The organism is Pacificispira sp. (assembly GCF_965228185.1).
Taxonomy (GTDB): Bacteria; Pseudomonadota; Alphaproteobacteria; order UBA8366; family Aestuariispiraceae; genus Pacificispira.
Window position 1 is genome coordinate 393,379 of record NZ_CBDDHE010000008.1, and the last position, 55,209, is coordinate 448,587.

Sequence of the window (55,209 nt, forward strand, 5' to 3'; positions counted from 1 at the left end):
GACGCTGGCCTCGATCCGTTGCGCTGGTGGGGCTACAATTCCGATGACTTCGTCATCGAACATAACGGCCTGATCCGCACGGTCACCGAGGCGGTGGACACGCGGTCCCGGAACTACAAGCAACTGGAAGACCTGGAAGAAACCTCCCTGGACTTCTACGCAACGGTGCGGAGCCTCTATCGCCAACAGCGCGAAAGCCTGATCCGGAACGGCGTGCCCGACGACGACGCACTGCCCAATATCGGTTTCGAAGGCTATGAAGGCATCGACACGGAGTCGGATGGGAAAAACACCCAGGCCAGCCTTGTCAACTGAGGCATTTGTTCATGTCGCGGCGTAGGTTTATCGGCGGACTGTTCGCCGGTTTCATAGCACTGATCGGTTTTGCGGGAACGTCGGACGCCCGAGCGGCGGAAGACGCCGGCACGTTCATTATGCGCATGGCTGACAAGGCCGTTGGCGCCCTGTCCAATCCCGACCTCAGCAACCAGGACCGCGCGGAAAAATTCCGCAGCCTGCTGCGCGAAGGCATGGATATCTCCGACGTCGCGCGGCGTGCGCTGGGTCCCTATGTCCGCCGCGCCACCGATGAGGAACTGAACGAGTTCGAATCCCTGCTGGAAGAGAACATCGTTCGCAAATACGCGATCCTGTTCAAGAATTATACCGGCCAGAAGGTCGAACTGGTCGACACCAAGGAAGGCCGTCGCGGCACCCAGAACGTCACCGTTCTGATTCATCGCAATGACGGCGCCCCGCCCGTCAATGTGCGTTGGGTCGTCCATGAAATCGACGGGTCGCTGAAGGTGATCGACATCATCGTCGAGCGCGTGTCCATGGTGACGACGCAGAAGGAAGAGTTCGTCTCGGTGATCCGCCGCAATGGCGGCCAGATCGACGCCCTGCTGCAGGAACTGCGCGAACGGAACGCCGAAATGGCGGACAACGTCAAAGGGTGACCCTCCGGGACGCCGCGCGCCGTCCGGACATTCCTTACTGAAGAGAATCCAGTTCCGCGCCCTCCGCGGCCCTCCCCCCCGGCACCGTGGCAGCCACCAGGATTTCGAACGCATCGCGCGGCATGTCGCCCGCCGCGATGCCGGCCATCGACGCATAACGGATCAAATTGCCCCGTACCAACCCGGCGCGGTCCGCCGCCCGGCCGTCGGTTCCGGACAAATGATCCATCAAGGTCACCAAATGATCCTGCTCGATGAACTCCGCATCCAGTTCCGCCTCCTTGATCTTGCGGCGCAGGGCGGCGGCGGTTTCCGCACCGATACCGCCGACCGAGGCCTTCAGACGGCGGCGCAACGCCCGCAGCGGGCCGATCGCCGTTTCGCGCCACGGGGCGACGGCCTGATCGGCGCGGCGCAACGTGTCCGTCGGCAGGCGGACGCCATGACGGCCGACCCAGCAGCACAGCAACAGAAGATTGACGTCCAGCCCGTGGCTTTCCTGCAGCGCCAGGCAGACGCCCTCGACCTGCGGCGCACTATAGGCGGTCAGCGAGAACCGGCGGAAGGCCGCAGCCGGATTGGTCGCGGGATCGGGTACAGGGCTGATGGCGTCTTCTTGATCCGTCATGCGCGTCAGGGTGACGCCCCGGCGTCACGGATGCAAGCTGGTGCTTCCGCGCGACGACGGATTGATCTATAATCCGCAAGTCCGACCCGCCGTCACCGGCGGGTCCGTTGTTTTCAGTCGTTACCGGGAAACCCTGCCGAAGATGGACGAGGAAGAAGAAGCCGAAATCAAGGCCGAGATCGCCGGCCTGACGGAAGAACATCGCGACCTGGACCAGATGATCGCCCGCGTTTCCGAAGCGGCGCCCTTCGACCAGCTTCAATTGCAGCGCATGAAGAAGCGGAAGCTGATGATCAAGGATCAGCTGTCGCGGCTGAACGCCATGCTGGTGCCCGACATCATCGCCTGACGATCCGCGCGGTCCACTTTCCTTAGCTTTCGGCGTCGCGATCCGCGCGGTCGAGCGCGTCCAGCGGCGATTCCCCCGATTGCAGTTCCGTGCGTCCGACCGACAGGCTGCCCGGCCGCAGATCGACCGTTTCCACCGAATGATCGATCGCCGCGGCCAGCGCATGGGCCAGGGCCTCCGCCCGGGCCAGGGCCGCATCGCCATGCAGGCCGGTCAGCAGGACAGCGAACTCCCCGTCGCGCAGCCGGCAGGCGGGTTCCGCCGGGTCGACCGTGCCGGCCAGCGCCCGGGACAGGATACGCTCTGCCCGGTAGGCCGCGGCCAATCCCACCCGGCGGCGGAAATCCTCGAATCCGTCGACCCGCAAGACCGCGACTTCGCTGCGCACCCCCTCGCGCTGATCCAGCAGTTCCAGATGGCGGGTTTCCGAAAAGAACTCGTCGCGCCGCAATAGACCGGTATCGGGATCGTGGCGGCGGGCCTCCTCGGCCCGGGCCAGCCGTTCCTCCGCCGCCTCCAGGGCCTCGTGCAGGCGGGCCAAATCGGCGGTGAACGTCCCGATCACCTGGCGCGTCGCCTCGTCGCTTTGGTCCAAATCCAATCCGTGGACGCGCACGGGATCAGCGGGCCCGCGCCCGGAATCCAGGCTTTCCCGCCAGGCGTCCAGTGCGTCCCATTCCCGTTCGGACGCGCTGCGCGGATGCGACGCGGCGGATCGCGCCGCCGGGTCGATGGGCATCCTGCGCGGCACCTTGGCCGGGTCGCGCGGCAGATTGGTCTCATCCGTCTTCATGACACCTATTATATAGGGATTCCATGTCTTGCGCGCACGGAACGCGCCCCTATACTCCCGGCCTTTCCGCCCGGCGGGCAGTTTCCGGGCCGATCTGACGAGGGGGTTAGGGCATGACGCAGCCTGTGGTCGGTATCATTATGGGCAGCCAGTCCGACTGGCCGACGATGAAACACGCGGCGGACACGCTGGAACAATTGGGCGTGCCGTTCGAGACCCGCATCGTCTCTGCCCACCGTACCCCCAAACGCATGGCCGAATACGCCGAAACCGCGCGCGACCGTGGCCTGAAGGCGATCATCGCCGGGGCCGGCGGCGCGGCCCATCTGCCCGGCATGACGGCAGCCATGACACCGCTGCCGGTGTTCGGCGTCCCGATCGAATCGAAAAGCCTGAAGGGGCAGGACAGCCTTCTGTCCATCGTGCAGATGCCGGCCGGCATTCCGGTCGGCACCTTGGCCATCGGCCGGGCGGGCGCGATCAACGCCGCGCTGCTGTCGGCATCGATCATCGCGCTGATGGACAGCGATGTCGCCGCCGCCCTGGACGCATTCCGCGCGAAACAGACCGACTCCGTCGCGGAGGTCCCGTCCGACGATGTCTGAGATCAGCGTCATCGCGCCCGGCGCGACCATCGGCATTCTGGGCGGCGGACAATTGGGCCGGATGCTGGCCGTCGCGGCCTCGCGCCTGGGCTATCACTGCCATATCTTCGAACCGCAGGCCGATTGCCCGGCCAGCCATGTCGCCGCCCATACCGCCGCCGGTTATGACGACATGGCGGCGCTGGATGCCTTCGCCGCCGCCGTCGATGTGGTGACGCTGGAATTCGAGAACGTACCGATCGCGGCCGTGGAACGCCTGGCGCAGCAAGTGCCGGTCCGGCCGGGCGCCGCCGCCCTGGCCGTGGCGCAGGACCGAGCGGAGGAGAAGGCCTTCCTGAACAAGGCCGGGATCGAAACCGCCCCCTGGGCACCGGTCCTGTCCCAGGCCGATCTGGAGAATGCCCTGGCCTTCACCGGCCGCCCGGCGGTCTTGAAGACGGCGCGGCTGGGCTATGACGGCAAGGGACAGTCCGCGATCCGGCCCGACACCAATATCGACGGGCTGTTCGACCGGATGGGCGGCGTCGCCTGTGTCCTGGAAGGCTTCGTCGACTTCGACCTGGAAGTCTCGGTCCTGGCCGCGCGCGGTCTGGACGGCGAGATCGCCTGTTTCGAGACGGTGGAGAACATCCATCGCGATCACATCCTGCACCGCACGCTGGTCCCGGCGCGCGTATCGCCCGAAATCGACGCCCGGGCGCAAGAAATCGCCCGGCGCACGATCGAGGCGCTGGACTATATCGGGCTGCTGGCGGTGGAGATGTTCGTCTGCGCCGACGGGCGGGTCGTCGCCAACGAGATCGCGCCGCGTCCGCACAATTCCGGGCATTGGTCCATCGACGGTGCGACGACCAGCCAGTTCGAACAGGTCGTGCGGGCGATTTGCGGTCTGCCGCTGGGCAAGACGCAGCGCGTGGCCGATTGCGAGATGCGCAACCTGATCGGGGACGAGGCCGACGACTGGGCCGCGATCCTGGCCGACCCCGGTGCGCGTCTGCATCTCTACGGCAAGGCGGAAAGCCGCCCGGGCCGCAAGATGGGTCATGTCACCACGCTGTTCCCGAAGCCGGACCGCTGACGGGATCAGTCAACGGATGACCCAGTAGACCGCCGATCCGATAAAGACGAAGATCCAGACGAAGGGCGCCAGCGCGACCAGCATCGCGCCGGTATAGAGATCGCGGCTGTGCATCAGGACCGCCAGCGCGATGCAGACCAGCCCGGACACCGGATAGAAATAGGCGGTGTTGGCCATCAGCGACGGCAGATCTCCCACGGAATCGTAGAGGATCATCACCGTCACCGCCAGGATGACCCCCAGCGGACAGAAGGCGGCGGCGGACGCGATGATGGCGTTGCGGGAAACGAGCTTCGCCTCCTCCCGCCAGCCCTTGGCCTCGGCGTCCTTCAACTCGTCTTTCAGATGTTTCCAGAACACCCGTTCGCCCCCTCCCGCAAACGATCCCGCCCGCAAACGATCCTGTGGCGTCAGCCGGCGCCGCGCATGCCGCCGCGGAACGAGCGGAAGGCGCGCAGGCGGGCGGGCAGGAGATCGGCCGCTTTGGCGACGCGCGCCTTCACCTTAGGCACCTGCATCACATTTTCGATCCGCCGGGCCAGGAAGGCGCGGGTATCGGCGAAATCCTCGCTGTTGTCGTTCAGCCAATACAGCAGGGTCGAGGAATAGACGCCGCTGAGCAGCATGCGCTTGGAATAGAAATTCCAATCCGTCGACCGGTCGCCCGCCGCGAACCACATATCGTCGACGGTCCGGTAGAGAAGCTGCAATGCTAGCCCGGCATTCTGCGGCTTGGACAGGATGGCCAGCCCGCGCCGGATCGCCTCGCGGTCCTGGGCGTTTTGCTCCAGCCGGGTCATCACGGCCGCCGCGATACGCTCGCGGATCTTCATGCTGTCCAGATCGGCCGTGTCCAGCGCCGCCATCATCCGCCGGTCGGCCAGCTTGGAATGCCACGCGATCATGTCCCTCGCCGCCCCGGGGAACAGCGCGTCGGCATCCTTCCGGTCGACACCCAGATCGTCGGCGGCGCGCATCAAAGCCGCGCGCGTCCAGCCGTCGAAGGGAACATGTGTCACCGCCGCCTCGATCAGGCGGTCGCGGATTTCGCGGGTATCCTCCGGCAATTCGCCGCCGGCGGTCTCAGCCTTCGTCATAATCCGGCTCCTCTTCATCCTCGTCGGGTTCCGGCGGCAGGCCCATCAGGCGGCGCGCCTTTTCCGGCATGCCGTGCCGCAATTCTTCCCGGAACAGCAGTAAGGATAGATCATCCATGCGCTGCGGGTACAGGATACCGTCCAAATGGTCGCATTCATGCTGTACGACCCGGGCGTGGAAGCCGGAAATCTCCTGGTCGATCCCCGCCCCGTCCGGCGTGTCGGCGCGCAGCCGGATTTTCGTGACGCGCGGCACCAGGCCCAGCATGCCCGGCACCGACAGGCAGCCCTCCCAGTCATAGGCGATCTCGTCCGTCAGCGGCTCGATCACCGGATTGATCAGCGCCGTCAGCGGCACGTCGTCCTGATCCTCCTCGCCCTTGCGGCGGCTGCCGGACACGAAATAAACGACGGCGCGCAGCGGCACATGGACCTGCGGCGCGGCCAGGCCGGTGCCGTCGGCATCGTCCATCGTGTCGACCATATCGTCGAGCAGGGCCAGGATATCCGGCGAATCCGCCTCCGGGATTTCCTCCGCGATCTGGCGCAGGACCGGATGTCCCATCCTGGCGATCTTCAATATGGCCATGGGCGGCTCCTTAAAGACCCCGGAAGTCCGGGATCATGGGGGGTTCACAAATCGGGTCCCCGGTGGTATACGCCCGCATCCGGTCGGGGGACAGCCCCCGCCAACCGTATTTTATTGCGGTTTCTAAAACTTCAATCGCTTGAAAGGCGGGTGAAAGCAAGTGCAGGTCATCGTTCGCGATAACAACGTCGATCAGGCCCTTCGTGCGCTGAAGAAAAAGCTGCAGCGTGAAGGCGTCTTCCGGGAAATGAAACTCCGTCGGCATTTTGAAAAGCCGTCCGAGAAGAAGGCCCGGGAAAAGGCGGAAGCGCAGCGGCGCCACCGCAAACTTCTGCGGAAGCGCCTCGAGCGTGAAGGGTTCTAGTCTTCGGACCTGACGGCCGATCCGCCCCGGCGGACCGGACAGCAGTTAGCGGAAACGCTCTCGAGATTTCGGGGGCGTTTTTGCTTTTGGGGCGCCGGGAATTTCAGGCGAGAGGATCAGGCGGGTTCTTCGATGGGTCCCGCCCGCATCACGACCAGCGCCGCCAGCAAAGAGACCACGGTTGCGCCCAGCATCAGGGCCAGCAGGCCCGCGGCGGCGTTCTGCGGCGTCAGCAATATCCCGGCCAGGGTCGACATCACCGCCCCGGTGCCGACCGTCATCGCGCCGGACAGACCGGCGGCGCTGCCCGCCAGGCTGGGATTGACCGACATGACGCCGGCATTGCTGCTGGGATTGGTGATGCCGTTGCCGATTCCGACGCAGATCGTCGCTGCGAAATACAGGATCGGATCGACCGTGCCGGACAGGACCAGCACCAGACCGATGGTCAGTCCGGAACAGGCGACCAGACGGCCCGCCACCATCATCACCGCCAGGGGAAAGCGTGACGAGAACCGGCCGGACAGGAAACTGCCGAACAGGAACCCGCCGGTGATCGACCCCATGCAGATGCCCAGCACCGACGGCGACATGCCGAAATGCGCGACCGCGACCAGCGGCACCCCCGCCAGGAATGCGAAGAAAGCGCCGACGGAAAAGGCCGCACAGCAGGCAAAACCCCAGAAGCGGCGCGACCCCAGCACGGTCGGATAGGTCCGGAACTGGCTGAGGAAGGATCGCGACTTGTTGCGGTTGGTCTCCCCCATATCCGCCCAGCAGACGACCAGCAGAACCCCCGCCACCCCGGCGTAGAACAGGAAATTGGCGCGCCAGCCGAAGGTTTCGTCCAGCACGCCGCCGACCAGCGGCCCGGTCATCGGCATCACGGACATGGCCATGCTGAGGAACCCCAGGCGGCTGGCGGCGTCGCGCGGCCCGAATGTGTCGCGCACCACCGACAGCGATATCCCCCACCCGGCGACGATCGCGCCCTGCAACAGGCGGAAGGCCAGGAAGATCTCGACATCGTCCGTGGTGGCGCAGACCAGGGATGCGGCCAGGAAGATCGCCAGGGACACCAGGATGACCGGCCGCCGCCCGAACCGGTCCGACAGCGGCCCGATGATCAATTGCAGCCCCGCCGTCACCGCCAGATAGCCTGAAATGGCGAAGCTGATCGCGGCGTAATCCACCCCGAAATGCTGGGCCATGCCGGCCAGGGACGGCAGGAACATGTTCAGCGTCAGCGTCGTCAACGCCGTCAGGGCGACGAGCGTGGCGAAACGGGGCGGGGTCGTGGCGGCGGTCAGCATCGGGGATCCAATTAGGTCGGCGGCAAGTTCAGGGCGAAAAAAAACCTCCGAAACCGGGTCGGAGGCGCATGGGGAACGGATCAGGCTCCGTTACCGGTCCATGCGCGGTCTACCTACGACGGTTACGGTATGGGTCATGGCGCGGGCGGTCCTTTCCTGCAGTTCGCGGAAAAGACGCTATCACGGCTTTCGGCGGCTGGGAACGGAAAGCCGTGATCAGGATTTGATCGCAAAGGCCAGATAATTCACCGCCACATCGCGGGGGGCGAGGTGGAATTCGTCCTGGACCGGGTTGTAGGCCATGCCGCACAGATCGGCGATCTGCATGCCCGTGGGGCGCAGGCCGGCGGCCAGTTCGGACGGTTTGACGAATTTGCGCCAGTTATGGGTGCCGCGCGGCAGCCAGCGCAGGATGTATTCCGCCCCGACGATGCCCAGCGCGAATGACTTGGCCGTCCGGTTGAAGGTCGACAGCGCCATCGCGCCGCCCGGCCGGACCAGCGCGGCGGCATCGGACAGGAAACCGTGCAGATCGGCGACATGCTCGACCACTTCCATATTCACCACGGCGTCGAACTGCGCCCCTTCCTCCACCAACTGATCGGCGGTCGTATGGCGATAGCGGATATCGAGCCCCATGCGCTGGGCATGGTTCAGCGCAATGTCGATCGACCGTCCGGTCGCATCGACCCCGGTCACGTCCGCCCCGAGGCGAGACAGCGGTTCGCAGATCAAGCCGCCGCCGCAGCCGATATCGCAGATGCTGAGCCCCGCCAGCGGCTTCGGCTTCAACGGATCGCGGCCGAACCGCGCGCATAGCCGGTCGCGGATATAGCCGATCCGCACCGGGTTCAGCATGTGAAGCGGCTTGAACTCGCCCTCTGCGTCCCACCATTGGTCGGCGATGGCGGCGAATTTCTCAATTTCGGCCGGATCGACGGTCGCGGCGGCTGATTTCGCTGACATGGCGCGGATATCCCGGTTTTTGCTGACGCTTGCCCTTGCCTAGGCTACGGCATCCGAGTATGGATACGCCGCCCGTGCCGGGCAAGCGGCAGTCCGCCGCAGCGAGGCCGGAACCCTGGTCATCCTTCGTAGAAAGCGATCCCGAAAAGATGGCGCGTATCGTTATGAAATTCGGCGGGACTTCCGTTGCCGATATTGGCCGGATCGAAAACGCCGCCCGCCGCGTCCAGCGCGAGGTCGAGGCCGGCCATGAGGTCGCCGTCGTCGTCTCCGCCATGGCCGGCGTGACCAATCAACTGGTCGGCTACGTTCAGGAAACGTCGAAGATTTACGACGCCCGCGAATATGACGCGATCGTCGCGTCGGGCGAACAGGTGACGGCCGGCCTGATGGCGCTGCGCCTGCAGGAAATGGGCATTTCCGCCCGCTCCTGGCTGGGCTGGCAGATCCCGATCCGCACCAATGAAGTCCACGGCAAGGCCCGGATCGAAGACATCGACGGGTCCGAGATCGTGCGCCGCTTCGGCGAGGGCCAGGTTGCCGTGGTCGCCGGGTTCCAAGGGGTTTCGCCGAACAACCGCATCGCGACCCTGGGGCGCGGCGGGTCGGACACCTCGGCCGTTGCGGTCGCCGCGGCGCTGAAGGCGGACCGCTGCGACATCTACACCGATGTCGACGGCGTCTACACGACCGATCCCCGGATCGTGCCGAAAGCGCGTAAGATCGAAAAGATCAGTCACGAGGAAATGCTGGAGATGGCGTCGCTGGGGGCGAAGGTCCTGCAGACGCGCTCCGTCGAAATTGCCATGAATCACGGCGTGCGGCTTCAAGTCCTGTCCTCCTTCGAGGACAAGCCGGGCACGCTGGTCGTAGACGAGGAAGAGATCGTGGAACAGCAAGTCGTAAGCGGCATCGCCTACAGCCGGGACGAAGCCAAGATCACCCTGGTCAAAGTCGCCGACAAGCCGGGCGTGGCCGCCAATATCTTCGGCCCGCTGACTGATGCGTCGATCAATGTCGACATGATCGTCCAGTCGGTGTCGCCCGACGGCGAACGCACCGACATGACCTTCACCGTGGCACGGACCGATCTGGACCGCGCGGTCCAGGTCCTGAAATCGAATCATGACAAGATCGGCTATGAAAGCCTTCTGTCGGATGGCGATGTCGTGAAAATCTCGGTCATCGGCGTCGGTATGCGCAGCCATGCCGGGGTCGCCCAGACCATGTTCCGCACCCTTGCGGAGAAGGGCATCAATATCCAAGTCATCTCTACCAGCGAGATCAAGATCTCGACCCTGGTAGCCGAGGAATATGCCGAATTGGCGATGCGCGCGTTGCACACGGCCTATGGGCTGGACGCGGCGTAAATCGTATCGCTGGGGGAACGACGGGCGTTCAAGAATCCGTCGCTGCAAACGACAAATTAAGGTTTGGGGGCCAAGCTGCCGGTATCAGGTCCGGCGGCGGCGGCCAACCTGATTTGAGCAAACCGGGTTAGAGCGAGCGTGGTTTTCGCCCGCCTGGTTTGAGAATGGACGGGACGGCCCGATGGACGGGGACAGCGTAAGCGCGACGGCGAACTGGGTAGGACCGCGCAAGCTGCTGCGGCGGCTGCGTGACGTCATGGCCGGTCCGGGCGACGCCCAGGAACGCCTGGACAAGATCGCCAAGCTGATCGCCGCCGATCTGGTGGCGGAGGTCTGCTCGATCTATGTCCGCCGCGCCGGGGACGTCCTGGAACTGTTCGCCACCGAAGGCCTGAAGCCGGGCGCGGTTCACAACACCCGTCTGCGCGTCGGCGAGGGGATCGTCGGCGCCATCGCCGCCGACAGCCGCCCGATGGCCCTGGCCGAGGCCAACAAACATCCGAATTTCGCCTATCGCCCCGAAACCGGGGAGGAAATCTATACCTCCATGATGGGCGTGCCGATCCTGCGCGGCGGCCGCATGCTGGGCGTGCTGGCGATCCAGAACCGCACCCGGCGGCATTACACGGACGAAGAGGTGGAGACGCTGGAAACCGTCTCCATGGTCGTCGCCGAGATGGTGGTCGGCGGGGAGCTGGTCGGCGCCGCGGAACAGAACCCGGCGGACGGGATCGGCCTGAAGCCGCTGCGCCTGGAAGGCATCCGCCTGAATGGCGGTCTGGCCCTGGGCCGCGCCGTGCTGCACCGTCCGGAGATTCCGGTCGGCCGCACCGTCGCGGAAGACGCCGAGGTGGAGAAGCAGCGGCTGGAAACGGCGCTGGACAGCATGCACCGGCGGCTGGACGACATGCTGGCCGCCGCCGACGCGGAAGGACCCGGCGACCATATCGATATCCTGAAGACCTATCGCATGTTCGCGAAGGACAAGGGCTGGATCCGCCGCATCGTCGAGAACATCGATAACGGTCTGACCGCCGAGGGCGCCGTCGTGCGCGTCCAGGACGATACCCGCGCGCGGATGAAGAAGGTCGACGACGCCTATCTGCGCGAACGCCTGCTGGACCTGGAAGACCTTGCCTTCCGGCTGTTGCAGCACCTGTCCGGCGAAACCGGCGCGGGCAAGAACCTGCCCGAGGACACGATCCTGATCGCCCGCAATCTGGGCCCGGCGGATCTGCTGGATTACGACCGGGCGCATTTGCGCGCGCTGATCCTGGAGGAAGGATCCAGCACGTCCCATGTCGCCATCGTCGCCAAGGCCCTGCAGATCCCCGTGGTCGGGCGCGTGAAGAACGTCCTGGACCGGGTCGAACCGATGGATTCCATCCTGGTCGATGGCGGCAATGCGCTGTGCTATATCCGGCCGGGCGACGAGGTCCTGTCGGCGTTCCAGACGTCGATGCGCCTGTTCGAGGAAAAGCGCGCGGCCTATCTGGCGGCGAAGGACCTGCCCTCGGTCACCCGCGACGGCGTCGACATCACGCTGATGATGAATGCCGGCCTTTTGATCGATATGGTCCATCTGCACGCGACCGGCGCGGCGGGGATCGGCCTGTACCGGACCGAAGTGCCCTTCATGGTGCGGTCCGACTTTCCCGATACGCCGACCCAGGCCGATCTGTACCGCAAGATCATCGATCAGGCCGAAGGCAAACCGATCACTTTCCGCACCCTGGATATTGGCGGCGACAAGGTCCTGCCCTATTTCCAGGAGGCGCAGGAGGAAAACCCCGCCATGGGCTGGCGCGCGATCCGTATCGCCATCGACCGGCCGGGGCTGCTGCGCGGTCAGCTGCGCGCCCTGATCCAGGCCAGCAGCGGGCGGCCGCTGCGGGTCATGTTCCCGATGATCGCCAATACCGACGAATTCGTTCAGGCCCGCGCCATGCTGGACAAGGAGCTGGGCCGCGCCGCCCAGCGCGGCATGACCCTGCCGGAACGGATCGAAATCGGCGCGATGCTGGAAGTGCCGTCGCTGATCTATCAGTTGGACACGCTGGGACCGAAGGCGGATTTCGTGTCGATCGGCAGCAACGATCTGCTGCAGTTCCTGTTCGCCAGCGACCGGGGCAATCCGCGCCTGGACGGACGGTATGACAGCCTGTCCGCGCCGGTCCTGAACGTCATCCGGGACATCGTCCGCCGGTCCGAGGCGGCGGGTCTGGAACTGTCTGTCTGTGGCGAAATGGCGGGCAATCCGCTGGACGCGCTGGCCCTGATCGGACTGGGCGTACGGCGCCTGTCGATGTCGCCCGCCAATATCGGCCCGGTGCGCGACGCCGTGCGCGGGGCGGATACCCAGCGCCTGGCCGATTTCACCGAAACCCTGACCCGCCGGACCGACCGGTCGCTGCGTCAGGCCATGGCGGATTTCGCCCGCGACCACGGCATCCCGGTATAAGAGAATATATCCCGACAAAAAGTGCGGGAAGTGGCTTTGCAATACGCCGCGAACCACGCCATACTGCGGGCGAATCTGGGCTTTCCGCACCGGTGCGGATGTTGAGCTGATGCCGTCGCCGGTGCATTACCAAGGTTGAGGCACATGAGAGCGTCTGCGCAACCGCAGCAGCATCCACGGCTTGTTTCCGATTCCGAACGGCCCGGTGCCGGTGTCGGCGCGATCCTGCGCGGGGCCAGACTGGCCCGGGACGAGGAGTTGCGGGAAGTCGCCTCGGCCCTGCGCATCCGCCTGCCCTATCTGGAAGCGATCGAGGACGGCCGGGTCGAAGACCTGCCGGGCGTCACCTATGGGATCGGCTTCGTGCGCGCCTATGCCGAATATCTCGGCCTCGACGCGGCGGATATCGTTTCGCGCTTCAAGCTGGAGGCGCGCGGCATCGACCGGCGCACCCAACTGCATTTCCCCGAACCGCTGCCCGGCAACCGCGTGCCCGGCGGAGCGCTGCTGCTGCTGGTGCTGATCATGGCCGGCGCGGTCTATGGCGGCTGGCTCTACACCTCTTCGCAGAACATGACCTTCACCGAAGCGGTCGAGGCCCTGCCGGAGCGTTTCCTGGCCCTGCTGGAAGACGGCGAACCGGTGACGGCCACCGCGACGGAGGACGCCGCGCAGACGGGTTCTGAACAGGCCGCCCCAGCCGAAACGGAGACGACGGCCATGGCACCGGCCGAGGGGACCGCCGCCGATCCGGCCGAACCGGTCCTGGACCAGATTCCGCCGCCCGCGACCGCCGTCGACACCGCCGCCCCGATCCAGACACCGGAACCGGCCGCGACGGGCGAGGTCAGCGCGCCGGAAACGGAGGCCGCCGATACGGTACAGGTGGCGCCGCAAGCGGAAACCGAACAAGCCGTTCCGGCCCCGGCAACCCCTCCGGTCACACCCTCGGCCGAGGCCGAAGCAGCGCCCGTGCTCGAACAGGCCACCGCGCAAACCGCCGAACCTGTCACCGCAGCGGCACCGCAGCCGGTAACGGATCAACCCGCCGAGCCGGCGGTCCCGACCACCGAACCGGCCACCCAACCGGCTGCCGACCCGACCGGCGGCGCGGCGGCGGATACTGAAATTTCTCCGCCTTCTCCCGCTCCCGCCCCGGCCCCAGCCCCGGTCGTCGAGTCAGCGCAACCGCGGCCCGAACCAGCGCCGCAGCCCGCCCCCCCGGCACCGGTTCAAACGGCCACCGTTGAGACACAGCCACAGCCGGAGCCCTCGGCGCCGCCGTCGATCGTGACGGAAGAATTGGCCGCGCCGGCGCTGCCGACCGAGGAGGAAACCGCCGCCGTGACGCAATCGGACACGGCAACGGCATCCGCCGGCGACGCCGCCGCAACCGCACCGGCCGCGAGCGGGCCGCGCATCATCATTCAGGCGACCAACGAATCCTGGATCCAGGTGGTCGACGCCAACGGCGCCGTGCTGATCGAAAAGCTGATGCTGATGGGTGAAATCTACCGCGTGCCGAACCGCGACGGGCTGAAACTGAATACCGGCAATGCCGGGGCACTGAAGCTGATCGTCAACGGCACCTTGATCCCGCCGTTGAGCACCCAGCCGGAAGTGATGCGCAATATCGACCTGTCGCCGCAGGCGCTGACGCAGTAACCTGCGCGCCTGGCCGTGCCGGGTGTGACAAGACGCCTTGGATCCCTTTTGCCAAGGCCTTGATAATTCCGGCCCGCGCGCGCATTTTCTGGCCATCGACACCGGACGGACGAGACTGCCGAAATGAGCGTCAGGCCCTATCGCGAGATTCACCGCCGTCAGGCGAAGAAGATCATGGTCGGCGACGTGGCCGTGGGCGGCGACGCCCCCATCACCGTCCAGACCATGACCAACACCCTGACCGCGGATGTCGAGGCGACCATCGCCCAGATCCGGCGCTGCGAAGTGGCCGGGGCCGATATCGTGCGCGTGTCCTGCCCCGACGAGGAATCGACGGCGGCGCTGGCGAAGATCATCCCGGAAGTCACGGTCCCGATCGTCGCGGACATTCATTTCCACTATAAGCGCGCGATCGAGGCGGCGGAGGCGGGCGCGGCCTGTCTGCGCATCAATCCGGGGAATATCGGGTCGGCGGCGCGGGTCAAGGAAGTGGTCCAGGCGGCGAAGGACCATGGCTGTTCCATGCGGATCGGCGTCAATGCCGGCTCGCTGGAGAAGCACCTTCTGGAACGCTATGGCGAACCCTGCCCGGAAGCCATGGTCGAAAGCGCCCTGGAACATGCCCGCATCCTGGAAGATAACGACTTCACCGAATTCAAGATCAGCGTGAAGGCGTCCGACGTCTTCCTGGCCGTCGCCGCCTATCACGGCCTGGCCGAGGCCTGCGACTACCCGTTGCATCTGGGTATCACCGAGGCGGGCGGTTTGCGCTCCGGGACGATCAAATCCTCCATCGGCATGGGCCAGTTGCTTTGGGCCGGGGTCGGCGACACGATCCGGGTCAGCCTGTCCGCCGAGCCGGAGGAAGAGGTCAAGGTCGGCTTCGATATGTTGAAGGCGCTGAACCTGCGCCATCGCGGGGTCAACGTCATCTCCTGCCCGTCCTGCGCGCGTCAGCAGTTCGATGTGATCGAAACCGTGAAAGTCCTGGAAGAACGCCTGGCCCATATCACCACGCCGATGACGGTCAGCGTGATCGGCTGTGTCGTGAACGGACCGGGCGAGGCGCGCGAGACCGATATCGGCTTCACCGGCGGCGGTAAGGGGACCCATCAGGTCTATATCGCCGGCCAGCCGCATCACCGCCTGAAAGACCAGTCCATCGTCGACCATCTGGTCGGACTGGTCGAACAGAAGGCAGCCGAGATCGAGGCGGAAAAAGCCGCCGACAGCCCGGCCGCCGCCGCAGAGTAGCGTCCCGACAATTCGATATTAACACCACGCCGAGGAGCCCCTTCTCATGGCAGAGCTTCAGCCTGTTCGCGGTACCCACGACCTTCTGCCCGACGATATGCGCGCCCATCGCCATGTCAGCGACCGGGCCCGCGACGTGGCCGCGACCCATGGCTTCGACGAGGTGGCGACCCCGATCTTCGAATTCACCAATGTCTTCGCGCGCACCCTGGGCGATACGTCCGATGTGGTGACGAAGGAGATGTATACCTTCGAAGACAAGGGCGGCGACATGCTGACCCTGCGGCCGGAAAACACGGCGGGCGTCTGCCGTGCCTTCATTTCCAACGGCCTGGCCCAGCACGCGCCGGTGAAATACTTCTACAGCGGCCCGATGTTCCGCCACGAGCGCCCGCAGAAGGGCCGGTTGCGCCAGTTCCACCAGATCGGCGTCGAACTGATCGGCGCGCCGCAGCCGCTGGCCGATGTCGAGGTCATCGCCTGCGGCCGCGCGATCCTGGAAGCCCTGGGCATCGCCGACAACACGGTGCTGGAACTGAATACGCTGGGCGATACCGACAGCCGTCAGGCCTATCGCGCCGCGCTGGTCGAGTATTTTTCCGGCCATATCGATAAGCTGTCGCAGGAGTCCAAGGACCGGCTGGAACGCAATCCGCTGCGCATCCTGGATTCCAAGGACGAGGGCGATCGCAAGCTGGTCGCCGACGCGCCCGTCTTCTCCGACTATCTGAACCCGGAAAGCGTCGATTTCTTCGGCACGGTGAAGGAAGGTCTGGACGCGCTGGGCATCGCCTACCGCCTGAACACGCGGCTGGTGCGCGGATTGGACTATTACTGCCACACCGCCTTCGAATTCACGACCGAGATGCTGGGCGCGCAAGGCACGGTCATGGCGGGCGGACGCTATGACGGGCTGATCGAGCAATTGGGCGGGCCGTCGACGCCGGGCGTCGGCTGGGCAGCGGGGATCGAGCGCCTGTCGATGCTGGTCGGCGAACAGGCCCCGGCGGCCGACCGTCCCGTGGTCGTCGTGCCGATGGGCGACGCCGCCGAACGTCAGGCGCTGGTCAGTGCCAAGGTCCTGCGCGACGCGGGTATCCGCGCCGAATACGCGTTCTCCGGCAATATGAAGAAGCGCATGAAGCACGCCAACAAGGTCAATGCCTGGGCGGCCCTGATCCTGGGCGACGATGAACTGGCACGCGGCGTGGCGCAGTTGAAGACGCTGGATGACGGCGAACAGCGCGAAGTGCCGCTGGACGATCTGGCCGCCGCCTGCCACCGGGGGTGAGGATTGACGGGAGACGCCGACCATAGCGCCGCCGCGCCTCCCGACCGGCCCTTCGCGGTCGGTGTCAGCTTCCGGACGGCGGATTCGCGGATTCGCGACCGCCTGTTCATCGAACCGAAGGCCCTGCCGGACCTGCTGTGCCGGGCGCGGGAGGGCGGCGCATCGGCGTTGATGGCGCTGTCGACCTGCGACCGGGTGGAGATCGTCGGCGCCGACCCGGAGCCGGAAGTGGCCTGCCGCGCGGCCGAGGCGATCCTGAAAGACCGGTTGGAGGGATCGGCGCCCGCCGGAATCTTCTACCGCCATTACGACATGGACGCGGTCCGTCACGTCTTCCGCATCGCCTGCGCCCTGGACAGCCAGATGGTCGGCGAATCGCAGATCCTGGGGCAGTTCAAGGAGGCGGTTCAGGCCGCGGCCGATGCCGGGATGGTGACAGGGGATCTGGATCGCCTGACGCAGGCGGCCCTGGCCCTGGCGAAGCGGGTGCGCAGCACGACCCGGATCGGCGAGGGCGCGGTATCCGCCGCCGCCGCCGCCGTGAAGGTCGCACAGGATCTGCATGGCGATATCCCGCGATGCCGGGCACTGCTGGTCGGGCTGGGCGAGACCGGCTGGCTGATCGCCGAACAGTTTCAGCGTGCCGGGATCGGCGTCCTGAACCTGACCGGCCCGTCGCGGCGGACGGAGCGGGAGGCCGCGCGGCGGCACCTGTCCTTCCGGCCCTTCGACACCCTGGCCGAGGCGCTGGCGGTATCGGACATCGTCATCACCGCCGCCGGACAAGGCCGATATCTGATCGACCGGGCGGCCGCGGCCGCCGCCCTGGACCTGCGCCGGTCGCGGCCGATCCTGTTCGTCGATGCCGGCATCCCGTCGGATATCGACCCGGCCGTGGATGCCCTGTCCGACGCCTTCCTGTATACGCTCCACGATATCGAGCGCCTGGCCGAGAAGGGCCAGTTGGACCGCAAGGCCGAAGCCCGCGAGGCCGAGGCGATGGTCGACGCCGCCCTGTCCGACTGGCGCCGCGCCCAGGCGGAGCGGGAGGGCGTGCCGGGTCTGGTGGCGCTGCGCGATCATTTCGACCGGCTGCGCGACGAGGTATTGATCCGCCATCCGAATGCCGGACCGGAAGAGGCGACGCGTCTTCTGGTCAACCGGTTGCTGCATGAGCCGAGCGAGCGCCTGCGGCGGATCGCGGGCGACGGGGGCGCGGCGGATCTGCGCGATACGATCACGGTGAACCGGGTGCTGGAGCGCCTGTTCGATTTGAAAGTTCAAGATGAGGACAAAGGCCGGGAATGAGCTGGACCGATAACATTGACCGGGTGATGCACCGGCACCGGGAATTGTCCGACCGCATGGCGGGCGGCGGACTGGACGCGTCCGAATTCCAATCCGTATCGATGGAATATGCCGAACTGTCCCCAGTCGTGGAGAAGGCCCAGGCTTTCCGTGACGCCAGCGCCGAACGCGACGATCTGGCCGCCATGGCCGAGGATACGTCCAACGACCGCGAAATGCGCGACCTTGCCCGGGAGGAACTGGCGGCGCTGGACGAGAGGCTGCCGGAGTTGGAGCAGGAGCTGAAACTGCTGCTGCTGCCCAAGGACGAGGCCGACCGGCGCAGCTGCATCCTGGAAATCCGCGCCGGGACCGGCGGCGACGAGGCGGCGCTGTTCGCGGGCGACCTGCTGCGCATGTATCAACGCTATTGCGGATTGCGCGGCTGGCAGTTCGAGGTGCTGGAAGCGTCCGAGACGGAAATCGGCGGGTTCAGCCAGGTCACAGCCTCCATCACCGGCAACGGCGCCTATGGGCGGCTGAAATTCGAATCCGGCACGCACCGGGTCCAGCGCGTGCCGGAGACCGAAAGCGGCGGGCGCATCCACACTTCCGCCGCGACCGTCGCCGTGCTGCCGGAAGCGGAAGAGGTCGACGTCCAGATCAACGAGGCCGATCTGCGGGTCGACACCTACCGGTCCCAGGGTGCCGGCGGGCAGCACGTCAACACGACGGACAGCGCCATCCGCATCACCCATATCCCGACCAATACCGTCGTCACCTGTCAGGACGAGAAGTCGCAGCACAAGAACCGCGCCAAGGCGATGAAGGTGCTGATGGCGAAGCTGTATGACATGGAGCGCGAACGGATGGACAGCGCCCGCGCCGCCGACCGCAAATCCATGGTCGGCACCGGCGACCGGTCCGGCCGCATCCGCACCTATAATTTCCCGCAAGGCCGGGTCACCGACCACCGCATCAACATGACCCTCTACAAGCTGGACCGGATGATGATCGGCGAGGCGGTGGACGAAATCCTCGACGCGCTGATCCTGGAAGACCAGACGGCGCAATTGGCCGAACTGGGAGAGGCCGGGTGAGCGAGACCGTCGGCGCCGCCCTGCGCGCCGCCGCCGACGCGCTGAATGCCGCCGGCATTCCCGGCGCGGTATGGGAGGCGCGCCATCTTCTGGCCGACCTGACCGGGCTGACGCCGACCCAGATGCTGACCGATCCCGACCGGCCGCTGGACCGGGCCGCGACCTACCGCGCCTGGATCGAAAGACGCGCCGCCGGGGAACCGTCCAGCCGAATTACAGGCTTCCGGGATTTTCGCGGCCTGTCCTTCCGGGTGACGGCGGAAACGCTGGACCCCAGGATCGACAGCGAAGTTCTGGTCGATACGGTTGTGGCGCAGTGCGGCGACGGCCCCGCCCGGATCGCCGATCTGGGCACCGGGACCGGCTGCCTGCTGCTGACCCTGCTGACGGAACGGCCGGCCTGGCGCGGCATCGGGGTGGACCTGTCCTTCGGCGCGGCACGCACGGCGCGGGAGAATGCGATGCGGCTGGGCCTGGCCGGACGCGCCGTCCTGCTGCGGGGAAGCTGGTCCCATGCCCTGGCCGATGCGTCCCTCGATATCCTGATTTCCAACCCGCCCTACATTCTCCGCGCGGTCCTGCCCGGTCTCGACGCCGCCGTGCGCGATTTTGATCCCGCGCTGGCATTGGACGGCGGTGCGGATGGTCTCGACGCCTATCGCGCCATCGCCGGGGATGCCCCGCGCGTGCTCAAACCGGGCGGGCGGCTGTTCCTGGAAATTGGCTGGGATCAGGGACAATCGGTCCCGGCGCTCCTGACCGCGCAGGGATTTCGGGACATCGCCGTGACGCAGGACGATGGCGGGCGGGACCGGGTCGTTTCGGCCACCGCCCCGCAGTGATCGGCGTCGGGGTCTTTACTGCCAGCGATCCGAGAAATCGCGCGGGACCATCAGGATATCGCGATCAACCGTGGTCACATCCGTGCGCCCGCAGAACGCCATGGAGACGTCGAGCTCCTTGTGCAGGATCTGAAGCACCTTGGTGACCCCGGCCTCGCCCATCGCCCCCAGGCCATAGACGAACGCCCGGCCGATATAGGTGCCTTTGGCGCCGAGAGCCAGGGCCTTGAGGACGTCCTGCCCCGTGCGGATGCCGCTATCCAGATGGACTTCGATCTTGTCGCCCACCGCGTCCATGATCTGCGGCAGGGCGCGGATCGACGACAGGGCGCCGTCCAATTGCCGCCCGCCATGGTTCGACACGATGATCGCGTCCGCGCCGACATTCAGGGCTTCCAGGGCGTCCCGCGGATCGATGATCCCCTTGATGATCAGCGGCCCGTCCCACATCTTCCGGAACTCGCGGATCCGGTCCCAATCCAGCGCCTCGTCGAACGCCTCCGCCGTCCAGGCGGTGAGCGAGGACGGGTCGGTCACGCCGCTGGCATGGCCGACGATATTCCCGAAAAAGCGCCGCTTGGTGCCCAGCATGCCGAGACCCCAATGGACCTTCGTCATCATGTTGGCGATCGATTTGGCGGTCAGTTTCGGCGGGGCGGACAGGCCGTTTTTCAGATCCTTGTGCCGTTGGCCGAGGACCTGAAGGTCGACGGTGATGACGGCCGCCGAGCATTTCGCGGCCTTCGCCCGGTCGAACAGCCGGCGCATGAAATCGTCGTCTTTCAGGGTATAGACCTGGAACCAGAAGGGCTTGGACGTGTTTTCGGCGACATCCTCAATCGAACAGATCGACATGGTCGACAGGGTGAAGGGGACGCCGAACGCCTCGGCCGCGCGGGCGGCCTTGATCTCGCCGTCGGCGCATTGCATCCCGGTCAGCCCGACCGGTGCCAACGCCACGGGCATGGCCACATCCTGACCGATCATCTGACTGCGGGTCGACCGCCCGGACATGTCGACCGCCACCCGCTGGCGCAGGTGAATGTCCTGAAAGTCCGTCGTGTTCTCGCGGAAGGTCTGCTCGGTCCAACTGCCCGATTCCGCATAGTCGTAGAACATCCGCGGCGCGCGCCGCTTGTAGATGCGTTTCAGGTCGTCGACACAGGTGATCACAGGCATGACATTAACCCCAATCCCAAGGCATTCATCGGAAATCACAATCCAGGCGCGGAACCCGCCCCCCAGCGAACGGTTCCTGCGGCCAGAGAATATCCGTCCCTGAGCAAACTGCAATCAGGGCGGACAGGTTTCTTCCCCCGGCCATGACCTTCCGGGGGACGGGTTTCGGTCGTCATCATAATGGGCCGGCCGAACTGGATGGCGTTCGCCAACGGGCGGTCGCCCATTACGCCGACACCCACACATGGTCCCAACGGGTCGCGACGCTGATGCCCGCCATTCAGAAACTGTATTGGCCATCCGCCGCAATCGCCGCCTGACGGGTCAGTCCGTCCTTCCCATGCCGGGCACCGGCAACCGAACCATCGAAAAGGACCGCTTCCGGGAACGGGAGCGGTCCTTGTCCGGGCGGTCGAACTGCCCCTACTCGGTCGGCATGTCGTCCATGTTCACGAAGGTGGCTTCCCAGACATGACCGTCGGGGTCGGCGAGGTTGCGGTTGTAGAGGAAGCCGAGATCCTGGAGCGGGTTGATGTCGGCGGTGCCGCCATGGGCCGACGCCGCCGCGTTCATCGCATCCACCGCGTCGCGGCTCTCGCAGGACAAGGCCAGCATGACCTCGCTGGACGTGGCGGGCGGGATCGGGCGTTTGGTGAAGGTCCGCCATCTGTCCTGCGTGATCAGCATGACGTGGATCGCGTCCGAAATCACCATGCAGGCGGTGGATTCATCGCTGAACTGAGGGTTCTTGGTGAAGCCGAGCGCGTTGTAGAACGCTTCGGATCGGGCCAGATCGGTGACGGGCAGGTTCACGAAAATCATCTTGGTCATTGTCCATGTCCTTTCGATACCCGGCGGCATCGGCCTGTTTCAGCAGGGGCGCCGGGTCGTTGAAGCGTCGGCGTGACCGTCACGGCGACCGCTTGGACAGGAGGAGTAGAGTGTCTCGAAAGAGGACGAATTGATCTTTGGTAAGAAATGCCGTCACCGCTCGCCCAGGCGGCCGATGGCGATCTTGCGGCGCAGGCGGCTCAGGCTTTCCGGCGTGATACCGAGCCAGGCGGCGATGTGATGCTGCTTCAGCCGCTTGTGTAGCTCCGGTTCCCTGCGAATGAAATCGAGATAGCGCTGCATCGCATCGTCATGCCGGAACGCGATTTCCCCCGGTTCCTTCTCGATGATCCAATGACGCTCCATATAGCCGATATAGAAGGCCGCGATGTCCGGATGGGCATGAACCAACGCCTTGAAGGCCGCGAAGTCGTATTCGAGGACATCCGTGTCCTCGATGGCGGTGATCGTAAACGGGCTGGGTTGACGCAGGAGGGTCGCGCTGACGGAAGCGCCGATGCGGGTCTCCGGAAAGAAGTACTTGATGATCAGATCGCCGTCGCGGCCGATATAGTGCTGGCACAGCAGGCCTTTGACGACAAAGGCGAAACTGGCCGGAACGTCGCCGGCCTGAATGAAGACCTCATCCTTGCGGTAGTGGCGCGGCCGCAGGAGCGACGCCCAGGCGCGCTCCGATTCTTCTGACAGGTCGGCATAGCTGCGGATTTTTGCAAAAAAGGCGGCGGTCGACATGGCACCGGTCCCGGGAGGTGATCGGGCCACTCTGATGGCTTATGCCGGCCATGCCAACTTGATTGCGGGTGGGGGCCGGCTCGACGGCCGCCCCCATGCGCGTCCCTCACCGGTCCGGTATCGCCATGGCGATGATGCCGGTAACGCCGACGGAGTCGCTGCCGAAAGGTACATCCGCGCGGTGCCAGCGGGGAGATTTCACACCGACGCCGTCAAATTCGACCTGGCCGACGAACAGGCGCGGACGGGCGATCAGAGAGAGGTAATGGTCCAGGAATATGTCGCAATGAGGGGGCCGGTGTTCCGAAACCCAACGGCCTTGCATGTCCAGATTGGCGATGGCGGCGACCTTGCCGCCATAGATCCGGTACTGCAGGTCGGTCCCGCCGCGGCCCAGCACCAGCTTGTGGATGTAGCCCAGTTCGACCGGCAGATCGTCCATCGGGACGGAGGCGGGCAATGTCCCGTCGGCCCGGGCGTGGCGGAAATACCAGTCGGCAAAGCCTTCCTGCCTTTTCGACCAATGGCGCGGATTCCCGGTCTCCACGATTCGCAGTGCCACACTGATGGCGGCATCGGACGGCGCCTCCTGCACGGTGCCGTCGAGATAGCGACTGACCAACCTGCCCACTCCCTCTTACACGGATACCTTAGTTATCATTGTTTGCATGCGACGCAAACGACCTGGAGGGGTGATGCGGCAAAAATTCCCGGCAAAACAGGGCCGAACGTGGCCGCGGGGCGGTTGCAGGGACAGGGCCATGTGCCTATATACGCTGCGGAAACTCCCGCCCGGCCGGACTCATGCGGCTCCGGCGGCCATCCCGACCCGAAAGGGGCATCCGGCATGGCGCTGATTCTCAGGCTTCGCGATGCCCGCTTATGAATGGAGGAAAGTGCATATGGGTAAGGTTATCGGTATCGACTTGGGCACCACCAACTCCTGCGTGGCGGTCATGGAAGGCTCCAATGCCAAAGTGATCGAGAACGCGGAAGGCGCGCGCACCACGCCGTCCATGGTCGCCTTCGCCGAAGACGGCGAGCGGCTGGTCGGATCGTCCGCGAAGCGCCAGGCGGTCACGAACCCCGAAAACACGCTCTACGCCATCAAACGCCTGATCGGCCGCCGCTTCACCGATGCCGAGGTGAAGAAAGACATCAAGAACGCGCCGTTCAAGATCATCAAATCCGACGCCGGCGACGCCTGGGTCGAAGTGCGCGGCGAAAGCTATGCGCCGTCCCAGATCTCGGCCATGGTCCTTCAGAAGATGAAAGAGACCGCCGAGGGCTATCTGGGCGAGACCGTCGAGAAGGCCGTCATCACCGTCCCGGCCTATTTCAACGACAGCCAGCGCCAGGCCACCAAGGACGCGGGCAAGATCGCCGGGCTGGAAGTCCTGCGCATCATCAACGAACCGACCGCCGCCGCGCTGGCCTACGGGCTGGAAAAGAAGGGCAGCGGCACGATCGCCGTTTATGACCTGGGCGGCGGCACGTTCGATGTGTCGGTCCTGGAAATCGGCGACGGCGTCTTCGAGGTGAAGTCGACCAACGGCGACACCTTCCTGGGCGGCGAGGATTTCGACCAGGCGATCATCGATTACCTGGCCGACGAGTTCAAAAAGGAACAGGGCATCGACCTGCGCTCCGACCGCATGGCGCTGCAGCGTCTGAAGGAAGCGGCGGAAAAGGCGAAGATCGAACTGTCCTCCGCGACGCAGACCGATGTGAACCTGCCCTTCATCACGGCCGATTCCTCGGGCCCGAAACACCTGAACATCAAGCTCAGCCGCTCCAAGCTGGAAAGCCTGGTCGGCGATCTGGTTCAGCGCACGGTCGGCCCGTGCAAGGCCGCGCTGAAAGACGCCGGTCTGAAGGCGTCGGAAATCGACGAGGTCATCCTGGTCGGCGGCATGACCCGCATGCCGAAGGTCATCGAAACGGTGAAGGAATTCTTCGGCCGTGAACCGCATCGCGGTGTGAACCCGGACGAGGTCGTCGCCATCGGCGCCGCGATCCAGGCCGGCGTGCTGCAGGGCGACGTCAAGGACGTGCTGCTGCTCGACGTCACCCCGCTGTCGCTGGGTATCGAAACCCTGGGCGGCGTCTTCACCCGCCTGATCGACCGCAACACGACGATCCCGACCAAGAAGTCGCAGGTCTTCTCGACCGCCGAGGACAATCAGTCGGCGGTGACGATCCGCGTGTTCCAGGGCGAACGCGAAATGGCGGCGGACAACAAGCTGCTGGGTCAGTTCGACCTGGTGGGCATCCCACCCTCGCCGCGCGGCATGCCGCAGATCGAGGTCACGTTCGACATCGACGCCAACGGCATCGTCAATGTCTCGGCCAAGGACAAGGGCACCGGCAAGGAGCAGCAGATCCGCATCCAGGCGTCCGGCGGCCTGTCCGATGACGAGATCAATCAGATGGTCCAGGACGCCGAGGCGAATGCCGAGACGGACAAGAAGCGCAAGGAACTGGTCGAGGCGCGCAATGCCGCCGACAGCGCCATCCACACGACCGAGAAGGCCCTGGCCGATCACGGCGACTCGCTGTCCGGCGACGACAAGTCCGCCATCGAAACGGCGATCGCCGAGCTGAAAGAGGTCAAGGACGGCGAGGATCTGGACGCGATCAAGTCCAAGACCGAAGCCGTGACCCAGGCGTCGATGAAGCTGGGTGAGGCCATGTACAAGGCCGCGCAGGCCGAAGCCGGCGATGACGGCGACGCCGATGCCGGCCCCTCTTCCTCCGACGGGCAGGAAGAAAAGGTGGTCGACGCCGACTTCGAGGAAGTCGACGACGACAAGAAGGACAAGTCCTAACCGACAAACGAGGACCGGCCCCGCCCTCTCGACATGAGCGGCGGGGCCGAACCTTCGACGGGAGGGGATTATGTCCAAACGCGACTATTACGAAACACTGGGCCTGCAAAAGGGCGCGTCCCCGGACGAGCTGAAAAAGGCCTATCGCAAGCTCGCCATGCAGTATCACCCGGACCGCAATCCGGGGGACGCCGAGGCCGAAGCCAAGTTCAAGGAAGTCGGCGAGGCCTATGAGGTCCTGAAGGACGAGCAGAAGCGCGCGGCCTATGACCGATTCGGCCATGAAGCCTTTGAACAGGGCGGAATGGGCGGCGGCGGATTCCGCAATGCCGGCGGCGGCGCGGGTTTCGGTGGTTTCACCGACATTTTCGAAGAAATGTTCGGCGATTTCATGGGCGGCGGCGGCGGTGGCCGCGGCCGGGGCGGCCAGCGCCAGGCGCGCGGCGCCGATCAGCGCTACAATCTGGAAATCGGGCTGGAGGACGCGTTCAGCGGCCGTCAGGTCGAGATCAAGGTGCCGACCGCGGTCACCTGCGATTCCTGCAACGGCAGCGGCGCCGAAGACGGTGCCCAGCCGGTCAATTGCGGCACCTGCGGCGGCGACGGCAAGGTCCGCGCCAGCCAGGGCTTTTTCACCATCGAACGGACCTGCCCGACCTGTCTGGGCCAGGGCCAGGTGATCGACAAGCCGTGCCGCAAATGCTCCGGTTCCGGCCGGATGCACAAGGACAAGACCTTGCAGGTCAACATCCCGAAAGGGGTGGAGGAAGGTACCCGGATCCGCCTGTCCGGCGAGGGCGAGGCGGGATTGCGCGGCGCGCCGCCGGGCGACCTCTATATCTTCCTGTCGATCCGCCCGCACCGCCTGTTCGAGCGCGAGGGCGAGAACCTGTTCTGCCGCGTGCCGATCTCCATGGCCGACGCGGCCCTGGGCGGCGAGATCGAGGTCCCGACCATCGACGGTGGCCGCGCCAAGGTGAAGGTGCCCGACGGCACCCAGACCGGTCAGCGTTTCCGCCTGCGCGGCAAGGGCATGCCCGTCCTGCGCAGCGAGGCGCGCGGCGACATGTATATCGAGCTGGCCGTCGAAACCCCGGTCAACCTGACCAAGCGCCAGAAAGAGCTGCTGAAGGAATTCCGCGACGAGGGCAAGGGCAAGAATACCAGCCCCGAAACCGACGGCTTCTTCGCCAAGGTCAAGGAATTCTGGGACGATCTGACCGAATAACGCGAACGGGCGGCGCGACTATTCCGCCGCCCGGTACGCCGCCTGCGTCGGAATGAACGGTGCCACCGCCCCGATCGCGCGGGCGACATACTCGTCCTTCTGGCCGACCGGCGCGACATAGTGGATCGCGCTTTCGGCATCTTCCCGCGACCCGCCGCGCATCAATACCCAGGTTGCGAGATACTGCGAGGCAAGGCAGCCGCCCGCCGTCGCGACATTGCCGTCCGCGTGGAATGGTTGATTCAGCACGTCGACGCCGGCCTCGACGACCCAGGGCTTGGTGGTCAGATCGGTGCAGGCGGGGCGGTCGCCCAGCAGGCCCAGCTTCGCCAGCAACAGCGTCCCCGAACATTGGGCGCCGATCAATTGCCGCGCCGGGTCCAGCCTGATCCGGTCCAGAATCGCAGGTGTCTGCGCGACGTCCCGCGTCTTCATGCCGCTGCCGAACAGGACGGCGTCTGCTTCGCCGGCGAATTCCAGCGGCTTTTCGGCCCGAACCGTCACCCCATTCATGGATGTCACTTCGGCTTCGGGACAGGTGATATGGGCCTTCCAGCCCTTGCCGCGCATCCGGTTCAGAATGCCGGAGGCGATGAAGGAATCCAGTTCATTGAACCCGTCAAAGGTCAGGATGGCGATCTGCATGGATACTCCGCTGGCGATTTAGAACGGCGCGGATACGGAACAATCCAACCAAAGGCGTCCTGTTGCAACGCCTGATTTGTGTGCGGACAACCCAGCCCCAAGCCGATACATCCTGCGCTGCCTGCTCCAGCCTCCGCAGCGATGATCGGGCAGCATATATGTTGAACTTACCGTGCAGAAACTCGGGGCGAACTCGTTAAGTTTAGCACTTACAATGCCCTAAGTGGCGCACGCTGCTTATTCTGGACGGACCGGAAAGCCTCGCCAGTCATGATAGTAATGCAACACACTTGGCTGGATTTCAGTCCGCCAGTTCCCCGGGTTTTGCCAGACAATCTTTTTGTCCCGCGCAAACACTTTGCACGGACGCGACGTGCGTTCCTCACAATGTTTCAAAAGTTCTATCGCATCTGGGTTTGCACATTGGAACGATGATGCGGACGCGCAGTAGGAGTAGAACCCGCGCGTTCCGTCTTCAGTTATTACAAAATCCAACCCTTGGCGGTGTCGAAAGTAGTATTCGTAGCTTTTTAGAGCCGAGGACGTCAGCCTAATTGACCCTGCCCCGGTAAAATTGACCGAACCATCGTCCTTTGATGGAACGCCGCATGCCGCTAGCAACAGAACCGCAATATGTATGCAAAAGAGTCTCGTCATCTAACCGGCTTAAGGTTTTTTGCTTGCCAAATAGTTTAACCGCTCCCGCCACGCGCCCGGTGTCATGCCGAAGGCGTTCTTGAAATGGCGGGTCATGTGGGCCTGGTCCGCAAACCCGGCTTCGGCGGCGGCGGCGGAGAGGGTGGCGCCGGTCTGTAGGGCGGCGCGGGCGCGGTCGAGGCGGCGCATGACCAGCCAGCGGTGCGGGCTGATGCCGCTGACGGCGCGGAAATGGCGGGCCAGGGCGAAACGGGACTGGCCGGTGATGCTTTCCAGATCGCCCAGCGGCAAATCGCGGTCCAGACATTCCAGCATCGCCTGTTTGGCCAGGCGCACGGCACCGATATCCGCCGGGGCGGTCCGGCGCGGCGCGGTCGCCGGGTCGATCCGGCCCAGGGCATTGGCGATGTCCGATATGTCGGACGCCCATTCCAGCTCCGTCTTCTCGCGGTCGATATGCCGCAAGGCCGAGAGCGCCGCGGCGCAGAGGGCGCGGTCCCGCGAAATGCATTCCTTCACGAATGGCAGGCTGCGCGTCCCGTCGGGCAGGGCGTCGCGGATGGCGTCCGGGTCGATATAGAGCATGCGATAGCGGAACCCGCCTTCCGCCCCTGCATGCCCGTCATGCATTTCGTCGGGATGCAGCACGATGGCGTTGCCGGGCAGGCTGTTCCGCTCCACACCGCGATAGGTGAAGGACTGAACCCCGTTCAGGGTCACGCCGATGGCATAGGTGTCGTGGCGGTGCGGGGCATAGGCCTGTCCGCCGAACCGCGCCTCGATCCGCTCCGGGCCGCCGGGCCCGTCGCCGGGCGCGATGCGCACCCAGTCCCGGCCCTCCGGCCCGCACGAACGTTCAAGACCCGAGAAATCGTGCTGCGTAGACTCCATCCCTCAACGCTAGCAGAGACCGCGCCGCCCGGCGACCGGCCATTCGGGAAAGGATGCCATGAACCCCGTTCTCACGCTCGATCAGGAATTCGCCCAGATCACGAAATATTATTCGCCGCGCGTCGTGGCGCTGGCCAATGGGCAATATGTCAAACTGGCCAAGATGAAGGGCGAGTTCGTGCGCCATAATCACGAGAAGGAAGACGAATTCTTCTTCGTCCTGAAAGGCACGTTCTGCCTGCGATACGACGATGGCAGCGAGGCGGTGATGACCGCCGGGCAATGCCATGTCACCCCGCGCGGCGTCTGGCATCACCCCTATGCGCCGGAAGAGGCCTGGGTCATGTTTGTCGAACCGGCCGAGACCCTGCATACCGGCACGGTCGACAGCCCGCTGACGAAATCCGTCGAAAGTCAGACCGCCACCCTTGTTCAGGAAGGCTGAGCGGATGCATTTCGACACCAAAATGGCCATCGTCATCCGGGACGATCTGCTGCCCTGGCAGGGCTTGAACGTCACCGCCTTCCTGGCCGGCGGGCTGGCCGGGCGCGATCCCGGGATTCTGGGCGCGGCCTATGCCGATGCCGACGGGACGGACTACGCCCCCCTGATCCGCGAGCCGATCTTCGTTCTGGCCGGGACCGCGGAGACCCTGCAACGCACCCGCCGCCGCGCCGTCGACCGGGGCCTGACGCCCGCGATCTATACCGTGGAGATGTTCGCAACAGACCACGACGACGCCAACCGCGCCGCCGTCGCCGCCGTAAAGGCGGAGGCGCTGGACCTTGTCGGGGTCGCCATCCATGGGCCGCGCAAGGCGGTCGACAAGGTGATCAACGGGCTGAAGCGGCACCCCTGACACGGCCGCACGCCGCCTCTATATATAAGGAGAGATCCCGAGGCTGACCCGGAGGCGGCGATGGCCCGACAGACGACCCCGATCCTGCTGTTCGACAGCGATTGCGTTCTGTGCTCGCGCTGGGTCCGGTTCATTCTGACCTGGGAACGATCACCGGAGATCCGGTTCGTCGCCGCCCAAAGCGTCGCGGGTCAGGCATTCCTGGCCGAACACGGGCTGCCCCTTTCCGACTGGACCACGAATTATTTCCTGGAACCGGGACCCGACGGTCCCGTGCTGCATGAAAAATCCGGCGCCGCGCTGGCGGTCCTGTGGCGGATGCGGGCACCGGTCCGGTGGCTTGCCGCGCTGGGGCTCATACCGCGTCCGGCGCGCGACTGGCTTTACGACCGCGTCGCCCGCAACCGCTACGCCTGGTTCGGGCGGCTTGATCGTTGCGCCCTGCCGCCACCGGAGGTCCGCGCCCGCTTCCTGTAAGGGCATCGCGGTGTCAGTGCGCTCGCGGGCAACATCCGCAGTCAACCGTTTCGGTTTCGATGGCAATCGCGGCGATTCCAACATCCGCATGTTCATTCGAACACTTTGTGAAGGGGACAATCCGCCGCAGTTCTGCGCCCGATTGCATGGGAGTGTCTAATTCCCGGTTGGATTCCAGGGGGTTGCGCAGGATGCACGGCTGAAAACGCGAGCTATGCGTTAATTTTCTGTCTGAATTGTGAATGTGACAGTGGTTTTTCAAACAGGCCTGGGCTATATAACCCGCCGGTGATTGATGCTAACAGATCACATGGATGGAAATATGAGCGATTCTAGCAAGAACAAAAAACCGGAATCTGACCGGAAGTACGAAGCGAAAACGCGCAAGTGCCTGATGTGCCGGACCGAGTTCAAGAGCTCCTGGCCGGGCGAACGCGTCTGCTCGAATTGCAAGCAGACCAGCGCGTGGAACGAGCCGTCCATCGCTGCGTAACCGGTGTCCCGGCGCTTGTCGCCGGGCTTTGCGACCGCCCGCCTTTCGGGCGGTTTCGCTTTTCAGAAGACGGCCCGCGCCGATTCAGGCAGGCGGGTGAGATAACGAAAACGCATCCGACCGAACCCGCGATACTGCGGCCCAGGCGGATGCGTTTTCGTTTGTCGGGCGTCAGAACTCGATCTTGTCGCCGACCTTGAGGGCGTATTTCTCCGCCGCGCTGCCGCCGTTCACGGCGATCTCCACCAGGCCCAGGCTGTTTTCGTACCAGAAGCCGAACCGTTCCGGCACGTCGGAGAAGGTCCGGGCGCGCGGCGGTGCCGTGCCGTCCGGCAAGGTGACGCGCACCGGATCGGTCAGGCTCGCCGCCCGCAGGCCGGTCATGGCATTGCCGTAACCGTCGATATAGAGGATCCGCGCCAGATCGTCGGGCCAGTCCGCCCCGGGCCGCGACGGCGGGTTGGGCAGCGCCGGAACGCAGGCCGGCTTTCGGCCCATGGCCCAGCGCGCGGCGGCGGGCGCGAAGAGGTCGCGGCCGTGGAAACTGGCCGACAACCGCTCTGGCCGCCATTGCAGCGTGAACCGCGCGACCCGTGACGCCCGACGCAGGGCGATTTCGAACAACCCGTTGTCGGGGCCGATCAGGCAGCGGTCGTCGGCCTCGATCAACAGCGCCTCGCGCGCGCTGCCGACGCCGGGATCGACCACGGCGACGACCATGGCGTCCGGCGGCAGGTCCTGCAGTACCGCGGCCAGCAGATAGGCCGAGCCCATCGGGTCCATGGCCGGCGCGTCATGCATCAGATCGACGATCCGCGCTTCCGGCCAGGCCGCGTAGATCGCGCCATGCATCTGGCCGACATAGGGACCGTCGGTTCGGAAATCGGTAAACAGAAAGATCGGTGCCGTCATGCGGCGCAGTCTATCAGGCGATCAGCTTGCCCGTCACCTCTGCCAGGGTGGCCCCGACGGCCCGCACCTGCTTTTCGCGATCCGGATCGGTGATCGATCCGTCCTCGGCCAGGATCTTGTTGGCGCCGCCGACCGCGACCTGGTTCGGAATGACGGTCATACCGACATTGCCCAGAATCGCGCGGACATGGACCAGGCCGCGCAGACCGCCCAAAGCCCCGGCGGAGGCGGAGACCAGCCCCGCCGTCTTGCCGCGCAGGAACCGGCTGCCCGGCCCGTTCGGACCTGGCCGCGACACCCAATCGATCGTGTTCTTCAGCAAGGGCGTGATGGAACTGTTATATTCCGGGCAGGCCAGCAGCAGCCCGTGATGCGCGCCAAACAGATCCTGCATTTTCGCGCCGTTTTCCGGCAAGCCCTCCGCGGCCTCCAGATCCTCGTCGACCAGCGGCATCGGATAGTCGCGCAGATCGATCACCGTCACCTCCGCCCCGGCATCGCGGGCCCCGGCGACGGCGGTTTTCAGGACTTTCTTGTTCATGGAGTCACGCCGGGCACTGCCGGCAAAGGCGAGGAGTTTGACGGTCGGCATACCATTCCTTTCCTGTCGGTTCCTGGGGCTTGGCGCTGCCTGCCCCTTTACCCAGATAGTGGGCACGCGGAATCGGGCAAGCCCTGCCGCCGACGCGGCTGGACGGATGGGCTTCAAAGGTCTAAAAGCCGCGCAACGCTAACATCGTAGACAATTTCGGGATCCTCGCGATGCGCCTCGGCATTTTGGAAGCCGGCCGTCCGCCCGCGCCGCTGGACGAAACCCATGGCCGCTATCCGGCCATGTTCGCCGATCTGCTCCGCCCGCATCTGCCGGCGGGGATCGACATCGTGTCCTATGCGGTGATCGACGGCGAATTCCCGGAATCCTCGGTCGACTGCGACGCCTGGCTGATCACCGGCAGCGCCTTCGGCGTCTACGATCCTGATCCTTGGATCGCGACGTTGAAGGATTTTGCCCGCGGCGTCGCCGATGCCGGCAGGCCGATGGTCGGAATCTGCTTCGGCCATCAGCTCATCTCGGAAGTCATGGGCGGCCGGGCGATCAAATCCGACAAGGGCTGGGGCGTCGGATCGCACCGCTATGCGCTGAAGAAGCGGCCGGAATGGCTGACCGATGAGGGCGTGGCGGAATTCGATACCTATGTTTCCCACCAGGATCAGGTGACGGAACCGCCGCCGGGCGCCGAAGTGCTGGCCGGCAGCGATTTCTGTCCGAACGCCATGCTGGCGATCGGCGACCGCATCCTGACCCTGCAGAGCCATCCCGAAATGCCCAGCGCCTATGTCGAGGATCTCTATACCGTGCGCCGCGAACGGATCGGCGCCGAGCGCATCGATGCGGCGATGCAAACCATCGTCGACACCCCCCGCGCGACGGACGCCGACCGCGTCGCCGCCTGGATCGGCGCTTTTCTGACCCACGCGCTCAATCGCTGAGCCCTATCAAGGACCGACTTATGGACCTTCGCAATATTGCCATCATCGCCCATGTCGACCACGGCAAGACCACGATGGTGGATAAACTTCTGACCCAATCCGGCGCGGTGCAGTCGCACCAGCAGATCGCCGAGCGCGCCATGGATTCCAACGACCTGGAAAAGGAACGCGGGATCACCATCCTGGCGAAATGCACCTCGGTCGACTGGAAAGGCACGCGCATCAACATCGTCGACACGCCCGGCCACGCCGATTTCGGCGGCGAGGTGGAGCGCATCCTGTCCATGGTCGACGGGGTCGTGCTGCTGGTCGACGCCGCCGAAGGGCCGATGCCGCAGACCAAGTTCGTCACCATCAAGGCGCTGGAACTGGGCCTGAAGCCGATCGTCGTCATCAACAAGGTCGACAAGCCGGACGCGCGCCCCGACTGGGTCATCGATCAGGTCTTCGATCTGTTCGTTGCGCTGGACGCGAATGAGGATCAGTTGGACTTCCCCGTCCTCTATGCCTCGGCCAAGCAAGGCTGGGCCGCGCGCGGGCTGGACGACGACCGCACCGACCTGACGCCGCTGTTCGAAACCGTGCTGGATAAGGTCGCGCCGCCGGTCGCCGATGCCAGCGGCCCGTTCCGCATGCTGGTCACGACGCTGGAAAGCGACCCCTATCTGGGCCGTATCCTGACCGGGCGCATCGAATCCGGCTCCATCGCCGTCAACCGCACGGTCAAGGGCCTGGGCCGCGACGGCAAGGCGCTGGAAAGCGGCCGCCTGACCAAGCTGCTGGCCTTCCGCGGGCTGAAGCGCGAGCCGGTCGAAACCGCCAGCGCGGGCGATATCGTCGCCATTGCCGGCATGACCGTCGCCACCGTGGCCGACACGATCTGCGACCCGTCGGTCACCGAACCGGTGCCGGGCCGTCCGATCGCGCCGCCGACCATGGCTATGACCGTTTCCGTCAATGACAGCCCGCTGGCCGGCCGCGAGGGCGACAAGCTGACCGGACGCATGATCGGCGACCGGCTGATGCGTGAGGCGGAAAGCAATGTCGCCATCCGCGTCACCGAAAGCGCCGAGAAGGACGCCTATGAAGTCGCCGGACGGGGCGAATTGCAGTTGGGCGTGCTTTTGGAAACGCTGCGCCGCGAAGGCTTCGAACTGACCGTCGGCCCGCCGCGCGTCCTGTTCCGCAAGGACGAGGGCGGCAATCGCATCGAGCCGATGGAAGAGGTTCAGGTCGATGTCGACGACGAATTCTCCGGCGTCGTTGTCGAAAAGCTGGGCCTGCGCAAGGGCGAGATGAAGCAGATGGCCCCGTCGGGCGGCGGCAAGACCCGCATGGTCTTCGACATCCCGTCGCGCGGGTTGATCGGCTATCAGGGCGAATTCCTGGCCGACACACGCGGCACCGGCATCCTGTCGCGGCTGTTCACCGGCTTCGCCCCCTACAAGGGTCAGATCCCGGGCCGCCGTGCCGGGGTGCTGATCTCCGCCGAGCAAGGCACCGCCGTCACCTATGCGCTGGCCAATCTGGAAGATCGCGGGCCGCTGTTCGTCGATCCGGGCGACCCGGTCTATGCCGGCATGATCCTGGGCGAGCACAACAAGGGCAGCGACCTTGAGGTCAATCCGCTGAAGGCGAAACAGCTGACCAACTTCCGCGCCGCCGGCAAGGACGATGCGGTCAAGCTGACCCCGCCGGTCCGCCGCACCCTGGAAGAGGCACTGGCCTATATCCAGGATGATGAGCGCGTCGAAGTCACGCCGAAGTCGATCCGCCTGCGCAAGGCGATCCTGGACCCGCATGAGCGCAAGCGCGACAAGCGCCGGCGCGAGGCGGAGATGGCCTGACCGGAGGGCGTCATGCCGCCCAGACTTGCCTTTCTGCACACCGCAGCGGTCCACGAACCGACCTTCCGCGCCTTGGTGACCGAACTGTCGCCCGGCGCGGATCAGGTTCACGCCATTCACCCGGAATGGCTGGACCAGGCGCGGCGGGAAGGCCTGGGCGGCGATCTGCACGACACCGTGACGGGTGGACTGTCCGCCCTGGCCGATCAGTCGGACGCGGTCTTGTGCACCTGTTCGACCCTGGGACCGGTGGCGGACGATCTGGCCAAAACCAATCCGAAAGTGCTGCGCATCGACCGCCCGCTGATGGCCAAGGCCGCCGCGACGCCGGGCAGCGCCATTGTCGCCCTATGCCTGGACAGCACGCGGGACGCGACCCTGTCCTTGATCGACGACGCCTTCGCGGCGGCGGGACGCCGAAGCGACCGCACGCTCTGCCTCTGCGCCGAGGCCTGGCCTTATTTCGAGAGGGGCGACAGGGACGGCTTCGCGCGATCCATCGCGGCGCAGATCCGCCGCACCGCCGGGGAGATACCCGGCGCCGGTTGCGTGGTTCTTGCCCAGGCATCCATGGCCTGCGCCGAGCCGCTGTTGACCGATCTGGGCTTGCCGGTCTTCTCCTCGCCGCGTCTCGGTGTCGAAGCCGCCTTGGTGGCCGCCGGACAATGACGGAAGAGATCGTCGCGACATCGGCGCGCCTGCGCCTGCGGCCCTGGACCCCGGATGGATTGCCGCGCCTGACGGCCTTGCTGACCGACCCGGTCACGATGAAGCATTGGCCGGAACCGTTCGACGACGAAGACGTGCGCAACTGGCTGGACCGTGCAATCCGGCTGTGGGCGTCCGACCGGCTAGGCAGATGGCAGGTCTTCCGGAAGAAGGACGGCGCCTTTCTAGGCGATTGCGGGTTGGTACCGACCGAACTGGACGGCGAGACGGTGACGGATCTGGGCTATATCCTGCAGGCCCCATATCACGGACGGGGCTACGGCAAGGAGGCCGCCGCCGCCGCGCTGCATTACGGCACGAATGTATTGGGGCTGCGAAACATCGTCTGCCATATGGCCGAGGACAACATGCCGTCCCGGCGGACGGCGGAGGCGCTGGGCATGGTCGAATCGCGGCGATTCATCCATACCGGAAACCGCAACAAAACCCATATCATCCACCGGCTTCCGGCCTGAAATCCCCGAATTCCGAACTCCGTGAAACGCCAATGCGTTTTGCGCATGGCTGCATTGGGATGAGCTCATGGGCGGTCCCAAAATTTCACTATGCAGCGCATCCAATTCCGGGCATAACCCGCTCAATCCCGATCACGACGGCCGCCTAAAGCGGTCGCAAGAGGGTCGTTCCCTGGAACGGGTCGGGGCGGAACATCTACTGGTAGGAGAGACGCCGATGCCGCGCGACGACATCGCTCTTTCCCGACTGGGGACGGCCGCGGACAAGTTCCAAAGCGACTCCCATGAGGATAAGGGCGCAGTTAACGAAGCAACCGTAATCCCCTTCCCTTCGCAGGACGGGCGATTGGACCATTTCATCAAGCGCGATGGCATGGTCTATGCGGGAACCCACCTTCTGATCGACGTTTGGAACGGTCAGAATCTGGACGATATCGACCATATCGAAGCGACGCTGAAGGAATGCGTGGAAGTGGCGGGGGCCACTCTGCTGCATTGCCATCTGCACCGCTTCAATCCGGAAGGCGTATCCGGCGTTCTGGTGCTGGCCGAGAGCCATATCTCGATCCACACCTGGCCGGAAATGGGCTATGCGGCCCTGGACGTCTTCATGTGCGGCGACAGTCAGCCGCATAAGGCGATCGACGTGCTGAAACGCGGTTTCTGCACCGAGAACGTCCAGGTCGACGACGTGCGCCGGGGTCGCGTTTCGTAAGCGACACAAATTCATGGTATCGAACGGTCGGGCATGGCAGTCGCTTTGCCCGGACCGCTTCTTTTTGTGCCGCTTCGTTTTGTATGTACGGGAGTAGACGATGACCGATTGGTTCGAAGAAACCCTTCACCCCGAATTCCGCCAGGGACTGTCGATGGACAAGGTTCTGTACCGCGACAAGTCGGACCTGCAGGACCTGATCATCTTCGAAAACGCGCGCTTCGGCCGGGTCATGTGCCTGGACGGTGTGGTTCAGACGACCGAGGGTGACGAATTCGTCTATCACGAGATGCTGGCCCATGTGCCGATGCTGGCCCATGGCGATGCGCGCCGGGTGCTGATCATCGGCGGCGGCGACGGCGGCATGGCGCGCGAGGCACTGAAACACCCGGACGCCCAGGTCACGATGGTGGAGATCGACCGGGCGGTCGTCGATTTCTGTACCGAACACCTGCCCAATCATTCCGCCGGCGCCTTCGACAATCCGCGCCTGAACTTGATCATCACGGACGGCGCGAAATTCGTGAAGGAAACCACGGACCGGTTCGACGTCATCATTGTCGATTCGACCGACCCGATCGGGCCGGGCGCGGTCCTGTTCACCGCCGAGTTCTATGCCGATTGCAAACGCAGCCTGACCGATGGCGGCATCCTGGTGACCCAGAACGGCGTGCCCTTCGTGCAGCCTTCGGAGGTCACGAACTCCTATGGCCGCCTGAAACAGAGCTTCAACGACGTGCATTTCTATCGCGCGGCTGTGCCGACCTATCAGGGCGGCGACATGACCTTCGGCTGGGCGACGGACAATGGCATGTTGCGCCATCTGCCGGTCGACGAACTGACGCGTCGGTATGAGAATGCCGGGATCGAGACGCGCTATGTCACGCCGGAACTGCACGCGGGCAGTTTCGCGCTGCCGAAGACCGTCCTCAATCTGATGAAGTGATCAGGCGGAGACGAGCCCCAGCTCGATCTCCAGCGCCCCGCACAGGATCTGGCCGATCAGGATATGCATTTCCTGGATACGGGCTGTCGTGTCGGACGGGACGATGATCAGCGGATCGGCCAATCCGACCAGATCGCCGCCGTCGCGTCCGGCGAAGGCGGCGGCCGTCAGCCCCTTGTCACGTGCCGCCTGCAGCGCCTTGGTGACATTCGGGCTTTTGCCGGAGGTCGAAATACCGACCGCGACATCCCCGGCCCGGCCGATGGCCTCGACCTGGCGGGCGAAAATGTTCTCGAATCCCAGATCGTTGCCCGCCGCCGTCAGGGTGGAGGTGTCGACGGTCAGCGCCAGGGCCGCGATCGGGGCGCGGTCCTTCTTGTAGCGGACGGACAATTCGGTCGCCAGATGCTGGGCGTCGCCCGCACTGCCGCCATTCCCGAAGAACAGGATCTTGCCGCCGCGCCGGGCGCATCCGGCCCAGGCCGCCAGCATTTTCTGCATTTCGGCCCGGCAGGTCTCATGGGTCCGCGCCAGGACGGAGGCATGCTCCGCGAATTCGTCGTCGAAAAAGGTCTCGCTGATCGTCATGGCGCGGACGTTACTCCGCCTCCCCGGCCCGGACAAGCGCGGCTTCGCGCCGGAACAGCGCATTATCGAAGCCCTGCAATTGCCGCTTAACCCGTCCGTAGAACGTGTCTTCGGGATAGGTTCCGGACGCGTTCGGCTTCCCGGCCTTGAGACCGCTGAACAGTTCCAGCGCCTCGTCGACATGGCGGATGGTGTAGAGATGGAATTTGCCGTCGCGGATGGCGGCGGCGGTTTCGTCATCGACCACTAGGCTGTCGGCATTTGCCTGCGGGACCAGCACGCCTTGGCTGCCCGTCAGGCCGCGCCGTCGGCAGGCCTTGAAAAAGCCCTCGACCTTGTGATGAACGCCGCCCACCGCCTGGGATTCCCCCCGCTGATTGACGGAACCGGTGATCGCCAGATCCTGGCGCAGCGGCACGCCGCCAAGGTCGGACAGAACCGCGATCAGTTCCGCCAGGGACGCACTGTCGCCTTCCACCCCGCCATAATTCTGTTCGAAGGTGATCGAGCAGTTGAAGGACAGCGGCGCGGTGCGGGCGAACAGGCCAGACAGATAGCCTTGCAAGACCATCGCGCCCTTCTGCTGAATCGGGCCGCCCATATCCACCTGGCGTTCGATGTTCAGGACACCGTGCCGGCCGACGCTGGCCCGCGCTGTGACCCGCGACGGGCCGCCATAGGCGTGATCGCCCATATCGCGCACGGTCAGGGCATTGATCTGACCGGTGACTTCGCCCTCCGTCGCAATCATGACGGTGCCGCGTTCGATCATATCCTGGCTGTGGCCCTCGATCCGGTCGTTGCGGCGCAACTGCGCGGCATGTGCGGCCACCAGGTCGGCCTCGGTCAGCTTCTTCTTGCCGGGATTCCGGGCCGATGCCTCGATCACGATGTCGTCCAGCCGTTCGATCTGGGCGCTCAACCGTGTCCGGTCGCCGTTCCACCGGGTCGCCATGCCCAGAAGATAACCGACCGCCCCATCATCGATGCCGCGGCCCGTGCACCCCTTGACCCGGTCGCGCAGCACCGTGCCATAGAGCGCCAGATTGGCGGCATTGGCGGGCATGTCCTGGGCGATATCGGCCTTCACCTTGAACAGGGTCTGGAAATCCGGCGACCGGGAATAACCGCCGTAATAGATCGCCGGCGTGCCGACGATGACCACCTTCAGATCCAGATCAATCGCTTTCGGGGACGGGGCGCCGATCACCGGCAGCGCGCCCTGACGGTGCGGTTCCTCAATCCGGACCTGACCGTCGCGCAGGGCACCGACCAGGGCGGGCCAGGCCAGGGGATCGGCCGCCAGCGCATCCGCGCGCAGGACCAGTACACCGCCATTCGCGCGGTGCAGCGCCCCGGCGCGGATCAGCGTGAAATCGGTTTCCAGATGGGTCTGGCCCGGCCGGTACTCGATCCGCCCGAACAGATGGCCATAGCTCGGCGTCGATTCCAGGACGATGGGCGGGTGGGTCAGGTCGCCATTGTCGACCAGCAGATTGACCGCATAGCGGCGTTCGGGCGGCTCTGCGGTATTGGGCCGGCCCTTCATGTCCTGGGCAGGACCGAAGGCCCGCAGATTGTCCAGAATGTCCTGTTCCAGTTCCACGAACCACCGGTTCAGGCCATAGCCGCCGAAGCTTTCGATCAGGGGCTGCATCAGGGTCTTGCAGGTGTCGCGCGCCGCATCGCGGGTGATATCGGCAACCCGGTCCACCAGCGCCGCGCGGTCCTTGGCGGCTTTGGCATTGATCGCGTTCAGGCGCTCGGCAATGGCCTGGGCCGCCTGGGTCTTGGTCTCGCGCTCCTCCGGCGGGATCGTGTCGAACCCGACCGGGCCGCCATTGGCATCGGCCGGGGCAATGACCGGGCCGTGCTCTCCCTGAAAGATGCCCAATCCCTGATCGGCCGCGTCCGCCCGCAATTGGGCCATGGCGCCCTCGGCCTCGGCGGCGGCGCGCTGCTGGGCGGATTTCACATCCTCCTGATAGCGGTCGCCTTCGAAAGTCTGCTTCAGCGCCGCGCGCAATCCGGCGACGAACCCTTCCAGGGCGTCGCGCAGTCGGCGGCCCGTCCCGGCGGGCAGGCGATACGGCTTCGGACGGTGCGTCCGCTTGAAATTGTTCAGATAGACCCAGTCCGGGGCCGGCGGACGCCCGTCCAGCGTCTGACGGATATAGTTCAGCGTCTCCGTCATTCGGCCCGCGCGGTCAGGGCCCAGGACGAAGACATTGAAGCCCGGTTCCTCGGTCTGCAGCCCGAATTCCAGGGCGTCCCGCGCCCGTTCATGGCTCGACAAGTCGAAGATCTGGGCCTGTTTGCGGGCCTTCCATTTGAAGCGCGGAATCCCGACCTTGTCGGCTTTCACTGGCCGTGCGGGCATGGGCCCTCCCTTTCCTGCCGGACGGGTCCGTGACGGCCCGTCCTTCTTGTCCGTTCGCAATCGATCGTAAGGATCGATTTGGGGACGGAAAAGCCCCGTATCCAGGCTTGTCAGCCGGGCGACTTCCGATACTCTTCCGCGCCATGACGATGACGCTGACAGACATATTCCGCTATCCGATGAAGGGCATGGGGCCGGACCGGCTGGATTCCGTCGCCCTGACCCCCGGATTGGGCCTCCCCTTCGACCGGAATTGGGCCATCGTGCACGATTCCAGCACAGTCGACGCCGCCGCGCCGGTATGGGCCAAGAAGGCGAATTTCCTGTGCCTGGCGCGCGACGAGAAACTGGCGCAGCTGGAAACGTCCTTCGATGAAGAGACACGCACCCTGACGATCTTCCGCAAGGGCAAACAGATCAGCAAGGGACGCCTGGACGACCCGATGGGCCGGACGCTGCTGCAGACCTTCCTGAACAGCTTCATGCCCAGCGGCCCGCGCGGCAATCCGAAGATCGTCGAGGCGCCGCACGAGGTACAATTCACGGATATGGAGGAGGCCAAGGTCTCCCTGATCAACCGGGCCAGTGTCAGCGACCTGGAGCGAGTGACGCGTGAACCGGTCGACCTGATGCGGTTCCGTGGCAATCTTTATGTCGACGGGCTGAAGCCCTGGCAGGAATTCGACTGGGTCGGCAAGCGGATCCGGGTCGGCGAATGCGTGCTGGAAATCCTGATGCGGATCGACCGGTGCGCCGCGACCAACGTCAACCCAGCGAGCGGCGATGTCGACATGAACATCCCGTTGAGCCTGCGCAAGGGCTTCGGTCATATCGATTGCGGCGTCCATGCCAAGGTGATCATGGGCGGCACGATCCGCCCGGGCGATTCGATCGAACTCGCCTGATCCGCCCAATCCTTGGTTTTTTCGGGGCCAAAAGAAACGGCGGCGACGGGGTTTCCCGTCGCCGCCTTACCCCGATAGACCTGAGCCGGATGGGAGGGGCAGGATTTTGGCCCAGGTCTTCCGGAACTTCTCAACCGCGTCGCCTTCTTGGCTTCGCCGTCGTCGTTACATCCTTAATGTAGGCCCGCTTTCCCAATCCTGATGTGATGACAATCACAGCCCCCCGAAAAAAATCTCACTTTAACCGAATTTTTTTGCTAACCTTTTGAAATGTCGAAAGAAAATAATTCGAGAAAGAATTCTTACAGACGCGGCCCCAAACCCGCGACGCCGGAGCGTCTGGAACGGGCCGCTTTGCACTATCTCGAACGCTATGCCAGCAGCGCCGAGAACCTGCGACGCGTTCTGATGCGCCGGGTCTACCGGTCGGCGGAACTGCACGGGACCGACGCGGCGGCGGGCGAAAAGGCGGTGTCCGACCTGATCGATCGGTATCGCCGCGCCGGTCTGCTGGACGACAAGGCCTATGCCACGGCCCGGGCGGCGGGACTGCATCGGCAGGGCAAATCCGCCCGCGCGATCCGTCAGACCCTATCCCTGAAGGGCGTGGAGGAGGAAACGGTCACCGCCGCGCTGGAGGAACTGCGCGAGGAGGTCGGATCCGAAACCGATCTGGCCGCCGCCGTGAATTATGCCCGCCGCCGGCGCATCGGCCCCTGGCGCCCGGAAGAGAATCGGGAATCCAATCGCGAACGGGACCTTGCGGCGCTGGGGCGGCAGGGATTTTCCTATGACATCGCGCGAAAGGTGATCGAGGCCGGTACGCCGGACGATCTGGAACGGGAGGACGTGTATTGACCGGGGTCGTGAATTGCCGGGGCGGACACCGCCTGTCCCTGCCGGAAAGCGGGAAGACCGCGCTGTTGGTGATCGACATGCAGCGCGATTTCATCGACCCGCAGGGCATGTGCGCCGTCCTGGGCGACGATCCCGCCTTCGCCCGCGCCATCGTGCCCAGGGTCGAACGCCTGACCGGATGGGCCAGGACGCAAGGTCACGCCGTGTTTCACACCCGCGAAGGCTATGCGCCCGATCTGTCGGACATGCACCCGGCCAAGCGCGCCCGGCGCGGCTCGGTCAGCGAAGGTCCGCTGGGCCGTTTTCTCATTCGCGGCGAGGCGGGGCACGATTTCATCGACCGGCTGCGCCCCGCGCCGGGCGAGCCGGTGGTCGACAAACCGGGATTCGGCGCGTTCCACGCAACGGACCTGGATGCGCAGTTGCGGCAGCGCGGCGTCACCCATCTGATCCTATGCGGGGTCACGACCTCCTGCTGCGTGCACACGACCCTGCGCGAGGCGGTCGACCGGGGCTATACCTGCCTGACCGTCGCCGACTGCTGCGCCGCGCTGGAATTGGACGATCACGACCGGGCGCTGGACCTGATCGCCAGCGAGGGGGATCTGTTCGGCTGGGTTTGTGATCTGTCGGCGCTAACCGGCGACGCGGCGACGCGCGAAAGCGATTGCACAATCCGGGCAATGGAGGCGCGCGACGCCGAATCCGTGATGGCAATCTATGCCGAAGGGATCGAAACCGGCCATGCGACCTTCCAGACCGATCCCGGCGACTGGGAGAGCTTCTCGGCCGGAAAGCTGTCCGCGCCGCGTCTGGTCGCCCAAGGGGCCGACGGAACAGTGCTGGGCTTCGCGGTGCTGTCGCAGGTTTCCGCCCGGCCGGTCTATCGCGGAATCTGCGAGGTATCGGTCTATGTCGCCGACCGCGCCAAGGGTCGCGGCGTCGGCCACGCCCTGATGGCGGCGCTGGTGGGCGAAAGCGAGGCGGCGGGCATCTGGACCCTGACCGCCGGCATCTTCCCGGAGAACAAGGCGAGCCTGATCCTGCACGCCGCCCATGGCTTCCGCTGCCTGGGCCGTCAGCGCGCCGCCGCCATCATGCCGAAAGGACCGATGGCGGGGCACTGGCGCGATGTGCTGCGGCTGGAACGGCGGTCCGACCGCGTCCGATAAGCGGATCGGGGGCGTATCAGGTCCCGGCGACCGTCATGCCGTCGACGCGCAGCGTCGGTGCGTTGGTGGCGTATTTGAATTCCAGATCGTCGGCGGCCGTCATCGCCAGGAACATGTCCTTCAGATTCCCGGCGATCGTGACCTCGTTCACCGGATAGGCGATCTGCCCGTTTTCGATCCAGAAGCCCGACGCGCCCCGGCTGTAATCGCCGGTGATCATGCTGACCCCCATCCCCATGACCGAGGTCACGTAGAAGCCGCGTTCGATATCGGCGATCAGGTCTTCCGGCGATACGGTGCCGGCGGCCAGATGCGTATTGGTGGTCGACGGGCCGGGCGGGCCGCCGGTGCCCCGGCTGGCATGGCCGGTCGAGGTCAGGCCGAGCTGCCGCGCCGTGCGCAGGTCCAGAACCCAGGTCTGCAACACGCCCTGATCGACGAGGTTCCGGCGCTGATTGGGCAGGCCTTCCGCGTCGAAGGGTTTCGACGCCAGACCGCGATCCATATGCGGGTCGTCGACGATGGTGATACCCGCCGCCATGATCTGTTCGCCCATCCGGTCCTTCAGGAAGGACGTGCCGCGCGCGACCGACGATCCGTTGATGGCGCCGGTCAGGTGACGGACCATGCCGCCCGAGACACGCGGATCGAACACGACCGGCACACCATGGGCCGTCGGCGGCTTGCGCGCACCCAGCTTCTTCAGCGCCCGGTCGGCGGCGTTGCGCCCGATCTCGGCGCAGGACGGCAGATCCGCACCGAAAATCTTCGTCGCATAATCATGGTCGGATTCCATCTCGGTCCCCGTCCCGGCCAGGACCGACACGCCAACACTGTGGCGGCTGCCCTCATAGGTGCCGGCGAAACCGTTGCTGGCGGCCAGGGCAATGCGGAAATGCGACCAGGACGCTTCCGCCCCTTCGGAATTGGTGATGCCGTCGACGGAAAGGGCCGCATCCTCGGTTTCCTTCGCCCGCGCGATCAAGGTTTCGGCCGACGGCTCTTCCGAATCGTACATTTCCAGCGTGGGGTAGTCCGGGCCGACAATCTGATCCGGATCGGCAATACCGCAATACTCATCGTCTGGAACCGCCTTCGCCATTGCCACCGCACGTTCGACCAGCAGGTCCAGCCCGTCCGCCTTCCAATCGTTGGAAGACACGATGGCCTGTTTCTTCCCGATCAGAACCCGCAACCCAAGATCCTGGGATTCGTCCCGTTCCAGCTTTTCCGTCTTACCCAGGCGCTGGGCGTGGCTGACGGAGGTGGACAGGCCCGCGACCGCGTCGGCGGCGTCGGCACCGGCCTTTTTCGCACGGTCGACCAGATCCTGGATCAGAGAAAGGGCGTCGGTATCGGCGGTCATGCAACCTCACTTCGCGGTTTGAGTAACTCAGTTCGATATCAGATTTAAGGCGGCAATAATCAGAATGAAGACCATCGCGATGCCGGCGGCGATCATTTGCAGGCGCGCGCGCCGCAGATGAGGCGACAGATCGCGCATTTCGTCCGGGTCGCGGTCCCAGTTCGGCCCCTTCTGCGCCGCGCGGCCTTCGCGCAGCACAATGCCGACCCCGACAATCAGCACGACGACGAAAACCAGCGTCAGCAGGACGATCCAGGGCGGCGCGTCGAACAGCAGGGACAAGCGGTCGATGATCGAGGCGGCCAGATCCTGCATCGCGCGCCCCGTCGGTCAGTCCAGCGCGCGGTGGCCGATGTCGCGGCGGCAGAAGCCTTCCGGCCATTGGATCAGATCGACCGCGGCATAGGCGCTGTCGCGCGCAGCACCCACCGTGTCGCCGACGGCGGTGACGTTCAAGACGCGACCGCCCGTGGCGATCAGGTCTCCGGCATCGTTCCGGGCAGTCCCGGCATGGAAGACCGTGACATCCGGATCGGCCTCGGCCCCGTCCACATTCCGGATCACCGTGCCCTTCTGATAGGTGCCCGGATAACCGTCGCTGGCCAGAACCACCGTCATCGCCGCCTTGGGCTGCCAGCGCAGATCGAAATTCTTCAGCGTCCCGTCCGCCGTCGCGATCAGGGCCGGCAGGATGTCCGATTGTAGGCGCATCATCAGCACCTGGCATTCCGGATCGCCGAAGCGGACATTGTATTCGATGACCTTCGGCCCTTCCTCGGTGATCATCAGGCCGATGAACAGCACGCCCTTGAACGGCGCGCCTTCGGCTTTCATCGCCTCGACGGTCGGGGTCAGGATCTCGTCGATGATCCGGCGTTCAAGCTCCGGCGTGCAGACCGGTGCGGGGGAATAGGCCCCCATGCCGCCCGTGTTCGGGCCGGTATCGCCGTCGCCGACCCGCTTGTGATCCTGAGCGGAGGCCAGCGGCAGTGCCGTTTCGCCATCGGCCAGCGCGAAGAAGGACAGTTCCTCGCCGACCATGCATTCCTCGATCACCAATTCGGCCCCGGCCGCACCGAAGGCCCCGTCGGTCATCGCGGCATCGACGGCGGCAATCGCCTCCTCTTCCGTCATGGCGACGGTGACGCCCTTGCCCGCGGCCAGCCCGTCGGCCTTGACCACGATCGGCGCGCCCATTTCGCGGATATAGGCCTTGGCGGCGCCGGCCTCCGTAAAGCGGCGATAGGCGGCGGTCGGGATATTGTACTTGGCGCAGATGTCCTTGCTGAACCCTTTGGAGCCTTCGAGCTGCGCCGCGGCGGCATCCGGCCCGAAAGTGCGGATCCCCTCCGCGCGCAGGCGGTTGGCCAAGCCTGCGACCAGCGGCGCCTCCGGCCCGACCACGACCAGATCGATCTTCTCGCGTTTGCAGAAATCCAGGAGGGCATCGGAATCGTCGGCACCGATGGCGACGCATTCGGCCTCGCGCGCGATCCCGGCATTGCCCGGCGCGCAATAGAGCTTCGTCAGCAACGGCGACGCCGCGATGGCCCAGCACAGCGCATGTTCCCGTCCGCCGGACCCGATGACCAAAACCCGCATTGCGCCGCCTCTTCATTGTCCTTGAATGCATGCCTGGAACGGCGCGGCGCCTGGGCCGCCGCGCGCCCCCCGACATAGCACTTTCGGCGGGTCTGACAAACCGCCTTGACCCGCCGCCGCGCCGGAAATCGCCCTGCTTTCGCGACAGAGCGTTTTCCTGACCGGCGGAGCATGTCATCCTGCGGCCCCATGACCCGCAACGTCCAGGAACTCTCTGTCTCCGAACTGTCCCGCGCGCTGAAACGCACGGTCGAGGATTCCTATTCCTATGTCCGGGTGCGCGGCGAGATTTCCGGCTTCAAACGCGCCGGGTCGGGCCATCTCTATATGGCGCTGAAGGATGAGGAGGCGGTGCTGGACGCTGTCTGCTGGCGCGGATCGGCGGCCAAGCTGACCGTGCGTCCGGAGGACGGGCTGGAGATTATCGCCACCGGCCGCCTGACAACCTATCCCGGACGGTCGAAATATCAGATCGTGATCGAACAGGTCGAGCTGGCCGGCGAAGGCGCGCTTCTGAAGCTGCTGGAAGAGCGCAAACGCAAGCTGGCGGCCGAGGGTCTGTTCGACGAGGACCGCAAGCGCCGCCTGCCCTTCCTGCCGGAGGTGATCGGCGTCGTGACCTCGCCCACCGGGGCGGTGATCCGCGACATCCTGCACCGGCTGGCGGACCGGTTCCCGCGCCATGTGCTGTTATGGCCGGTTCTGGTTCAGGGCGACGGCGCTGCGGAACAGGTCGCGGCCGCCATCGACGGGTTCAACCGCATCGCGCCGGGCGGAACGGTGCCGCGCCCGGACCTGCTGATCGTCGCGCGCGGCGGCGGATCGCTGGAAGATCTGTGGTCCTTCAACGAAGAAATCGTGGTGCGCGCGGCCGCGGCCAGCCAGATCCCGCTGATTTCGGCCGTCGGGCACGAAACCGACACGACCCTGATCGATTTCGCCAGCGACCGGCGCGCGCCGACCCCGACGGCGGCGGCGGAAATTGCCGTGCCGGTGCGCATGGACCTGCTGGCCGATCTGAACGGTTTCGCCCAGCGCATCATTCAGGCCGTGACGCGCGGCGTCGACAACCGCACGCGCTTCCTGGAAGGGCTGGCGCGCGGCCTGCCGCATCCGAAACGGATGATGGAAACCAAGGAACAGCGGCTGGACGATCTGTCCGAACGCCTGGCGCAAGCGGCGCGGCGGGCCTCGGAGCGCCGGGAGGACCGGCTGACAACCCTGGCGGCGCGCCTGCGGTCACCGGCGGAGCAGCTGCGCGGGGCGGGGGAGAAACTGTCCGACCGGGCCGACCGGCTGGATCGCGCCGCCCGTTCCGCCCTGCGTCGGGACGCGCGGCGGCTGACCGATCTTCAGGCCGAAACCCGGATGCCGGACGCCGTTTCCCGCCGCATGGGCGATCTGGCCGACCGCCTGAAACGGCTGGGCAGCGCCGTCGAGGCCCTGAGCTATAAGGGGACCTTGGCGCGCGGCTATACCGTCGTCCGCGATGCCGACGGCAACCTTGTCACCGATGGCGCGTTACTGTCCGGGGGTATGGGTATCGAGATCGAGTTCAAGGAGGACACGCGGGTCAACGCCCTGGTGTCCGATGGCGGCAAGCCGCCGCCGAAGAAACGCAAACCGGCCGCCAAACCCGGCGCCGATGCGGCTCAGGAGGAGCTGTTCTGATGCGCAAATTGCTGATCGCTATCGCTTCGATGGGGGCCCTCATGGGCGCCTCCCTTCCGGCCGTCGCGCAGGACGCGCTGATGCTGAGCGGCATTCTGACCCAGGGCGGTCATGCCGAAGGCACGGTGCCGCCGGGCAGCACGGTCGAATATGACGGGAAAGACGTCACGGTCGGCGACGACGGCGTCTTCATCATCGGCTTCCACCGGGACGAGCCGAATGACACGGTCCTGAACGTGACCCTGCCGGACGGCACCAAGAAGGCCTATCCGCTGCAGGTCGATGCGCGCAATTACGACATTCAGCGCATCGACGGCCTGCCGCAGGACAAGGTCGAACCGCCGCCCGAAGTCATGGCGCGCATCGCCGCGGATGCCACCGCCGCACGGGCGGCCCGCAACCGCAATTCGCCGGAAACCTGGTACAAGACCGGCTGGATCTGGCCCGTTCAGGGCAAGATCACCGGCGTCTTTGGCAGCCAGCGCATCCTGAACGGCGCGCCGAAACAGCCGCATTACGGTTTCGACATCGCCGCCAAGGAAGGCACGGAAATCGTCGCCCCGGCCGACGGCATGGTCAGCCTCGTCCATCCGGATATGTATTTTTCCGGTGCGACCCTGATGATCGACCATGGGCGCGGCCTGGCGTCGACCTTCCTGCACCTGAAATCGATCGCGGTCGAGGAAGGGCAGTTCGTCAAGAAGGGCGACGTGATCGGCACCGTCGGATCGACCGGACGGTCGACCGGCCCGCATCTGGACTGGCGCGTCAACTGGTTCGAAAAGCGCCTGGACGCATCCCTGTTCGCCGGGCCGATGCCGGGCCCGTCCTACACGCCGGACTGACCGATCCGGCCCAGTCGGAAGGCCAGCGGCCAAAAGACGCGCTTCTCCGAGGCCGGATCGCCCCAAACCGGGATCAGAAGATCGCGGAAACGCGGCAGCGGGTCCGCATCCTCAAGCCGCCGGTATTCCTTCACCGCCGACCAGGTCCCGGCATAGGCGACCAGACGATCCAGCGTCCAGGACACTTCCATGACCATGTCGGGACCGGCCAGTTCCGGGAAGGGGAAGTCCAGCGAGGCGTAGCCTTCGTCGACATGGCGGCGTTCCGGCGGCCAATAGGGACCGACGATCCCGGCATAGAATTCCTGCAACGCCGGATCGGCTGCCGCGTCGTCGATCCGGGTCGGACGATAGGATACCAGCGCCAGCAACGCCCCCGGCCGCGAAACACGCCGGACCTCGTCATAGAAGCGCGGCAGGTCGAACCAATGCGCCGCCTGGGCCGCAACGGTCAGATCGACCGACCCGTCGGGAATCTGCGGTGCGCTTTCCGCCGCAGCGACCAGGAAATCGGCATTGTCTATCGGTTCCGCCCGGTCGATCTGGGCCGCGCTGGGGTCGGTCGCGATGACACGGTCGAACTGCCGTGCCAGACCCGCCGTCGCCTGTCCGTTGCCGCAGCCGCAATCCCAGGCCAACCCCCGGTCCGGCGCCAGATCGGCCAGGGCTTCAAAGAGCGTGTCGGGATAGCGCGGCCGGTATTGCGCATAGGATTGCGCCATGCCGGAGAAATGGTCCTTGAAGTCCTGTTCCGGCATGGGGCGCGTCCTTCTCAGTTCGGCCAGCGTTTATGGACCCAGAACCACTGACCCGGCCGTTTCCGGATCCAGCTTTCCAGCATGGCGTTGAAGGTCTTGATGACGGTGATCGCGTCTTCGCCCCGGTCGCCGGTATCCGGCAGTTCCATCCAGGGATGGAAGGTCAGGATGAATTTCGTCTTTTCGACCCGTTCCAATTGGACCGGCACGATCGGCAGCTTCATCTGGACCGCCATTTCGATCGGCGCGGTCGCGGTCATCGCGTCGCGGCCGAAGAACGGGATCGGGCGGCCCTCGTTCAACTTCTGATCGATCAGGACCCCGGCCGGCTCGCCGCGCTTCATGCCGGCGAAGATCTCGCGGATCCCCTTCACGCCCTTCGGAATCAACCGCCCGGTCAGCGCCCCGCGTTTGCGACGGAAATACTTGTCCATCCACGGATTGTCGGCATGTCGGTAGATGTTGTTCAGCCGGATGCCGTAATAGGCCGGGACCAGCGCCGCCATCTCCCAATTCGCGATATGGGCCGACAGCAGGATGAACGCGCCGTGTTCCTTGGCGCTCAGCAGGTTCTCCAGGCCGATCACGGTGACCGGACTGTCCGGCGCGGTCGGGTCGATCTTGGTGACATGCGCGAATTCGCCGGCGCCGCGTCCCAGATTGTCCCAGACATCGCGCACGGTCCGGTCGATCTGCGCCTGATCCCAGTCGGGGAAGGCAAGGGCCAGATTGCGCCTGGCAACCTTATCCGCCTTCAGGAACGGGCCGACGGTTCGGAACAGCAGGCTGCCGAAGCCCGACGCGAAAGACAGCGGCAGGATGCTGAGCGTTTCCAAGGCCCCCTGAATCGCGGCGGCCTGGATTGCATAGACCAGCATGCCGGAGACACCCCGGCGGCGATACGCTTCCTTAAACGACATCCGGACATACCGATTTGAGGACGGAATAGAGCGACCGACCGCCCTGCCATTCCAGGACGATGGGCAGAGCAGTCACGTCATCGGCGTACCGGGGCGGAACGCGCACAGCATCTTTCTCCGTCGTTATCAGACGCGCGCCGCAAGACCGCGCGTCCTGGATCAGGCGCCGCAAATCCTCTTCGGAATAGGGATGGTGATCCGGAAAGGCGCGGCGGCGGAGTAGTTTTAGTCCGATCGCCTCCGCGGTGGCAAAAAACTTTTCCGGCCGCCCGATACCCGCGAAGGCGAGACAGGGCGTGCCGGGCGGCAGCGGCGGCGCGGCGGCGACCACACTTGCGCGGACGACAGCCTTGCCCGCAGCGTCGATCCCCGGCGGTACCGGCGCATCGAAGGGGCCCATCACGACGACGATACCGGCACGATCCAATGCCGCCGCCGCAGGCTCCCGCAGCGGCCCGGCCGGAAAGATGCGGCCATTGCCGAAACCGGATTGCGCATCGACGACCAGGATCGAAACAGTCTTTGCGACACCGGGATTCTGAAACCCGTCATCCATGACGATATGACTGGCCCCGGCAGCCTGCGCCGCGCGCGCGCCCTGGCCCCGGTCCTTCGCGACCCAGACCGGCGCGATCCGGGCCAGCAGCAGCGCCTCGTCACCGACGGTGGCGGACGTGTCCGTTTCCAGGTCCACGGCATGCGGTCCTGGCGCCGACCCGCCATAGCCGCGGGTCAGGAAATGCGGGCGGTGGCCGTCCTGAATCAGCGCCTCTGCCAGGGACAGGGCAACCGGCGTCTTGCCCGCGCCGCCCAGGACCGCGTTCCCGACGCAGAGGACGGGGATGTCCGGACGGAACGGGATGATCCGCGCCCGCCTAGCGGCCCCACCGGCGCGCCACAGCCAGGACAGGGGCGTCAGCAACCCGGACAGAACGCCCGCCTTCGGGGCGGACCAGAAGGCAGGCGGCCTCATCGTCCCGTGCCCGGCGTGACCGGCGGCAGGATCGGCGCCAGCCGGGCCATCACCCGGTCGGCCGTCGCCGCCCCTTCGACGGTGACCTGCCCCGCCGCTTTCGCCATGGTGCTGCGCCGCTTGGAATCTTCCAACAGTCGACGGACGGCACGTGCCAGATCCGCCGCATCCGCCACCTGGGCCATACCGCCCCGATCCAGCAGGTCGGCGGCGACCGTCGCGAAATTCGTCATATCGGGGCCGCAGAGCGGAATGCAGCCCAATTGCGCAGGCTCGATCGGATTATGCCCGCCATGTCCGCCGCACAGGCTGCCGCCGATCATCGCGACCGGGGCCAGCCGATAGAACAGGCCCAGTTCACCCAACGTGTCGGCGACATAGACCGAGACGGTGGGCGTCAGGGCGTCACCGCGCGACCGCAATGCGACCGTCAGCCCCTTGTCGCGCAACATCCCGGCGATTTCCTCGCCCCGATGCGGATGACGCGGCACCAGAATGGTCAGAATATCGGGCTTTGCCACCGCCAGATCGCGATGCGCCTCGGCGACGATCGCCTCCTCGCCCGGATGGGTGCTGGCCGCGACCCAGACCGGCCGGCCGCGCAACCGGGCGCGCTCGGTCTCCAGCACCGCGCCGTCGACAGGCTGCGGCGGGACCGACAGTTTCAGGTTACCGACGCAATCCGCCTTGGCCGCGCCCAGATCCCGCAGATGGGCCGCGTCCTTCGGTGTCTGGGCCAGGCAGGGATCGAACCCGTCCAGCAGATCGACCGCAATGCCCGGGATGCGCCGCCAGCGCGCCAGGGATTTCAGCGAGACACGTCCGTTCACCAGCGCCATCGGCTTGCCTGCCCGACGCATTTCCCAGATCAGCGCCGGCCAGAATTCGGATTCGACCCAGATCCCGGTATCCGGCCGCCAATGCTTGAGGAAGGACCGGACCCAGGCGGTGCGGTCGACAGGGACATATTGATGGATCGCACGGGCGGGCAACCGCGCCGCCATCAGCTTCGCGCTGGTCACCGTCCCGGTGGTCACCAGGACATGGCCTTTCGGATCGCGGTCCAGGATGCGCTGCACCAGAGGCAGCGAGGACATCGCTTCGCCGTTGCTGGCCGCATGAATCCAAACCAGCGGCCCTTCCGGGCGCGGCCGACCGGGGCGTCCCCGGCGTTCGCCGAACCGCGCCGCATCCTCCTTGCCGCGCGCCAGGCGCTTGTCCAGATAGCGGTCGATCAGCGGCGCGGCCAGCGCGGTCGCGGCGAGATAGAGGCCCCGTGCGATCATGCACCCACCCCGCCGTCGGACCCGGCGCGCGGAACGGGATCGTGCCCCATCTCGCGGTCACAGGCATCGGTCATGTCGTTCAGTATGCCTTCGATGCGGCGGCGGTATTCTTCGCGCGTCGCCTCATCGGCGCGCGGCGGCAGTTCGATCGCCGCGCCCCAGCGGCAAATCCCGCGATTGAACGGCAGCGGCAGCTGGAACCGGTCCCAGGTCCCCAGCACCTTGCGCCGTTTCATGGCATAGGAGACCGGGATGATCGGCACCTTCGCCAGCGACGCGATCACGATCATCCCTTCCTTGACCACAAGGCGGGGGCCGCGCGGGCCATCGGGGGTGAAGCCGACATGGCCGCCGGCCTTCAGGCGCTTCACGATGGCACGGGTCGCCTTGGCGCCGTCCTTGCTGTCGACCGGAATGCCTTCGAAGCCGAACCGGCCCATTGCGTCGATGACGATCCGCCCGTCGCGGTGGCCGGAGGCGACGACACAGAGCTGGTGGGATTTCTCGGCATAGGCATAGGGCATCATGCCGATGCGGTTATGCCACAGCGCGATGATATAGGGCTGTCCCTCCGCCATCAGACGGTCGCGGTCTTCGGTGCCGGTGACGTCCCAGCGCGAGGTATAGCGCACGAAGCGGATATAGCCGGCGATGAGACCGCACATCAGGCGGTGGAACCATGCCTGTTTGGTGAGCCGTTTCAACGCCCCCATGCGTCTACCCCTGTCGGCCGTCGGCGGGATCGTCCGGGACTTCCTGGAACTGGTACTTGCTGAGCCGCGCATAGAGCCCGCCCTTGCGCGCCAGTTCGTCATGGGTGCCGGTTTCGGCAACCAGTCCCTTGTCCATCACATAGATGCGGTCGGCCCGGCGGATCGTCGCCAGCCGGTGCGCGATGACGATGGTCGTGCGCCCGACCATCAGGCGCTCCAGCGCCGCCTGGACCTTTCGTTCCGATTCCGCATCCAGCGCCGAAGTCGCCTCGTCCAGCAGCAGGATCGGCGCCTGTTTCAGCATCGCGCGCGCGATGGCGATGCGCTGACGCTGCCCGCCGCTCAGCCGCAGCCCCTGCTCGCCGACCATGGTGTCGTAACCGTCGGGCAGGTTCAGGATGAAGTCATGGGCGGCGGCGTTGCGGGCGGCTTCCTCGATCTCGTCCTGGGACGCGCCGAAGCGGCCATAGGCGATGTTGGCGCGGATCGTGTCGTTGAACAGCGCCGGCTCCTGGCTGACCAGGGCGATCTGCGCCGCGACCGATTCCAGCGTCGCCTGCTTCACATCCTCGCCGTCGATCAGGACCCTTCCCGCCGTCACGTCATAGAAGCGCGGGATCAGGTTCAGCACCGTCGTCTTGCCCGCACCGGACGGCCCGACCAGCGCCACCGTCTCGCCCGGCAAGATATCGATGTTGACGCCGTTCAGCACCGCCGCTTCGCCGTCATAGGTGAACTGGACATCCTGCAGCGTGACCCGGCCCTTGCCGCCCTTCAGCGGTTTGGCGCCCGGCCGGTTCTTGATCTTCGGATCGTAGTCGACGATTTCGAAACACCGGCCGGCGGCGGCGAGGCCTTCCTGCAGCGTGTTGTTGAGGCTCGCCAGGCTGCGCATCGGCTGATAGGCCATGAAGACGGCGGTGAAAAAGGACATGAAGGACCCGACGGTCTGTTCGCCCGCCAGAATCTGCAGCCCGCCGATCACGATGATGGTGAACAGGGTGAACCCGGCCAGGGTTTCCATGATCGGATAGCTGAGCGCCCGGGTGCGGATCGATTTCAGAACCAGCTTATAGGTCTTGCGGAAAGCGTCCGCGCCGCGCTGCTGCTCATACTCCTGCATCGAATAGGCGCGCACCGACCGAGCGTTGGACAGGCTGTCGTCCAGGACCGAGGTCATTTCGGCGAATTCGTTCTGGGTCGCCTCCGACACTTTGCGCAGTC

57 protein-coding genes (2 of these 57 cut by a window edge) are annotated in these 55,209 nt (G+C 65.5%); 31 read left to right on the forward strand and 26 right to left on the reverse strand.

Annotated features, from left to right (window positions below):
• Together ACO06O_RS16595 and ACO06O_RS16600 are read left to right on the forward strand one after the other, a co-directional pair.
• Positions 1-315 carry the 3' portion of an MlaA family lipoprotein gene (locus ACO06O_RS16595; RefSeq protein WP_421882201.1) on the forward strand. It extends 531 nt beyond the left edge of the window, so 315 of the gene's 846 nt are visible here — the last part of the coding sequence; its start codon lies beyond the left edge, outside the window; it ends in the stop codon at positions 313-315.
• Positions 316-326: 11 nt separating this feature from the next.
• Positions 327-959, forward strand: a complete 633-nt coding sequence (locus ACO06O_RS16600; RefSeq protein WP_421882204.1) for an MlaC/ttg2D family ABC transporter substrate-binding protein — start codon at positions 327-329, stop codon at positions 957-959.
• 34 nt (positions 960-993) lie between these two features.
• On the opposite strand, the gene ACO06O_RS16605 is transcribed toward ACO06O_RS16600, so the two are convergent.
• Positions 994-1,587 carry a TIGR02444 family protein gene (locus ACO06O_RS16605; protein ID WP_421882207.1) on the reverse strand — a complete coding sequence of 198 codons (594 nt, stop codon included), beginning with the start codon at positions 1,585-1,587 and terminating at the stop codon, positions 994-996.
• Between the two features lie 40 nt (positions 1,588-1,627).
• Between ACO06O_RS16605 and ACO06O_RS16610 the strand changes: the two genes are divergently transcribed.
• Positions 1,628-1,936, forward strand: a complete 309-nt coding sequence (locus tag ACO06O_RS16610) for a YdcH family protein (protein WP_421882210.1) — start codon at positions 1,628-1,630, stop codon at positions 1,934-1,936.
• A 22-nt stretch (positions 1,937-1,958) separates the two neighbouring features.
• On the opposite strand, the gene ACO06O_RS16615 is transcribed toward ACO06O_RS16610, so the two are convergent.
• Entirely contained in the window at positions 1,959-2,729 is a 771-nt protein-coding gene (locus tag ACO06O_RS16615; RefSeq protein WP_421882212.1) for a diguanylate cyclase domain-containing protein, read from the reverse strand.
• 113 nt (positions 2,730-2,842) lie between these two features.
• On the opposite strand from ACO06O_RS16615, the gene purE reads away from it, so the two are divergent.
• Positions 2,843-3,334: a 5-(carboxyamino)imidazole ribonucleotide mutase gene (gene purE, locus ACO06O_RS16620; RefSeq protein WP_421882215.1), complete on the forward strand. Its 492-nt coding sequence runs from the start codon at positions 2,843-2,845 to the stop codon at positions 3,332-3,334.
• On the forward strand, positions 3,327-4,412 hold the full coding sequence (locus tag ACO06O_RS16625; RefSeq protein WP_421882218.1) for a 5-(carboxyamino)imidazole ribonucleotide synthase: 1,086 nt from the start codon (positions 3,327-3,329) through the stop codon (positions 4,410-4,412). The genes purE and ACO06O_RS16625 overlap by 8 nt, the downstream gene beginning before the upstream one ends.
• A gap of 9 nt (positions 4,413-4,421) precedes the next feature.
• Here the strand turns inward: ACO06O_RS16625 and ACO06O_RS16630 are convergent, their stop codons facing one another.
• The 3 genes from ACO06O_RS16630 to def are packed head-to-tail and all read right to left on the reverse strand — an operon-like array spanning position 4,422 to position 6,098.
• A complete protein-coding gene (locus tag ACO06O_RS16630) occupies positions 4,422-4,772 on the reverse strand; it encodes a hypothetical protein (RefSeq protein WP_420418689.1) in 351 nt (116 codons plus the stop codon).
• A 50-nt stretch (positions 4,773-4,822) separates the two neighbouring features.
• Positions 4,823-5,509: a COQ9 family protein gene (locus ACO06O_RS16635; RefSeq protein WP_421882221.1), complete on the reverse strand. Its 687-nt coding sequence runs from the start codon at positions 5,507-5,509 to the stop codon at positions 4,823-4,825.
• Positions 5,496-6,098 carry a peptide deformylase gene (gene def, locus ACO06O_RS16640; RefSeq protein ID WP_421882224.1) on the reverse strand — a complete coding sequence of 201 codons (603 nt, stop codon included), beginning with the start codon at positions 6,096-6,098 and terminating at the stop codon, positions 5,496-5,498. Before def ends, ACO06O_RS16635 begins: the two co-directional genes overlap by 14 nt.
• A 160-nt stretch (positions 6,099-6,258) precedes the next feature.
• Here def and rpsU point away from each other — a divergent pair, with 160 nt between their 5' ends.
• Positions 6,259-6,462 carry a 30S ribosomal protein S21 gene (gene rpsU / locus ACO06O_RS16645; RefSeq protein ID WP_169624038.1) on the forward strand — a complete coding sequence of 68 codons (204 nt, stop codon included), beginning with the start codon at positions 6,259-6,261 and terminating at the stop codon, positions 6,460-6,462.
• A gap of 116 nt (positions 6,463-6,578) precedes the next feature.
• On the opposite strand, the gene ACO06O_RS16650 is transcribed toward rpsU, so the two are convergent.
• A complete protein-coding gene (locus ACO06O_RS16650) occupies positions 6,579-7,775 on the reverse strand; it encodes a multidrug effflux MFS transporter (RefSeq protein WP_421882227.1) in 1,197 nt (398 codons plus the stop codon).
• A 216-nt stretch (positions 7,776-7,991) separates the two neighbouring features.
• Entirely contained in the window at positions 7,992-8,741 is a 750-nt protein-coding gene (ubiG, locus tag ACO06O_RS16655; RefSeq protein WP_421882230.1) for a bifunctional 2-polyprenyl-6-hydroxyphenol methylase/3-demethylubiquinol 3-O-methyltransferase UbiG, read from the reverse strand.
• Positions 8,742-8,890: 149 nt separating this feature from the next.
• Between ubiG and ACO06O_RS16660 the strand changes: the two genes are divergently transcribed.
• From ACO06O_RS16660 to prmC, 8 genes are all read left to right on the forward strand, one after another.
• Positions 8,891-10,111, forward strand: a complete 1,221-nt coding sequence (locus ACO06O_RS16660) for an aspartate kinase (protein ID WP_420418694.1) — start codon at positions 8,891-8,893, stop codon at positions 10,109-10,111.
• Positions 10,112-10,292: 181 nt separating this feature from the next.
• Complete coding sequence (gene ptsP, locus ACO06O_RS16665) at positions 10,293-12,572, forward strand: phosphoenolpyruvate--protein phosphotransferase (protein WP_420418695.1); 2,280 nt, start codon at positions 10,293-10,295, stop codon at positions 12,570-12,572.
• 144 nt (positions 12,573-12,716) lie between these two features.
• The gene (locus tag ACO06O_RS16670; protein WP_421882233.1) at positions 12,717-14,237 is read left to right on the forward strand and encodes a RodZ domain-containing protein; all 1,521 of its coding nucleotides are present in this window, start codon (positions 12,717-12,719) and stop codon (positions 14,235-14,237) included.
• A gap of 123 nt (positions 14,238-14,360) precedes the next feature.
• Complete coding sequence (gene ispG, locus ACO06O_RS16675; RefSeq protein ID WP_421882237.1) at positions 14,361-15,491, forward strand: flavodoxin-dependent (E)-4-hydroxy-3-methylbut-2-enyl-diphosphate synthase; 1,131 nt, start codon at positions 14,361-14,363, stop codon at positions 15,489-15,491.
• Positions 15,492-15,537: 46 nt separating this feature from the next.
• Positions 15,538-16,782 (forward strand): histidine--tRNA ligase, encoded by a 1,245-nt coding sequence (gene hisS, locus ACO06O_RS16680; RefSeq protein ID WP_421882240.1) that lies wholly within the window; start codon positions 15,538-15,540, stop codon positions 16,780-16,782.
• Positions 16,783-16,785: 3 nt separating this feature from the next.
• Positions 16,786-18,090, forward strand: a complete 1,305-nt coding sequence (hemA, locus tag ACO06O_RS16685; protein ID WP_421882243.1) for a glutamyl-tRNA reductase — start codon at positions 16,786-16,788, stop codon at positions 18,088-18,090.
• Positions 18,087-19,169, forward strand: coding sequence for a peptide chain release factor 1 (gene prfA, locus ACO06O_RS16690; protein ID WP_421882246.1), 1,083 nt, complete (start codon positions 18,087-18,089; stop codon positions 19,167-19,169). The genes hemA and prfA overlap by 4 nt, the downstream gene beginning before the upstream one ends.
• The gene (gene prmC, locus ACO06O_RS16695) at positions 19,166-20,011 is read left to right on the forward strand and encodes a peptide chain release factor N(5)-glutamine methyltransferase (RefSeq protein WP_421882249.1); all 846 of its coding nucleotides are present in this window, start codon (positions 19,166-19,168) and stop codon (positions 20,009-20,011) included. Before prfA ends, prmC begins: the two co-directional genes overlap by 4 nt.
• A gap of 15 nt (positions 20,012-20,026) precedes the next feature.
• On the opposite strand, the gene ACO06O_RS16700 is transcribed toward prmC, so the two are convergent.
• Complete coding sequence (locus ACO06O_RS16700; RefSeq protein WP_421882251.1) at positions 20,027-21,190, reverse strand: alpha-hydroxy acid oxidase; 1,164 nt, start codon at positions 21,188-21,190, stop codon at positions 20,027-20,029.
• 143 nt (positions 21,191-21,333) lie between these two features.
• On the opposite strand from ACO06O_RS16700, the gene ACO06O_RS16705 reads away from it, so the two are divergent.
• The gene (locus tag ACO06O_RS16705) at positions 21,334-21,510 is read left to right on the forward strand and encodes a hypothetical protein (protein ID WP_421882254.1); all 177 of its coding nucleotides are present in this window, start codon (positions 21,334-21,336) and stop codon (positions 21,508-21,510) included.
• 103 nt (positions 21,511-21,613) lie between these two features.
• On the opposite strand, the gene ACO06O_RS16710 is transcribed toward ACO06O_RS16705, so the two are convergent.
• The 3 genes from ACO06O_RS16710 to ACO06O_RS16720 form a co-directional block, all read right to left on the reverse strand.
• Complete coding sequence (locus tag ACO06O_RS16710; protein WP_421882257.1) at positions 21,614-22,021, reverse strand: VOC family protein; 408 nt, start codon at positions 22,019-22,021, stop codon at positions 21,614-21,616.
• A 153-nt stretch (positions 22,022-22,174) separates the two neighbouring features.
• On the reverse strand, positions 22,175-22,774 hold the full coding sequence (locus ACO06O_RS16715) for a Crp/Fnr family transcriptional regulator (protein WP_421882259.1): 600 nt from the start codon (positions 22,772-22,774) through the stop codon (positions 22,175-22,177).
• A gap of 106 nt (positions 22,775-22,880) precedes the next feature.
• Positions 22,881-23,396: a hypothetical protein gene (locus tag ACO06O_RS16720; RefSeq protein WP_421882261.1), complete on the reverse strand. Its 516-nt coding sequence runs from the start codon at positions 23,394-23,396 to the stop codon at positions 22,881-22,883.
• Positions 23,397-23,676: 280 nt separating this feature from the next.
• On the opposite strand from ACO06O_RS16720, the gene dnaK reads away from it, so the two are divergent.
• Both dnaK and dnaJ read left to right on the forward strand, forming a co-directional pair.
• The gene (dnaK, locus tag ACO06O_RS16725; RefSeq protein ID WP_421882263.1) at positions 23,677-25,602 is read left to right on the forward strand and encodes a molecular chaperone DnaK; all 1,926 of its coding nucleotides are present in this window, start codon (positions 23,677-23,679) and stop codon (positions 25,600-25,602) included.
• A 70-nt stretch (positions 25,603-25,672) separates the two neighbouring features.
• Positions 25,673-26,830: a molecular chaperone DnaJ gene (gene dnaJ / locus ACO06O_RS16730; RefSeq protein ID WP_421882266.1), complete on the forward strand. Its 1,158-nt coding sequence runs from the start codon at positions 25,673-25,675 to the stop codon at positions 26,828-26,830.
• Positions 26,831-26,848: 18 nt separating this feature from the next.
• Here the strand turns inward: dnaJ and ACO06O_RS16735 are convergent, their stop codons facing one another.
• Complete coding sequence (locus ACO06O_RS16735) at positions 26,849-27,475, reverse strand: DJ-1/PfpI family protein (RefSeq protein ID WP_421882269.1); 627 nt, start codon at positions 27,473-27,475, stop codon at positions 26,849-26,851.
• Between the two features lie 666 nt (positions 27,476-28,141).
• Positions 28,142-28,957 carry an AraC family transcriptional regulator gene (locus ACO06O_RS16740; RefSeq protein ID WP_421882271.1) on the reverse strand — a complete coding sequence of 272 codons (816 nt, stop codon included), beginning with the start codon at positions 28,955-28,957 and terminating at the stop codon, positions 28,142-28,144.
• 124 nt (positions 28,958-29,081) lie between these two features.
• Here ACO06O_RS16740 and ACO06O_RS16745 point away from each other — a divergent pair, with 124 nt between their 5' ends.
• The 3 genes from ACO06O_RS16745 to ACO06O_RS16755 are packed head-to-tail and all read left to right on the forward strand — an operon-like array spanning position 29,082 to position 30,360.
• Positions 29,082-29,468, forward strand: coding sequence for a cupin domain-containing protein (locus tag ACO06O_RS16745; protein ID WP_421882274.1), 387 nt, complete (start codon positions 29,082-29,084; stop codon positions 29,466-29,468).
• A gap of 4 nt (positions 29,469-29,472) precedes the next feature.
• Positions 29,473-29,883 carry a DUF2000 family protein gene (locus ACO06O_RS16750; RefSeq protein WP_421882277.1) on the forward strand — a complete coding sequence of 137 codons (411 nt, stop codon included), beginning with the start codon at positions 29,473-29,475 and terminating at the stop codon, positions 29,881-29,883.
• A gap of 60 nt (positions 29,884-29,943) precedes the next feature.
• Positions 29,944-30,360: a thiol-disulfide oxidoreductase DCC family protein gene (locus ACO06O_RS16755; protein ID WP_421882280.1), complete on the forward strand. Its 417-nt coding sequence runs from the start codon at positions 29,944-29,946 to the stop codon at positions 30,358-30,360.
• Between the two features lie 664 nt (positions 30,361-31,024).
• On the opposite strand, the gene ACO06O_RS16760 is transcribed toward ACO06O_RS16755, so the two are convergent.
• A complete protein-coding gene (locus ACO06O_RS16760; protein WP_421882282.1) occupies positions 31,025-31,765 on the reverse strand; it encodes an SAM hydrolase/SAM-dependent halogenase family protein in 741 nt (246 codons plus the stop codon).
• A gap of 13 nt (positions 31,766-31,778) precedes the next feature.
• Positions 31,779-32,357, reverse strand: coding sequence for an NADPH-dependent FMN reductase (locus ACO06O_RS16765; RefSeq protein ID WP_421882285.1), 579 nt, complete (start codon positions 32,355-32,357; stop codon positions 31,779-31,781).
• Positions 32,358-32,527: 170 nt separating this feature from the next.
• On the opposite strand from ACO06O_RS16765, the gene ACO06O_RS16770 reads away from it, so the two are divergent.
• From ACO06O_RS16770 to speE, 6 genes are all read left to right on the forward strand, one after another.
• Positions 32,528-33,256 (forward strand): type 1 glutamine amidotransferase, encoded by a 729-nt coding sequence (locus tag ACO06O_RS16770; RefSeq protein WP_421882288.1) that lies wholly within the window; start codon positions 32,528-32,530, stop codon positions 33,254-33,256.
• Positions 33,257-33,276: 20 nt separating this feature from the next.
• The gene (gene typA, locus ACO06O_RS16775; RefSeq protein ID WP_421882291.1) at positions 33,277-35,103 is read left to right on the forward strand and encodes a translational GTPase TypA; all 1,827 of its coding nucleotides are present in this window, start codon (positions 33,277-33,279) and stop codon (positions 35,101-35,103) included.
• Positions 35,104-35,115: 12 nt separating this feature from the next.
• The gene (locus ACO06O_RS16780; RefSeq protein WP_421882293.1) at positions 35,116-35,772 is read left to right on the forward strand and encodes a hypothetical protein; all 657 of its coding nucleotides are present in this window, start codon (positions 35,116-35,118) and stop codon (positions 35,770-35,772) included.
• Positions 35,769-36,287: a GNAT family N-acetyltransferase gene (locus ACO06O_RS16785; RefSeq protein WP_421882295.1), complete on the forward strand. Its 519-nt coding sequence runs from the start codon at positions 35,769-35,771 to the stop codon at positions 36,285-36,287. Before ACO06O_RS16780 ends, ACO06O_RS16785 begins: the two co-directional genes overlap by 4 nt.
• Before the next feature lie 217 nt (positions 36,288-36,504).
• Positions 36,505-37,002 carry an adenosylmethionine decarboxylase gene (gene speD / locus ACO06O_RS16790; protein ID WP_420418720.1) on the forward strand — a complete coding sequence of 166 codons (498 nt, stop codon included), beginning with the start codon at positions 36,505-36,507 and terminating at the stop codon, positions 37,000-37,002.
• A gap of 100 nt (positions 37,003-37,102) precedes the next feature.
• Entirely contained in the window at positions 37,103-37,948 is an 846-nt protein-coding gene (gene speE, locus ACO06O_RS16795) for a polyamine aminopropyltransferase (protein ID WP_421882298.1), read from the forward strand.
• Here the strand turns inward: speE and ACO06O_RS16800 are convergent, their stop codons facing one another.
• Both ACO06O_RS16800 and ACO06O_RS16805 read right to left on the reverse strand, forming a co-directional pair.
• Positions 37,949-38,536 carry a D-sedoheptulose 7-phosphate isomerase gene (locus ACO06O_RS16800; protein ID WP_420418722.1) on the reverse strand — a complete coding sequence of 196 codons (588 nt, stop codon included), beginning with the start codon at positions 38,534-38,536 and terminating at the stop codon, positions 37,949-37,951.
• A gap of 10 nt (positions 38,537-38,546) precedes the next feature.
• Entirely contained in the window at positions 38,547-40,916 is a 2,370-nt protein-coding gene (locus tag ACO06O_RS16805) for a Lon protease family protein (RefSeq protein ID WP_421882301.1), read from the reverse strand.
• A 149-nt stretch (positions 40,917-41,065) separates the two neighbouring features.
• Between ACO06O_RS16805 and ACO06O_RS16810 the strand changes: the two genes are divergently transcribed.
• The 3 genes from ACO06O_RS16810 to ACO06O_RS16820 all read left to right on the forward strand — a co-directional run bounded on the left by ACO06O_RS16810 (position 41,066) and on the right by ACO06O_RS16820 (position 43,851).
• Entirely contained in the window at positions 41,066-41,821 is a 756-nt protein-coding gene (locus ACO06O_RS16810; RefSeq protein WP_421882303.1) for an MOSC domain-containing protein, read from the forward strand.
• Positions 41,822-42,175: 354 nt separating this feature from the next.
• On the forward strand, positions 42,176-42,679 hold the full coding sequence (locus ACO06O_RS16815) for a regulatory protein RecX (RefSeq protein WP_421882305.1): 504 nt from the start codon (positions 42,176-42,178) through the stop codon (positions 42,677-42,679).
• On the forward strand, positions 42,676-43,851 hold the full coding sequence (locus ACO06O_RS16820; RefSeq protein WP_421882307.1) for an isochorismatase family protein: 1,176 nt from the start codon (positions 42,676-42,678) through the stop codon (positions 43,849-43,851). The genes ACO06O_RS16815 and ACO06O_RS16820 overlap by 4 nt, the downstream gene beginning before the upstream one ends.
• 16 nt (positions 43,852-43,867) lie before the next feature.
• On the opposite strand, the gene ACO06O_RS16825 is transcribed toward ACO06O_RS16820, so the two are convergent.
• The 3 genes from ACO06O_RS16825 to purD are packed head-to-tail and all read right to left on the reverse strand — an operon-like array spanning position 43,868 to position 46,819.
• Positions 43,868-45,217 (reverse strand): TldD/PmbA family protein, encoded by a 1,350-nt coding sequence (locus ACO06O_RS16825; protein ID WP_421882309.1) that lies wholly within the window; start codon positions 45,215-45,217, stop codon positions 43,868-43,870.
• Between the two features lie 27 nt (positions 45,218-45,244).
• Positions 45,245-45,532 carry a hypothetical protein gene (locus ACO06O_RS16830; RefSeq protein WP_421882312.1) on the reverse strand — a complete coding sequence of 96 codons (288 nt, stop codon included), beginning with the start codon at positions 45,530-45,532 and terminating at the stop codon, positions 45,245-45,247.
• A gap of 15 nt (positions 45,533-45,547) precedes the next feature.
• The gene (gene purD, locus ACO06O_RS16835) at positions 45,548-46,819 is read right to left on the reverse strand and encodes a phosphoribosylamine--glycine ligase (protein ID WP_421882315.1); all 1,272 of its coding nucleotides are present in this window, start codon (positions 46,817-46,819) and stop codon (positions 45,548-45,550) included.
• A gap of 189 nt (positions 46,820-47,008) precedes the next feature.
• On the opposite strand from purD, the gene xseA reads away from it, so the two are divergent.
• Together xseA and ACO06O_RS16845 are read left to right on the forward strand one after the other, a co-directional pair.
• A complete protein-coding gene (gene xseA, locus ACO06O_RS16840) occupies positions 47,009-48,490 on the forward strand; it encodes an exodeoxyribonuclease VII large subunit (protein WP_421882318.1) in 1,482 nt (493 codons plus the stop codon).
• Positions 48,490-49,335 (forward strand): M23 family metallopeptidase, encoded by an 846-nt coding sequence (locus ACO06O_RS16845; protein ID WP_421882322.1) that lies wholly within the window; start codon positions 48,490-48,492, stop codon positions 49,333-49,335. The genes xseA and ACO06O_RS16845 overlap by 1 nt, the downstream gene beginning before the upstream one ends.
• Here ACO06O_RS16845 and ACO06O_RS16850 read toward each other — a convergent pair.
• The 6 genes in view from ACO06O_RS16850 to ACO06O_RS16875 are tightly spaced (at most 14 nt apart) and all read right to left on the reverse strand, a layout consistent with a single transcriptional unit that may run on beyond the window.
• Positions 49,320-50,093 (reverse strand): class I SAM-dependent methyltransferase, encoded by a 774-nt coding sequence (locus ACO06O_RS16850; protein ID WP_421882325.1) that lies wholly within the window; start codon positions 50,091-50,093, stop codon positions 49,320-49,322. The genes ACO06O_RS16845 and ACO06O_RS16850 overlap by 16 nt on opposite strands.
• Positions 50,094-50,107: 14 nt before the next feature.
• Positions 50,108-51,013, reverse strand: a complete 906-nt coding sequence (locus ACO06O_RS16855) for a lysophospholipid acyltransferase family protein (RefSeq protein ID WP_421882328.1) — start codon at positions 51,011-51,013, stop codon at positions 50,108-50,110.
• On the reverse strand, positions 51,003-51,986 hold the full coding sequence (lpxK, locus tag ACO06O_RS16860) for a tetraacyldisaccharide 4'-kinase (protein ID WP_421882330.1): 984 nt from the start codon (positions 51,984-51,986) through the stop codon (positions 51,003-51,005). The genes ACO06O_RS16855 and lpxK overlap by 11 nt, the downstream gene beginning before the upstream one ends.
• Positions 51,983-53,272, reverse strand: coding sequence for a 3-deoxy-D-manno-octulosonic acid transferase (locus ACO06O_RS16865; RefSeq protein ID WP_421882332.1), 1,290 nt, complete (start codon positions 53,270-53,272; stop codon positions 51,983-51,985). Before ACO06O_RS16865 ends, lpxK begins: the two co-directional genes overlap by 4 nt.
• Positions 53,269-53,985, reverse strand: coding sequence for a lysophospholipid acyltransferase family protein (locus ACO06O_RS16870; protein WP_421882335.1), 717 nt, complete (start codon positions 53,983-53,985; stop codon positions 53,269-53,271). The genes ACO06O_RS16865 and ACO06O_RS16870 overlap by 4 nt, the downstream gene beginning before the upstream one ends.
• A 4-nt stretch (positions 53,986-53,989) precedes the next feature.
• Positions 53,990-55,209, reverse strand: the 3' portion of a protein-coding gene (locus ACO06O_RS16875) for an ABC transporter ATP-binding protein (RefSeq protein ID WP_421882337.1). It continues 553 nt past the right edge of the window; only the last 1,220 of its 1,773 coding nucleotides appear in the window; its start codon lies beyond the right edge, outside the window — the gene reads right to left on this strand; its stop codon occupies positions 53,990-53,992.

What these genes read in the sequence shown, in the direction of transcription:
- ACO06O_RS16600 (WP_421882204.1), top strand. Translation starts at nt 327, where the DNA reads ATGTCGCGGCGTAGGTTTATCGGCGGACTGTTCGCCGGTTTCATAGCA.
- ACO06O_RS16605 (WP_421882207.1), bottom strand. Translation starts at nt 1,587, where the DNA reads ATGACGGATCAAGAAGACGCCATCAGCCCTGTACCCGATCCCGCGACC.
- ACO06O_RS16615 (WP_421882212.1), bottom strand. Translation starts at nt 2,729, where the DNA reads ATGAAGACGGATGAGACCAATCTGCCGCGCGACCCGGCCAAGGTGCCG.
- purE (WP_421882215.1), top strand. Translation starts at nt 2,843, where the DNA reads ATGACGCAGCCTGTGGTCGGTATCATTATGGGCAGCCAGTCCGACTGG.
- ACO06O_RS16625 (WP_421882218.1), top strand. Translation starts at nt 3,327, where the DNA reads ATGTCTGAGATCAGCGTCATCGCGCCCGGCGCGACCATCGGCATTCTG.
- ACO06O_RS16635 (WP_421882221.1), bottom strand. Translation starts at nt 5,509, where the DNA reads ATGACGAAGGCTGAGACCGCCGGCGGCGAATTGCCGGAGGATACCCGC.
- def (WP_421882224.1), bottom strand. Translation starts at nt 6,098, where the DNA reads ATGGCCATATTGAAGATCGCCAGGATGGGACATCCGGTCCTGCGCCAG.
- ACO06O_RS16650 (WP_421882227.1), bottom strand. Translation starts at nt 7,775, where the DNA reads ATGCTGACCGCCGCCACGACCCCGCCCCGTTTCGCCACGCTCGTCGCC.
- ubiG (WP_421882230.1), bottom strand. Translation starts at nt 8,741, where the DNA reads ATGTCAGCGAAATCAGCCGCCGCGACCGTCGATCCGGCCGAAATTGAG.
- ACO06O_RS16660 (WP_420418694.1), top strand. Translation starts at nt 8,891, where the DNA reads ATGGCGCGTATCGTTATGAAATTCGGCGGGACTTCCGTTGCCGATATT.
- ptsP (WP_420418695.1), top strand. Translation starts at nt 10,293, where the DNA reads ATGGACGGGGACAGCGTAAGCGCGACGGCGAACTGGGTAGGACCGCGC.
- ACO06O_RS16670 (WP_421882233.1), top strand. Translation starts at nt 12,717, where the DNA reads ATGAGAGCGTCTGCGCAACCGCAGCAGCATCCACGGCTTGTTTCCGAT.
- ispG (WP_421882237.1), top strand. Translation starts at nt 14,361, where the DNA reads ATGAGCGTCAGGCCCTATCGCGAGATTCACCGCCGTCAGGCGAAGAAG.
- hisS (WP_421882240.1), top strand. Translation starts at nt 15,538, where the DNA reads ATGGCAGAGCTTCAGCCTGTTCGCGGTACCCACGACCTTCTGCCCGAC.
- prfA (WP_421882246.1), top strand. Translation starts at nt 18,087, where the DNA reads ATGAGCTGGACCGATAACATTGACCGGGTGATGCACCGGCACCGGGAA.
- ACO06O_RS16700 (WP_421882251.1), bottom strand. Translation starts at nt 21,190, where the DNA reads ATGCCTGTGATCACCTGTGTCGACGACCTGAAACGCATCTACAAGCGG.
- ACO06O_RS16705 (WP_421882254.1), top strand. Translation starts at nt 21,334, where the DNA reads ATGACCTTCCGGGGGACGGGTTTCGGTCGTCATCATAATGGGCCGGCC.
- ACO06O_RS16710 (WP_421882257.1), bottom strand. Translation starts at nt 22,021, where the DNA reads ATGACCAAGATGATTTTCGTGAACCTGCCCGTCACCGATCTGGCCCGA.
- ACO06O_RS16715 (WP_421882259.1), bottom strand. Translation starts at nt 22,774, where the DNA reads ATGTCGACCGCCGCCTTTTTTGCAAAAATCCGCAGCTATGCCGACCTG.
- dnaK (WP_421882263.1), top strand. Translation starts at nt 23,677, where the DNA reads ATGGGTAAGGTTATCGGTATCGACTTGGGCACCACCAACTCCTGCGTG.
- dnaJ (WP_421882266.1), top strand. Translation starts at nt 25,673, where the DNA reads ATGTCCAAACGCGACTATTACGAAACACTGGGCCTGCAAAAGGGCGCG.
- ACO06O_RS16735 (WP_421882269.1), bottom strand. Translation starts at nt 27,475, where the DNA reads ATGCAGATCGCCATCCTGACCTTTGACGGGTTCAATGAACTGGATTCC.
- ACO06O_RS16745 (WP_421882274.1), top strand. Translation starts at nt 29,082, where the DNA reads ATGAACCCCGTTCTCACGCTCGATCAGGAATTCGCCCAGATCACGAAA.
- ACO06O_RS16750 (WP_421882277.1), top strand. Translation starts at nt 29,473, where the DNA reads ATGCATTTCGACACCAAAATGGCCATCGTCATCCGGGACGATCTGCTG.
- ACO06O_RS16755 (WP_421882280.1), top strand. Translation starts at nt 29,944, where the DNA reads ATGGCCCGACAGACGACCCCGATCCTGCTGTTCGACAGCGATTGCGTT.
- ACO06O_RS16760 (WP_421882282.1), bottom strand. Translation starts at nt 31,765, where the DNA reads ATGACGGCACCGATCTTTCTGTTTACCGATTTCCGAACCGACGGTCCC.
- ACO06O_RS16765 (WP_421882285.1), bottom strand. Translation starts at nt 32,357, where the DNA reads ATGCCGACCGTCAAACTCCTCGCCTTTGCCGGCAGTGCCCGGCGTGAC.
- ACO06O_RS16770 (WP_421882288.1), top strand. Translation starts at nt 32,528, where the DNA reads ATGCGCCTCGGCATTTTGGAAGCCGGCCGTCCGCCCGCGCCGCTGGAC.
- typA (WP_421882291.1), top strand. Translation starts at nt 33,277, where the DNA reads ATGGACCTTCGCAATATTGCCATCATCGCCCATGTCGACCACGGCAAG.
- ACO06O_RS16780 (WP_421882293.1), top strand. Translation starts at nt 35,116, where the DNA reads ATGCCGCCCAGACTTGCCTTTCTGCACACCGCAGCGGTCCACGAACCG.
- ACO06O_RS16785 (WP_421882295.1), top strand. Translation starts at nt 35,769, where the DNA reads ATGACGGAAGAGATCGTCGCGACATCGGCGCGCCTGCGCCTGCGGCCC.
- speD (WP_420418720.1), top strand. Translation starts at nt 36,505, where the DNA reads ATGCCGCGCGACGACATCGCTCTTTCCCGACTGGGGACGGCCGCGGAC.
- speE (WP_421882298.1), top strand. Translation starts at nt 37,103, where the DNA reads ATGACCGATTGGTTCGAAGAAACCCTTCACCCCGAATTCCGCCAGGGA.
- ACO06O_RS16800 (WP_420418722.1), bottom strand. Translation starts at nt 38,536, where the DNA reads ATGACGATCAGCGAGACCTTTTTCGACGACGAATTCGCGGAGCATGCC.
- ACO06O_RS16805 (WP_421882301.1), bottom strand. Translation starts at nt 40,916, where the DNA reads ATGCCCGCACGGCCAGTGAAAGCCGACAAGGTCGGGATTCCGCGCTTC.
- ACO06O_RS16810 (WP_421882303.1), top strand. Translation starts at nt 41,066, where the DNA reads ATGACGCTGACAGACATATTCCGCTATCCGATGAAGGGCATGGGGCCG.
- ACO06O_RS16825 (WP_421882309.1), bottom strand. Translation starts at nt 45,217, where the DNA reads ATGACCGCCGATACCGACGCCCTTTCTCTGATCCAGGATCTGGTCGAC.
- ACO06O_RS16830 (WP_421882312.1), bottom strand. Translation starts at nt 45,532, where the DNA reads ATGCAGGATCTGGCCGCCTCGATCATCGACCGCTTGTCCCTGCTGTTC.
- purD (WP_421882315.1), bottom strand. Translation starts at nt 46,819, where the DNA reads ATGCGGGTTTTGGTCATCGGGTCCGGCGGACGGGAACATGCGCTGTGC.
- xseA (WP_421882318.1), top strand. Translation starts at nt 47,009, where the DNA reads ATGACCCGCAACGTCCAGGAACTCTCTGTCTCCGAACTGTCCCGCGCG.
- ACO06O_RS16845 (WP_421882322.1), top strand. Translation starts at nt 48,490, where the DNA reads ATGCGCAAATTGCTGATCGCTATCGCTTCGATGGGGGCCCTCATGGGC.
- ACO06O_RS16850 (WP_421882325.1), bottom strand. Translation starts at nt 50,093, where the DNA reads ATGCCGGAACAGGACTTCAAGGACCATTTCTCCGGCATGGCGCAATCC.
- ACO06O_RS16855 (WP_421882328.1), bottom strand. Translation starts at nt 51,013, where the DNA reads ATGTCGTTTAAGGAAGCGTATCGCCGCCGGGGTGTCTCCGGCATGCTG.
- lpxK (WP_421882330.1), bottom strand. Translation starts at nt 51,986, where the DNA reads ATGAGGCCGCCTGCCTTCTGGTCCGCCCCGAAGGCGGGCGTTCTGTCC.
- ACO06O_RS16865 (WP_421882332.1), bottom strand. Translation starts at nt 53,272, where the DNA reads ATGATCGCACGGGGCCTCTATCTCGCCGCGACCGCGCTGGCCGCGCCG.
- ACO06O_RS16870 (WP_421882335.1), bottom strand. Translation starts at nt 53,985, where the DNA reads ATGGGGGCGTTGAAACGGCTCACCAAACAGGCATGGTTCCACCGCCTG.